Genomic DNA, 54,413 nt, shown 5'->3' with positions numbered 1-54,413 from the left:
GCGAGACCGCGGCCGCGCTGCGCGTGGTGCCCCAGCGCCGTGCCAGCTCGGGCGTGCGCTCGTCGGTGAGGAAGCAGTGCACCGCGTTGTCGGCCGGCAGCCGCCCGGCGGTGATGCCCATCGCCACCATGCGCGCGTCGCAGAGGATGGGCGCCCCCGCGGCCAGCGCGGCCCGCGCAGCGGGCGCGAGGCGCGGGTGGATCACGAGATCGTCGACGAGGTCGGTCTGCCCGGTGCCGTGGATCATCCGCACCGCCAGCTTCTCGGCGTCGGCCGGCACCCGCGCCAGGTCGGCCTCGCGGCGGATGGTGGCGAAGGAGTCGACGTAGATCGCGGGGCCGTCGTCGATGTAGTCGAAGCGGCGCCGGGGACGCCTCAGGTGGGTGGGTGGGGTGAGCAGCTCGGTCATGCGGGGTCTCCCGAGGTGAGGGGGGCGGGGGCAGGTGCCGGGGAGTGGTCGGGAGCGAGCGTGAGGACGCCGCGCCACGGGGTGATCACGACCTCGCCCGCGCCCAGGCGGTCGGGGCCGGAGTCGGGGCCGGAGGCGAGGTCGCCCGCGGCCCAGGCGCGCACCTCGTCGCGACCGAAGCCCGACTCGCCGACCGGGTGGTGGTGGCCGAGCGTGCGTCCGTCGGCCTCCCCGAGGCAGACCGGTCCGTGGGGAAGCGGAGGCGTGGCCACCTCGGCGCCGGGCTCGGCCGGACGCACGGGTGCGAGGTCGGCCGCCCCGCCCGGCAGTTCGGCGACGTGCCAGGCCGCACCGACGCCCGGTCCGCGGGTCTGCAGGAAGCGGCGGGCGAGGCCGAGCAGCGTCGCCGCGGCCTCCTCGGGCTCGTCCACGGGGACGACGGAGCTCCACGCCTCGCCCACGCGCAGCTGCGCCCGGTGGGCGTCGAGCGCCACCAGGCCGAGGTCGACCCGGGCCCGCTCCTCGCCGCCGATCACGTCGCCGCGGCCGTCGTCCAGCACGAGGAGGAAGCGCCCGGGCAGGTCGGCGAACCCGGGGTCGGCGAGGAGGCCGGCGTCCACCGCGGCGAGCAGGGGGCGCAGGTCGGCGCGACCGCCGGCACGGCCGGTCAGCGGCGACAGCAGCACGTTGCGGGCGCGGTCGTGGGCGCGCGACGGCAGCAGGCCGGTGGCCTCGATCGCGGTCAGCGCCGCGTCGTCCAGCAGGTCGCGGCCGGTGCTCGCGAGGGGCAGGCCGCGCAGCTGCAGGTTGGCGCGTCCGGTCACGTGCACCCGGCCGTCGCCGAAGCGCTCGGCCACCTCGACGAGGGCGGCGAGGTGGGCGAGGGTGAGCCGACCGCCCGGCAGGCGGCCGCCGGGCAGCCGCAGCCGCACGAGCGCGCCGTCCTCGGCGGGCCAGGGCCGCACGACGCCCGGGCAGCGGTCGCGGCGGGTGCGGGCAGCCGTGCTGCGGGCAGCTGTGCTGCGGGCGGGGATGCCGGGGGCAGGGCACGGCGGGTGCCCGAACTCCACGCTCATGCGTCGAGACGTCCTTCGAGGTCCGGGCTCCACGCGTGGCCCGCGGTCGACCTCGCGACAGTGCGCCGCAAGGGCCAGCAGGTCTTCGGACTCGGGATCGTCCGGGTCGGAACGCCTTCCCAGGCCGGCTGGCCCAGTGGCTGGCACCCGCGTCAGATGACGCTGTCCCTGCTCCGCCCGTCACCCATACCGCTGCGCGTCAGTCCCGGATTCTCACCGGGTTCCCTGACCCCCTTCGGAGGTCGACTGGCACCGGCACCGTAGCAGCGATCCGGCGAGGTGGGAACCGCGACCGCGATCGCCGGGTCGCCTGCGCGGCGCCCGCTAGCCTGCCGACCATGGCCACCCTCGAGGACGTCGTCGCGCTCGTGCACGACTGGTACCCGCCCGCCACCGCCGACTCGTGGGACGCCGTCGGTCTGGTGCTGGGCGACCCCTCCAGCACCGTCCGCCGCATCCTGCTGGCGGTCGATCCCGCGCCCGCCGTGGCGGCCGAGGCGCGCAGCTGGAAGGCCGACCTCGTGATCGTCCACCACCCGCTCTTCCTCAAGGGCGTCACCAGCGTCGCGGCCACGACGCCGAAGGGGCGCACGCTCCACACGCTCGCCGGTGCGGGCGCTGCGCTGCTTACCGCCCACACCAACGCCGACCAGGCGGTCGGCGGCGTCTCGGAGTCGCTGGCCCTCGCCCTGGGGCTGCGCGACCTCGCGCCGATCATCCCCGCGCTCGGCCCGGCGCGCGACGTGATCACGGTGTTCGTGCCGGTCGACGCGGCCGCACCCGTGCGCGCGGCGATGGCCGAGGCGGGCGCCGGCCGCATCGGCGACTACGAGGCGGCGTCCTTCACGAGCGCGCCGGGCGAGGGACGCTTCCGCCCGCTCGACGGCGCCCAGCCGCTGATCGGCGAGGTGGGGGAGCTGAGCGTGGTCGAGGAGGTGCGCATCGAGGCGGTGCTCCCGCGCTCGCGCCGTGCTGCGGTGGTGGCCGCGATGCTGGCCGCCCACCCCTACGAGGAGCCCGCGTTCGACGTCACCGAGATGGCCGACCCGGGCCTGGAGCCCACCGGGACCGGTCGCGTGGGCAGCCTGCCGCCCGGCCCTGACGGGCCGCTGACCGTGCGGGCCTTCGCCGAGCGCGTCGCCGAGGCGCTGCCCGGGACGGCCGGCGGGGTGCGGGTCGCCGGCGATCCCGACCGCGACGTGCGCCGCGTGGCCGTGTGCGGCGGTGCCGGCGACTTCCTGCTCGATCGGGTCGCCGGGCTCGACGTCGACGTCTACCTCACCAGCGACCTGCGCCACCACCCGGCGGCGGAGTTCGTCGAGAAGCAGGGGCCGGCGCTCGTGGACGTCGCCCACTGGGCGGCCGAGTGGACCTGGCTGCCCGTCCTGGCCGAGCGCCTGCGCGCGGCGCTGGGCAACGACGTCGAGACCCGGGTGAGCGAGATCGTCACCGATCCGTGGACAATGCGCCTGTGACGACGGCTGCGGTGATGAAGGTGGCAGTGACGATGGCGGCGTTCGGGGTCGGGCGATGAAGGCCGACCCCGCGGCGCAGGTGCGCCTGCTCGACCTGCAGGCGCTCGACGCGCAGGTCGACCAGCTGCGCCACCAGCGCGGCAACCCTCCGCAGGGCGCCGAGATCGCCGAGCTGGCGCGCCGCCGCAGCGACGTCGACGGCCGACTGCGCGACCAGCGCATCGTCGTCGATGACCTCACCGCCGCGCAGACGCGCGCGGAGGCCGACGTGACACAGGTGCGCACGCGCCGCGAGCGCGACCAGCAGCGCATGGATGCCGGCCTCATCACCAACCCGAAGGACCTCGAGCGCATGCAGGCCGAGCTCGTCTCGCTCGAGCGGCGCATCGGCGTCCTCGAGGACGAGGAGCTCGAGGTGATGGAGCAGCTCGAGGAGGCCACGTCGGCCCTCACCGAGCTGACCGCGGCGCTGGAGGAGATCGACGCCCGTCTCGGCGAGCTCACCACCGCACGCGACGAGCGTGCCGCCGAGCTCGACGCCGAGGCCGCCCAGGTCGCCGGCGGCCGCGACGCCATCGTCGCCGACATCCCCGCCGACCTCGTGGCCCTCTACGAGAAGCTGCGCGCCAGCAAGGGCGGCGTCGGCGCCGCGGCCCTGCGCGCGCGCCAGTGCGGCGGCTGCCAGCTCTCGCTCGACGCCGGCGAGATGGCCGAGATCCGCGCCGCCGCGGCCGACGAGGTGCTGCGCCACGAGGAGTGCCAGCGCATCCTCGTGCGCACCGCCGAGAGCGGCGTGTGAGCACCGCCCCCGGCGACGGTGCGCCCGACGCGCCCGAGTCGGCCGCGGAGGAGGCCACCACCCCCGGACCGTTCGACCAGCTCGCGCCGACGACGCTCGTGCTGGTGCGCCACGGCGTCACCCCCCACACCACCGGACGACGCTTCTCCGGCGGCCTCGGCGGCGACAACCCGGCGCTGTCGGAGGAGGGCCGCGCGCAGGTGGGCGAGACCGCCCGCTGGCTGGTCGACCTGCGCGACCAGGTCGACGCCGTGATCGCCTCGCCCGTGCGCCGCACGCGCGAGACCGCGGACATCATCGCCGCCGAGCTCGACCTGCCGGTCGAGGAGGAGGCCGGGTTCGCCGAGATGGAGTTCGGCGAGTGGGACGGCCTGACCTTCAGCGAGGTCGCCCGGCGCGACCAGGCCGGTCTCGACCGCTGGTTCTCCGACATGGCCGCGGCACCGCCCGGCGGGGAGTCCTTCGTGGCGGTGCAGGAGCGCGTGCTCGCCGCGCTCGAGCGGGTGCTGGAGACGCACGCGGGACGCACGGTCGTGGTGACCAGCCACGTGACGCCGATCAAGGTGCTCACCGCGCACGCGCTGGCCGCTCCGCTCGACTCGATCTTCCGCCTCGAGCTGGCGCCGGCCGCCGTCTCCACGATCGCGTTCCACCACGATCCGCGCTCGGGCGCGCGCACGCCGTCCCTGCGCTTCTTCAACGCGCTGCCCCCGGGGCGGCGCACCCTGCGCGACACCGGCCGCTGGTAGCCGGGCTGCCCCGGCTCCGGCTCAGAGGTCGGCGACCACCACGTCGAGCTGGGTGCCGGTGCGACCGGGCTCGCCGAGCTCGACCGTCCAGCCCAGGCGGGTGAGCGCCTCGGCGAGGGCGGCCGGGGTGCGGGGCGTGGCGCCGTCCTCGAGCAGGGCGCGCACGATGCGGCCCTTGGTGGCCTTGTTGAAGTGGCTCACCACCTTGCGCACGCCGCCCTGCTCGTGCAGCACGCGCACCGTCGCCACCCGTGGCGCGAGGTCGGCGTCCGGTCGCCAGAAGGCGGCGTACATGCCCGAGCGCAGGTCGACGAGCAGTCCACCGCCCAGCGCCGCCGCGCCCACCTCGGGCAGCGCCTCGCGCCAGACGCCGGCCACCGAGCCGAGCCCGGGAAGGGTGGCGTCGCCGCTGAGCCGGTACGACGGGATGCGATCGCCGACGCGCACGAGGCCGAACAGGCTCGAGGTGATCGCCAGGCGGCCGGCGGCCCGGCGCTTGGCCGCAGCGCTCAGCGTGCCGAGGTCGAGCGCGTCGTAGAGCACGCCGGTGTAGATGCGGTCGGCCCGTGCGGTGGGGGCATCGAGCAGGTCGGCGTTGCGACCCACGAGCTCGACCTGACCGGCCGAGAGACCGAGCACCTCGAGGGCGCGGTCCGGCTCGTCACGGCACAGCGACACCAGCGCGTCGAGCACACGAGCGCGGGTGGTCGTCAGCTCGGGCAGCGAGAGCGCGTCGAGGTCGAGGTTCTTGCCGCGCGTCGGCGTGGCCTTGCCCTCGCTCGGGGGCAGCAGGATCAGCACGGCCGCAAGGCTAGGGCCGGGCTGGTGAGCGGGGCCCGTGGGGCGCCTCCTCTAGGGTCGGGCCCATGCCGAGCAATGTCGCCGTGCGGGTCGCGCCCGGGTCGTCGCAGCTGCAGCACGGACTGGCGGCGAGCGAGGTCGAGCTCGACCTGCCGCGCGGATTCGCCGACGACGTCCACGCCGAGGCGCGGCGTGCGGCGGGCGACGTCCGGCTGCCCGACCTCGACCGCACGGACCTGCCGCTGATCACCATCGACCCCGAGGGGGCGATGGACCTCGACCAGGCGGTGCACATCGCGCGCGACGGCCGCGGATTCGTCGTCCACTACGCGATCGCCGACGTCGCGGCCTTCGTGGCGCCCGGCGGGCCCATCGACCTCGAGGCGCACCGGCGGGGCGAGACGCTCTACGGCGCCGGCTCGAAGGTCCCGCTGCACCCGCCCGAGCTCAGCGAGGACGCCGCGTCGCTGCTGCCCGAGCAGGTGCGCCCCGCACTGCTGTGGACCCTGCGCCTCGATGCTGCGGGTGCGCTCACCGACGCCCGGGTCGAGCGGGCGCGGGTGCGCTCGACGGCGCGGTGGTCCTACACCGGTGCCCAGGCGGCGCTCGGCGACGGCTCGGCGCCGGAGGTCATCACGCTGCTGCGCGAGGTCGGGCTCCTGCGCGAGCAGCAGGAGCGGGAGCGAGGCGGGGTGTCGCTGCCGCTACCCGAGCAGGAGATCGAGGAGGGACCCGAGGGCCTGCGCCTCGTGTTCCGCGAGCAACTGCCCGTGGAGGGCTGGAACGCCCAGGTCTCGCTGCTCACCGGCATGGCCGCCGCCGCGATGATGGTGCGCGGGCGCATCGGCCTGCTGCGCACCCTGCCGCTGCCCGACCCCCGCGACGTCGAGCGTCTGCGCCGCGTGGCGCGCGGCCTGCGCATCGACTGGCCGACGGGTCTCGACTACCCGGAGTTCGTGCGCCGCCTCGACCCGACCCGCCCCGAGCACCAGGCGATGACGGTGGCGTGCACGCGGCTGCTGCGCGGCAGCGCCTACGTGGCCTTCGACGGCGAGCTGCCCGAGCACACCCGCCACGAGGCGATCGCGGCGGAGTACGCCCACGTCACCGCGCCCCTGCGTCGCCTCGGCGACCGCTACACCGGCGAGGTCTGCGTGAGCCTGTGTGCCGGCGAGCCGGTGCCCGACTGGGTGCGCAGCGCCCTGCCGGGGCTGCCCGACGAGCTGCGCGACTCCGCGCGGCGGGCGAGCGCCTACGAGCGTGCCGTGCTCGACCTGCTCGAGGCGGCGAGCCTGGCCGGACGGGTCGGGCAGGAGTTCGACGGCGTCATCACGAGCGTGCGCGAGTCCGGCCGCGAGGGCGGGGCGGGTGCCTCGGGATCGGCGTCGAGCGGTGTCGTCGTGGTCGCCGACCTCGGCGTCGAGGCGCCGGTGCGCTCGGCGGACGACGCGCCCCTGCCGCTCGGGGAGGAGGCGCGGGTGCGGTTGGCCGGCGCCGACGTCGCGTCCCGCTCCGTGGTGTTCGAGTGGACCCGACCGCGGTGAGGGTGCTCGTCACCGGCGGCGTGCGCTCGGGCAAGTCGCGCCACGCCGAGCTGCTGCTGGTCGACCGACCCCGCGTCACCTACGTCGCCGCGGGCCCCGTGTACGACGACGCCGACTGGGCGACTCGCATCACCGCCCACCGCGAGCGTCGACCTGCCACGTGGACGACGCTCGAGACCCGCGATGTCGCCGGCGTCGTGGCCTCGGCCGATGCGCCGGTGCTGGTGGACTGCCTCGGCACCTGGCTCACCGGCCTCATCGACGAAGCCCACGCGTGGGAGGCGCCGTCGGCCGAGCTGGCAGAGCTGGCAGCGGCCCGCACCGCGCCGCTGGTCGACGCGCTGGCCGGCGTGCGGGTGCCGGTGGTGCTGGTGACCAACGAGGTCGGCCTCGGCGTCGTCCCCGAGCACCGGTCGGCGCGGGTCTTCCGCGACCTCCTGGGCCGCATCAACCAGGACGTCGGTGCCGCCTGCGACGAGGTGCACCTGGTGGTCGCGGGGCGGGTGCTGCGCCTCGGTGACCCGATCGGACCTGCCCGCTAGGGCGGGCGCCGTACTCAGGCGCCGGCGAGGCCGATCAGCAGCACGGCGAACGCGATCTCGATACCCGCCCCCATGACGTCGCCGGTGACGCCGCCGAAGCGGGTGACGGCCCGTCGCACGAGCGCGATCACCGCGAGCGCAGCGACGAGCACGGTGATGGGGCCGCGGACGGGGTCGACTACGGTGGCGAGGGCGGCGAGCCCGATCCACCCGAGCACGGCGACAGCCAGGGGGACGCGGCGGGTGAAGGTGGCGCCGAGTCCGTCGGTGCGCGCCGGCGGCACGGCGGAGGCGCCGATGATCCACAGGGCGCCCCGGGAGGCGCACACGAGCGCCCCCGCCGTGACCGCGGCGCCCAGGTCGCCGTCCGGACCGACGAACCAGGTGAGGGCCGAGGCCTGGGCGCCCAGCACCAGCACGAGCGCGGCGACCCCCGCCGGCCCCGCGGTGCCCGACTTCATCACCTGCAGCGAGCGCTCGCGGTCGTAGGAGGCGGTGAGCCCGTCGGCGACGTCCGAGAGGCCGTCGAGGTGCAGCGCCCGGCTGCCGGCCGCGAGGGCGGCGAGAGCGGCGAAGGCGACGGCCGGCGCCGGGAGGTCGAGGCGGCCGCCGAGCCACAGGACGGCGCCCAGCGTCACGCCCAGCGGCAGCACGGCGAGGGGCGCGAGGAGCAGCGCCCCGGTGGCGAGGGCGGGGGAGACGGTGAGGACGGGCGGCACGCGCAGGGCGGTGAGCATGCCGATCGAGAGGCGCAGGCTGCGCCCGAGGGTGGCGACCTGCACCGCGGCTCAGCCCTCGGGAGCCGGGTCGGGCGGCAGCAGGTCGGCGAGCAGGGCGACATCGCGCAGTAGCGCGACCGCCGAGCGCAGCACCGGCACGGCCGCGACCGCGCCCGAGCCCTCGCCGAGGCGCAGGCCGAGGTCGAGCGCGGGCTCGAGGCCGAGCTTCTCGAGGGCCAGGCTCTGCGCGGGCTCGGTGGAGCGGTGGCCGGCGGCGAACCACGCGGCGGCGCCCGGCGCGATGAGGTCGGCGTAGAGCGCGCAGGCCACCGACATCAGGCCGTCGAGCAGCACCGGCACGCCCACGGTGGCGGCCTCGGCGAGGTAGCCGACGGTGGCGGCGAGGTCGGCGCTGCTGAGGGCGGCCAGCACCTCCCGCGGGTCGTCGGCCCGCCCCGGCGTGGCGTGCAGCCGGTCGAGCGCCTGCTGGACGACGCCCCGCTTGACCTCCCACGCGGCGTCGTCGACGCCGGTGCCACGGCCGGTCACCTCGTCAGCGGGCAGGCCGAGCGCGGAGGCGATGAGGGCGGCAGCCGGCGTGGTGTTGCCGATGCCCATGTCGCCCGAGAGCAGCAGCTGGGCGCCGGCGGCGATCTCCTCGCGCGCCACCGCGCGGCCGGCAGCGAGCGCCTGCTCGAGCTCGGCGGCGCTGAGGGCGTCCTCGAGGTGGATGGCACCGCTGCTGCGCCGCACCTTGTGGGCGGTGACCTCGGCGGGCACGCCGTCGAGGTCGTCGTCCACGCCGAGGTCGAGCACGCGCACGTGGACGCCGTGAGCGGCGGCCAGTGCGGAGACCCCGGCCTTGCCGAGGACGAAGGTACGCACCATCGCAGCGGTGATCGCGGGCGGGTAGGCCGAGACGCCGTGGGCGGCGACGCCGTGGTCGCCGGCGAAGATCACCAGGCGCACCTCGTCGAGCGGGGCCGGCGGGCACTGTTCTTGGGCGGCGGCGAGCCACACCCCCAGGTCGCCGAGACGGCCGAGGGCTCCGGCCGGGGTGGCCAGGCCGGCGAGACGCTCGTCGGCGGCGGCGCGGGCGTCGGGGGAGGGAGGGGAGATCAGGCCGGACACGGGAGCAACCTATCGTCGCCCCCGTGGGTCACACGGTGCTGCTCATCCCCGTGCCGGCGTTCGAGCCGTTCGTGCGGGCACGCTGGGAGCACTACGACCCCGCGTGGACGTCGCGCGATCCGCACTTCGTGCACGCCCACATCACCGTGCTCGCGCCGTTCGTCGCCGAGCCGACGGTGACCGACCTCGACGCGGTGGCCGGCCTGGCCGCCGGCGCGCGGCCCACCGAGGTGCGCTTCGAGCAGGTGGCCGCCTTCCCCGACGGGATCCTGCACGTCGTCCCGGAGCCGGCGGCCCCGTTCGCTGCCCTCACGGCCGCAGCGGAGGCCGCCTTCCCGCAGTGCCCGCCCTACGAGGGCCGCTTCGACGAGCTCGTGCCGCACCTGACGCTCGACCACGAGATGACGGGCCAGGGCGTCGACTCGGTGGCCGCTGCCCTCGCTGCCTCGCCGACCGGCCCGCTGCCGTTGACGGCGCGCGTGGAGCACCTCGACCTGCAGTGGTACGCCGAGGGGGAGTGCCGGCTGCTGGCGCGCTGGGCGCTGGGCTCCGGTCAGCGACTGCGCTGAGCGCGGGGTCGCGTGAGGAGATCACGCCCGCTCGAGATCGAGGACGACGCCGAACCAGCTCTCGACGAGGAAGTCGGCGAGGCCGTCGTCGGGACCGCCGAGGAACTCGACGCGTCGCGTGCCGCCGGGCGTGACGAGACGGCCGAGACCGTTCGGGGTCGCCCAGGCGTAGGTGCCGTCGCCGAGCTGCTCGGCCCGGAAGCCGAGGTGGGTCTTGGCCCGGTGGTCGCGGCGCGCGAGGGGAGCGTCGTTGTGGTCGCCGGTCTGGTCGGGCGGCCCGCCCGACCCGGGTGGGCGATACGGAGTCGGGTGGTCGTGGTCGACGCGGCTGATGCCCAGGCGGCCCGAGTGCGGGACCACGTCGCGCGCGGTGCGCAGCTCGGTGCGGCGCCGCACGTCGACCGGGTGCTCGTAGGCGCTGACCGCGCGATGCTCGGCGAGGTCGATGACCGGCTGCACCGTGATGCTGCGGCCCACGAACAGCGCCTGCACCTGCTCGAGGAGCAGCGGGCCCAGCTGCTCGGCCCGACACACGCCGTCGCGCTGCCCGGCGAGGACGCGGGAGTCGACGTGGACGACGAGGTGGGCCGGGCGCCGCCGAGGCTTCACCGGGGGCTCCTCCGGCTCGGCATCAGGGCCGCCGAGCAACCGCAGCACGGCGGCCGGGTCGGCCAGGAGGGCGGCGGCCTGAGCGCGCAGCTGGTCGCGGGTCGGTGCGTCGACCGCTCCGGAGTCAGCGGCGTCGTCGGGGGAGTCGACGAGGGCGGCGGCCGCGTTGGCCTCGGCCTCGAGTGCGTCGGTGACCTGCTCGATGGTGTCGAGCAGCGCCTCGGTGTCGGCGCCGCTCAGGCGCAGGGTCGTGGCGCGGGCCTCGGGCTCGGCGCTCTCGGGGATCTCTCCCACCCGATCCCCGGTGCGCGGGCGCTTGCTGAAGACGCCGACGCGCGCGGCGTCCTCGGCGATGAGGCGGCGGTGCGCCTCCGGGTCGGCCTCGATGACCGCGGCCTCCGCGATCGCGAGGATGCGCGAGGGCGACTCGTGCACCGCGCGCGCCACCTTGCGATCGACCACGTGGATGCGGTCGACCGGCAGCCGTCGCGACATCGACGCCACGCGGCGGGCCACCCACAGGTCGAGGATCAGGGCACCGACGGCCTCGTGGAGCAGGGGGAGTCGGTGGCGCAGGTCGAGGTAGTCGGCGGCGCGGTTCTGCGTGGCGATGGTGCCGGCGTGGGCGGCGATGGCGAACTCGGCCAGGCACAGCTCGGCGACCTGCGGGCACCCTTCGCCGCCCAGGGAGATCAACCGGTCGCCCCCGCGGGAGATCGGCACGGCGCCGGGCTGCGTCTGCGGATCGACGGAGTGCAGGTCGCACCAGGCGAGCAGGCGGTGCAGGGCGGCGACGTCGTGCTCGCGGCGCTGCTCGATCGAGGCCTCCTCGGCGAGGAGGATGCTGCGGGCGTCAGCGTCGAGAAGAGGGGCAGTATCCGACTCGCCGACCGCCGGCGACGGTGGTGGTTCGGGAGGGGGCTCAGCCGTGGCGGGTTCGTCGTCCGAGATCATGCCCCGATGCTATTCGAACATGCGTTCGAACCAAAGCAAGGTGCCTGGCCCTGTGGACGAAACCCCGGTCAGCCCTCCGCGTCGAGCTTCCAGCCGCCGTCCTCGAACTTCATCGTGTAGGTAACGGGTGTGCCGCCCTGCTCGTGCACCACGGTCGCGGTGGTGCCGTCGTTCGAAATCACGTCGTAGGCGCCCTCGGCGTTGTTCTGCTTGAACTTCTTCGCCATCTCGCCGCTGAAGCGCACGGTGTCCTCGCAGGTGGAGCCGGCCGGGATCACGCCGGTGCTCACGACCTGGGCGATGCTCGTCTTCGTGTACTTCGCTGTCTGCAGCGGGCAGGCGGTCGCGGCGTCGCCGTCGGTGTAGGCCTGCAGCAGGGTCTTCAGGGTGGCGGCCGGGTCGCCGCTGGCGCTGGAGTCGTCGGACGACGCGGCGGGCGAGGCCGGTGCGGAGGAGCCGGCGTCAGCCGACGACGAGGACGACGAGCCGCTCGGGCCGGCTGCGTCACCGGCGGGTTCGGTGTCGTCGCCGCAGGCGGTCAGGGCCGCCAGCAGTGCGACGGTGGCGATGGTGCGGGGCAGGAGGCGAGAGCCGTGGGAGCGCGGATTCACCAACGCAGCATCGCAGGAACGGCCCGGTGCGGAAGGAAAACCAAAGTTTCTGATGACGGCCGCTCAGGGTCGTCGGCGGACCACCACGAACCCCAGCGCCACGCCGAGGCCCGCGAGCAGAGGGCCCAGGATGCTCAGGGACGTCGACTCCTCGGTGCCGTCGAGCACGCCCCACGACTGCACCGTGAGCACGGCGCCGATGAGGAACAGCAGGATCGCCGGTGGCAGGCCGACGGCGAGCACCTTCCAGCGCGGGGTGCGGCCGTAGCGGGACTCGTCCATGCCTCCATTGTGGCGCGGGCACGGCGTCGAGCAGGGGACGGGCTGGCCTGTAAGCCGGGTTCTGTCCCTGTCACCAGGGGGCGACCATCCATCTAGGGCTGCCGTTGCCGACAGCCTCCAGCGACCTACCCGCACACTCGGGCGAGCCGCCCTTGCCGGCCGAGGCCGATCGTGTGCTGTCTGGTCTTGCTCCGGGTGGGGTTTGCCGAGCTGCGACGGTCGCCCGCCGCACTGGTGGGCTCTTGCCCCACCGTTTCACCCTTACCGCGCCCCGGAGGGCGAGGCGGTCTGTTCTCTGTGGCACTTTCCCGCGGGTCACCCCGGGTGGGCGTTACCCACCACCCTGCTCTGTGGAGCCCGGACTTTCCTCGGGACCCGTCGCCTCGCGGCGGAGGTCACGCGGTCGCCCGGCCAGCCCGTCCGGGGCTCACTGTAGGGGAACAGGGCGGGGGCCGCGGTCGTTGTGGGGCCATGACGAACACGCCGCAGTCGAACGAGCAGCCCGAGGTCACCGAGGTCCCGACCCTGCAGGCGCCGGCGATCGTCTTCCCCGGCGCGGTCGGTCGCCACGAGACGGCCTACCGCACGGCCCACGACCTGCTGGCGCGGCGAGCGCCCCGCGAGGCCCTCGAGGTGCTCGCGCCCGCCCTCGAGGTCGAGCCCGACAACCGCGGGCTGCGCTCGCTCCAGGCGTGGGCGCTGTTCCTGCGCGCGCAGCTGCAGCCCGCCGAGACGGCGCTGCGCGCCCTCGTGGACGACGACCCGGCCGACGTCTGGGCCCGCCACTCCCTCGGGCGGGTGCTCGAGCGCCAGTCGCGCTACGACGACGCCCTGCCGCACCTGCGGCTCGCCGCCGCGATGACGGGCGACCCCGACCACGAGTACGACGTGCTGCGGGTCGAGCGCCTCGCCGGTCTGCTGGACCGATAGGGGTGGTGCGGGCACCCGGTCGGTAGGGGTTCCTGGCCGTGCCCGACTGCGTTAGCCTCGGGCCACGGGACTCCGGGGTCGCGCAGCCGTCGATGGGCCGCTCCCGGACCGTCGAGGGCTCGACGCCCCGCTCAGGGGCACGAAGGGCCCCCATGCGCCTCTCTCCGATCCCGCTCGCCCGCGGCCTCCGCCGGTGGCGCGAAGCTCTCCTGGTCGCGGCGCTCACCGTCTCGACACTCGTCATCCTGCCGAGCGCCCCCGCGAGCGCCGACGCCCTGGTGGTCCGGGACGCTGACGACGACGCGGTGCGGCAGTCGAGCTCGACGTTCGCGACCGGCGACTTCGGGACGGATCTGAGGAGCGTGCGTTTCGAGCACCGCGCGGCGGCGGTCGAGGCGGTCGCCGTCCTGGACCCGGGCGTGCCGGTGCTCGGGGTGCTCGAGATCGATGTCGACGGCGACGGGAATCGCGACTTCTTCCTGGCCGGAGCGGCTCTCGCCGTCGATCCGGGGCCCGTGCCCGGCGCGCCGTTGAACACGGTGCCCTGCGCGGGCGCGAGCACCAGCGAGATCAGCGGCGCTGCGAGGTCGCTGCGTTTCACGGTGCCGCGACGCTGCCTCGACTTCCCTGCAACAGTGAGCATGCGTGTGGGCATCCTCTCCTCCAGGTCGGATCCGGAGACCGGAGCCAACACGGTGGTGACGGACGTGGCGCCCGACGCGCGTGCCGACGGCGCGCCTGTCTTCACGCGGGCGCTGCCGGTCGCCACGGTGAGGGCGACGACCGCCCCGCCGGAGCCCGTGATCTCGGTGCGTCCGTCGGCCACGAGCCAGCCCGTCGGGGGCCCTGCTGTCCGTCTCAGGGTGCGGGTGAGTCGCCGCGCCGGAGGAGCGATCGTCGTCCGCGAAGGTTCATCGGTCCTCGCGCGGACGACGATCCGGCCCGGCCGTGCGGCGGTCGTGCGCCTGCCGTCGCGGCTCGCGGTCGGCGTCCACCGGCTCGTGGTGGAGTTCGTGCCGCGAGCGCCGCGCCGGTTCTCCTCGGCCAGCGCGACCATCAGCATCCGGGTGACGCGATGAGAGCCCCGACAGCTGCGACGGTGCTCGTGTCGCTGGTGGGCTCGGTGCTCGCGATCACGGCCCACGCCGCCTCGCCCGCGGGTGCCGCCACGGTGGGTTTCGCCGACGCCGACCAGGACGTGCTGCGCTTCCGCGACGATGCCCTGGTCGAGGTGGAGGACCTCCGGCTCGACATCGCCACGGTCCGGGTCGCCCACAGCGTGGCCGCGCTGACCCTGACGACGTCCTTCGACCGGCTCGACCCGGACAGCTGGACCTCCCTCACCGGGCTCTTGGACATCGATCAGGACGGTCGCGAGGAGTACCGGCTCACGGCCTTCGCCGAGGGTCCCACGACCCTGCGACCCGTCGCGGACGACGGCGCCCTCGGGCCACCGCTGTCGTGCCCGAGTGCCCGCACCACCCGCCGTCTCGGTGAGGGCGGCGTCATCGTGACCTCGCTGCCGCGCACCTGCCTCGTGTTCCCCCGGCAGGTCGCACTCCACCTCGACGTCGTTCGCGACAGCGTCGACGGCGTCACGGGCAGCGTCGAGTCGGTCGTCGACAGCCTCCCCGGCTTCGTCGACGACCGCGTCCGAGCGTTCACCCGGCCGGTGGTCGTCGACTCTCGTTCCTCGGCCGTCGAGGTGACGGCCTCGGCGACCTCCCAGCGCTTCGGGCGCACGCCGGTGACCTTGACCATCTCCTCGGCCGTCGGCGCTGCGGGGAGCATCACCGTGCGCGACGGGAAGAAGCTCCTCTCGCGGGTGTCGGTCGCCTCCGGGGTGCGCGCCGTGTACGCCCTGCCTGCACGCCTGAAGGTCGGGCGGCACCGGATCTCGGTCACCTTCGCACCGACCGACACCGTGCGCTTCCGACCCTCGTCCACCCAGGTCACAGTGCAGGTGCGTCGCTGATCAGATGGCGCCGTGCGCCTCACGCCAGACGCGTGATCTCCACACCCACCGTGAGCTTGGCGGTGGAGGCACCCGAGTAGATGCCGCGTAGGGGCGGCACGTCGCCGTAGTCGCGACCCTGGCCGATCACCACGTAGCGGTCGTCGGGCGCAGCGCCGTAGCTGGGGTCGAAGGCCCGCCACCCGTCGTCCCACCACTCCACCCACGAGCGGGAGTCGCCGAGCACCGTCTCGCCCACGGCGGGCTCGGCGACGGGGTGCACGTAGCCCGACACGTAGCGCGCCGGGATGCCGAGCGCCCGCAGGCCGCCGATCGCGAGGTGCACGAGGTCCTGGCAGACGCCGGCGCGCTTGCTCCACGCCTCGGCGGCGGGCGACTCCACGTCGGTGGCGCCGGGCAGGAACTCGATCTCGTCATGCACCAGCGAGCACACGGCCTGCGCGGCCTCGCCCGGCAGGGCGGCGTCCTCGGCGAGGGAGCGCACGCGGGCGAGGAAGTCCTCGGGCGGTGCCACGAGATCGGAGAGCACGAGGAACTCGCACCAGCGGTCGGCGATCTCGCGCTCGCCGTAGGCCTCCCAGCCGGTGGTGGCCACGGGTGCGCCCGAGCGGGCGACGTGCACGGTGGAGGTGGCGCTCACCGTCATCGCCTCGTGGGGGTCGACCACCTCGAAGGCCGTCACGGGGCAGCCGAAGTAGTCGGTGTAGCCGTAGGTCCACGGCTTCGGGCTCACGTCGAGGCGGTGGTGGACGACGATCTGCTCCGGCGTCGTCTGGGGTGTCATCCGCGCCTGGTTGTAGGAGGCGACCGCCTGCCCGTCGTACTCGTACTCGGAGGTGTGGACGATCCGCAGCTGCATGGACATCAGACCCCGACTCCCTTCCAGGCCACGGCCTCGGCGCCGGCGAAGTAGCGCCGACTGATCGCATCGGTGGCGGCCGCGCAGGTGCGCTGCAGCCGCTCCATCTCGGCCGGCAGGTCGTCGACCAGGTCGCTCAGCGAGCGGTACTCCAGCTCGGCGCGCATGCGCCCGACGAGGCGGTGGGCCTCGTCCTGGAAGCCCGCGCGACGCGGGTCGCCGCCGAGGTCGTCCAGCGCCCGCTCGGCGCGACTGAGCGCGTAGACGACCGAGCGGGGGAAGAGCCGGTCGAGCAGCAGGAACTCCGCCGCCGCGCGGTCGGTCTCGAGCCCGCGGTAGGTGCGCAGGAACGCCTCGTACGCGCCGGACGCGCGCAGGGCCGACGTCCACTGGCCGGCGCCGCCGGAGAGGGCGGTGGTGGCGACCAGGCGCGAGGTCATGTCGGCGCGCTCGATACTGCGGCCCAGCACGATGAACTGCCAGCCCTCGTCGCGCGTCATGGTGGCGTCGGCGGTGCCGGTGATGAGCGCCGCCCGCTCGCGTGCCCACTGGAACACGTAGGGCGGGCGCAGGGTCTCGAAGTGGCCTGAGGGGATCGGGCGCCAGGTGGTGTTGATGACCTCCCACAGCGGAACCGTGAGGGTCTCGCGCGCACCGCGCGCCGACTCCCGCGCGGCTGTCAGCGTGGCCGCGATGGACGACGGCGAGCCGGTGTCGTAGGCCAGCAGGCGCAGCACCTGGTCGATGCTCAGCGCGCCGAAGAAGTCGATGCCCTGCCCGGCGGCGTCGCTGGCCTCGATGCCCATGCAGGAGAGCAGGTCGCGGCAGGTGCGGGCCTCGTCGACGGTGGCGTCCTCCAGCAGCAGCTGGGTCTGCACGTCGAGGATGCGGGCGGTGCTGTCGGCCCGCTCGATGTAGCGACCGATCCAGAACAGTGACTCCGCGATGCGGCTCAGCATCAGACCTCACTCTCCTCGGCCGCAGGTGCGGAGGACGCGGAGCGCGTGGGCCGGTCCTGCTGCACCACCTGCTGCTGTTGCTGCTGTTGCTGCTCGGGCGAGGTCGGCCCCGCGAGCACCCAAGTGTCCTTGGTGCCGCCGCCGCGCGAGGAGTTCACGATCAGCTCGCCCTTGCCGAGCGCCACCCGGGTGAGTCCGCCCGGCAGCACCCACACCCGGTTGCCGTCGTTGACCGCGAACGGGCGGAGGTCGACGTGGCGCGGGCCCAGCTCGCCGTCCACGAAGGTGGGCACGGTGGAGAGCTGGACGACGGGCTGCGCGATCCATGCCCGGGGGTCGTCGAGCACCTTGCCGCGCAGCTCGTCGAGCTCGGCCCTCGTGGCGCGCGGACCGATCACGATGCCCTTGCCGCCCGAGCCGTCGACCGGCTTGAGCACCAGCTCGTCGAGGCGGTCGAGCACCTCCTCGCGGGCCTCGGGCTCGCCACAGCGCCAGGTGTCGACGTTGCGGATGACGGGGTCCTCGCCGAGGTAGTAGCGGATGATGTCGGGCATGTAGGTGTAGACGAGCTTGTCGTCGGCCACCCCGTTGCCCACCGCGTTGGCGAGCGTGACGTTGCCGGCGCGGGCGGCGTCGATGAGGCCCGGGCAGCCGAGCATGGAGTCGGCGCGGAAGTGCACCGGATCGAGGAACTCGTCGTCCACGCGGCGGTAGATCACGTGCACCGGGGCGAGGCCCTTGGTGGTCTGCATCATGACCTCGCCGCGGCGGCACACGAGGTCGCGGCCCTCCACCAGCTCGACGCCCATCGTGCGCGCCAGCAGCGTGTGCTCGAAGTAGGCGCCGTTGTAGACCCCCGGCGTGAGGACGACGACCGTGGGGTCCGCGACGCCCGCCGGAGCCGCCGCCCGCAGCGCCGCCAGCAGTCGCTGCGGGTAGCCGGCCACCGGACGGATGCGGTGCTGGGCGATCGTCTCGGGCAGCGCGGAGGAGATCGCGCGGCGGCTGGTGATCACGTACGACACGCCCGAGGGCACGCGCACGTTGTCCTCCAGCACGCGGAACTCGCCGGCGTTGTCGCGGATGAGGTCGATGCCGGCCACGTGCACGCGCACCCCGTTGGCGGGGCGCACGGTGGCGGCCTGGCGGTGGAAGTGCGAGCTGGTGGTGATCACGCCGCGGGGGATCACGCCGTCGGTGAAGACCTGGCCGGCGTCGTAGACGTCGGCGAGCAGCGCCTCGAGCGCCTGCACCCGCTGCTGGACGCCGCGCTCGACCGTCGTCCACGCCTCCTGCTCGATCACCCGCGGCAGGATGTCGAGCGGCATCGCCCGTTCCTCGCCGCCGATGTCGAAGGTGATGCCCTGGTCGAGGTAGCTGGCCTGCAGGGCCTCGACGCGGCTGATCAGCTCGGGGGTGCTCATCTTGTCGAGCGAGTCACGCATGCGCAGGTACGGCGGACGCAGCTCGGCGCCGTCGAACATCTCGTCGTAGGCAGGCCCCGAGGTCCCGTATCCCTCGAACATGGTGCTCATAGCCGGACCCTACTCAGGGTCTGTAACACCGATGTTGCACAGCGATGTTGGCCAGCGTCGACGCCCGGCTACAGACCCGGCCGCTGGGTAGATTCCGGTGCATGAGCGATGGCGGCGAGTTCTGGTTCTGTCTGACCCATCACCGGGTGGAGGGTGTCGAGGGCTGCCCCAACAAGGACCGCCTCGGCCCCTACGCCACCGAGGCGGAGGCATCGCAGGCCCTCGAGAAGGCGGCCGAGCGCACCGCCGCGTGGGACAACGACCCCGACTGGAACGACGACGCGGCGCGTTCCTGAGCCCGACTCGCTCTGGACGGCGATACTCGTCCGGTGTTCTCCCGACGCCGTCGCATCCGGCCGGTCGCGATCGACCCCGCGACCGGTCAGCGCATCTCGCCCCTGCCCTTCGTGGGCCTCGTGCTGCTGACGTCGTCCTTCTTCCTCTACGCCGCGGCCGGGATGCTCGCACCCTGGTGGGCGGTCGTCGTCCTGCTGCTGACGTGGCTGGCGATGCTGGTCCAGGCCTTCCGCTGGTGGACGACGCACCCGCGCCGCGTCGTCGGCCTCGGCGTCGCCTCGTTCGTGTGGTGGTTCGCGGCCGTGATCGGCGGGGGAGTGCTGATCTGGTGACGGTTCAGGCCCCTGCGAGACGGCGACTCGCCTAGCCTTCGCCCATGCGGCTGCTGCTGAACCTGATCTGGTTGGTCTTCTCCGGGTTCTGGATGTTCATCGCCTACCTGCTCATCGGCGTGCTCTGGTGCATCACGATCATCGGGATCCCGTTCGGCATCGCGTCCTTCCGGATCGGCCGCTACGCGCTGTGGCCGTTCGGGCGTGAAGTGGTCGAGCGCCGCGACGCCGGCGTGGGCAGCGCCATCGGCAACGTCGTCTGGTTCGTGCTCTCCGGCATCTGGCTGGCCATCGGTCACGCCGTCACCGGCGCCCTGCTGTGCCTGACGATCATCGGCATCCCGCTGGGCGTGGGCTCCTTCAAGATGATCCCGGTCTCCCTGCTCCCGCTCGGACGACGCATCGTCTCCTCCGACGAGCTCCGCCCGGCGCGCTGATCGACGGGCGCCTGCGCGATCGGCCGGTCGGCCGCGCCCGGACAATCCAGGTGTCTCGCCGGTCGGGCCGGGTTAGCGTCGTCCGATGGGCAGCTGGCCGCCACGCGACGGGCCTCCCCACCCGATCGACGCCTACGACCGACGGGTGGCGAGGCTCCTCCTAGCCGACCGCCAGGTCGGCGCACTCATGGTGGTGGGCGAGCGCTGGTGGGAGCGGGAGGGGCGCGCCGTTGCGACCCGGTGGATCAACCCGACCTGGACCGCCGAGGTCTGGCTGACAGTGGACGACGAGTTCTCCGACCCCTCCTATGTTGCGCCGGAGGATCTGGCCCGCCTGATCGACGAGCTCGACCACGGCCGCTTCACCTCGCCGGACGGGCGCATCTTCGCAGTGGAGTGGATCGACGGCGTGCCGGGCGTCGAGCTGTCCCGTCGGGAGTTCGGCGTCCACCCGGAGCGGGCACGGTGAGCGGCTCCGAGTTCGACGAGCTGGACTTCGAGATCGCCGGCGACACGATCAAGTTCATGTGGGACTACGGCGTGGTCGTGCCGCTGTGGACCGAGTGGGAGGGCCTGGTGCCCGAGGAGCCCGAGTGGCTGCGTCGCGCCCTGGGGCTCAGCGACCCGCTCATCGCCGACCTCACCGCTTGGGGCGAGGCCATGCAGTACCTCGACTCCCGGCCGCACGAACGCACGGACGAGGCCTACCGCGATCTCGACCTGCGGGCCCGCGCGCTCCTCGAGCGGGTGCAGCAGGAGGTCGGTGACCGGTTCCGCGTCTGGTACCACCCGTGGTGAGCCTCGGGCGCTGGAGCCCTGCGGAATACTGAGCGCATGGCCATCCACATCACCGACGACCCGGCGGCCGACGAGCTGCTGACGACGAACCCGTTCGCCTTGCTCGCGGGGATGATGCTGGACCAGCAGTACCCGATGGAGCACGCGTTCGCCGGCCCGCAGAAGGTGCGCAGCCGCCTCGGCAGCTTCGAGCCGGCGACGATCGCTGAGGCCGACCCGGAGGAGTTCGCGGCGCTCTGCGCGCAGACGCCCGCCATCCACCGCTTCCCGGGCTCGATGTCGGCGCGGTTGCAGGAGCTCGCCCGCATCGTCGTCGAGCAGTACGACGGTGACGCCTCGCGCATCTGGACCGAGGCCGCCGACGGCAAGGACCTGATGAAGCGCCTCCAGGCCCTGCCGGGCTTCGGCGCGCAGAAGGCGAAGATCTTCGTGGCCCTCGTGGCCAAGCAGCTCGACGTCCGTCCCACGGGCTGGGAGAAGGCGGCGGGCGACTACGCCCTGGAGGGGTACCGGTCGGTCGCCGACGTGGTCGACACCTCCTCGCTGCAGAAGGTGCGCGACCACAAGAAGGCGATGAAGGCGGCCGCGAAGGCCTCAGCTGCGAGCTGAGGTCGGCCGATCGGAATCCCCACGCTGCTCGGGCACGTCGATGAACGCCGATTGTCGGTTCATCACCGACCCCGTGGCAGAATGCAAACAGCGGTCTTGACGCCTACGGGCCTTGCCGCGCCCTCAGACCCGCCAGTTTCGAGAGGTGTTCGTGTCTTCGAACCGATCGGTCCCGCCCGCACTGCTCACGCACCCGTCCATCGCCACGCTCCTCGAGCGCGGGTCGGCGGCCGGTAGCGTCACTGCCGAGGACGTGCGCCAGGCCTTCGCCGCCGCCGAGGTCGCGCCGGCCCAGCTCAAGGGCCTGATGAGCCACCTCGCGGGTCTGGGCATCTCGGTCGAGCTCGGCTCGCCGGTCGAGCAGCGCGCCGTCGCCGCCACCACGCGCAAGAGCGCCACCTCGGCGTCCACCGCGAAGAAGGCGGCGCCGGCCAAGAAGGCGGCCCCGGCCAAGAAGGCCGCGCCCGCCAAGAAGGCCGCCGGCGCCACGGCTCTGCAGGACCCGCCGGCCGATGACGCCGTCGTCGACCTCGGCGGCCTCGACGTCGCCGCGCCCGCCGTCGGTCCCGACGGCAAGAAGGTGCTGCCCGACATCCCCGACGACCAGTTCGAGAAGGATGTCGCCGCCGACCCCTCCATCAAGGAGGACGAGAAGGAGGCCGAGAAGCAGACCTTCGTCGTCTCGGCCGCCGACGACACCGATGAGCCCGAGCAGCAGGTCATGGTGGCTGGCGCCACCGCCGACCCCGTCAAGGACTACCTGAAGCAGATCGGCAAGGTGCCGCTGCTCAACGCCGAGATGGAGGTCGAGCTCGCCAAGCGCATCGAGGCCGGCCTGTTCGCCGAGGAGAAGCTCGCCAAGGGCGGCAAGATCTCGGCGAAGGTGCTCGAGGAGCTCGAGTGGATCGCCGAGGACGGCCGCCGCGCCAAGAACCACCTCCTCGAGGCCAACCTGCGACTCGTCGTCTCGCTCGCGAAGCGCTATACCGGCCGCGGCATGCTCTTCCTCGACCTCATCCAGGAGGGCAACCTCGGCCTGATCCGTGCGGTCGAGAAGTTCGACTACACCAAGGGCTACAAGTTCTCCACCTACGCCACGTGGTGGATCCGCCAGGCCATCACCCGCGCGATGGCCGACCAGGCGCGCACCATCCGCATCCCGGTGCACATGGTCGAGGTCATCAACAAGCTCGCCCGCGTGCAGCGCCAGATGCTCCAGGACCTCGGGCGCGAGCCCACCCCGGAAGAGCTCGCCAAGGAGCTCGACATGACGCCCGAGAAGGTCGTCGAGGTGCAGAAGTACGGCCGTGAGCCCATCTCGCTGCACACGCCCCTCGGTGAGGACGGCGACTCGGAGTTCGGTGACCTCATCGAGGACTCCGAGGCGATCGTCCCCGCGGACGCCGTGTCGTTCACCCTGCTCCAGGAGCAGCTGCACGCTGTCCTCGACACGCTCTCGGAGCGCGAGGCGGGCGTGGTGTCGATGCGCTTCGGCCTCACCGACGGCCAGCCCAAGACCCTCGACGAGATCGGCAAGGTCTACGGGGTCACGCGGGAGCGCATCCGCCAGATCGAGTCGAAGACGATGTCGAAGCTGCGTCACCCCTCGCGCTCGCAGGTGCTGCGCGACTACCTCGACTGAGACCCTTCACCACTCTTCACCCCTCTTTCCCGCGCGCCCGGCGTCCCTCTTGAGGGAGCCGGGCGCGCGGCGTCCGGGGCGCTGAAAGTTTCGAGAACAGCTCCCATGACGCTCTGTTCCGCACTAGGTTCTGCCCTGAGGACTCATGGGGAGTCCTCGGTTCGAGGTCCCGCCCCCACGGCCTCGTTAGGGGAACGCTGTGCGCTCAATGCTCTCTCTGTTCGGTGCTGCTCTCTCGGCGGTCGTGCTCCTCGTCGCGCCCGCCGCGACCCAGAGCGGCGGGTCGGAGGTCGTGGCGGCCAAGGCCTATCGAGACGCCTGCGGTGCGGGCAAGATCCGCACCCGCTCCACCTACTGGACCTGCACCCTGGTCGACGACTTCAACGGCACGGCGCTCAACCGCAAGCTGTGGCACGTGATGGCGCAGCCCTCGGAGGGTCTGGCCTGTCAGGTCGACAGCCCGGCCACGGTGTCGGTGAGCGGCGGCACGCTCAAGCTGCGCGCGGTGCGCAGCGGGAGCGGCGCGACCTGCCCGCCGCGCTGGAACGGTGCCCGCGGCACCTACGCGACCGGCTGGATCAACACCTTCAACAAGTGGAGCCAGCAGTACGGTCGCTTCGAGGTGCGCATGCGCAACACCGACACGCGCACCCCCGGCCTGCAGGAGGCCTTCTGGCTGTGGCCCGACATGCGGTACTCGGGCGGTTTCTGGCCCGACCACGGTGAGATCGACGTCGTCGAGACCTACTCGCAGTACCCCGACCTGATGGTGCCCTACCTGCACTACACCTTCAACGACAACGGCGGCCCGATCCCGGGCCTCAACACCGCCTGGAACTGCCAGGCCAAGCGCGGCGTGTGGAACACCTACGCGCTGGAGTGGGACGCCAACCGGGTCTCGATCTTCGTCAACGGCCAGCTCTGCCTCACCAACACGGCCGGCGCCCCGACGTTCCGCAAGCGCTTCATCATGAGCCTGTCGCAGATGATCGGCGTCGGCGGCAACAGCCCGACCGCCGGCACCCCGATCCCGGCAACCACCGAGGTCGACTACGTCAAGGTGTGGCGCTGAGGCCGTGGGTCGAGGCTCCGCCCCGGCACCGCCACACACCGACAGACAACGAGCCCCGAGGACGACGTCCTCGGGGCTCGTGGCGTTCGGTGGCCGGGCACACCCCCGGCTCGTCGAGTGCGGGCGGTCAGTCGGCCGCCGGCGCGGGCTTCTGGGTGAGCTTGTGGGTCTCGTCCTGGACGCTGGCCGCCACGGACTTGAGCGCGTCACCGTGCTCGCGGGCGTGGTGGGCGCAGAACAGGAGCTCTCCGCCGGCCGTGAGCGCTACACGAAGGTAGGCCTGGGCGCCACAGCGGTCGCAGCGGTCCTCAGCAGTCAGCGGAGCGCTGGGAGCAATAGCAGTCGTCATCACGGCCCTCTCTTTCTCGCCTTCAGCATCCTCATCGGACACTGACGGGATCAACGTAGCGACTGATTCAAAGATTCCCGTTCCGGTGTGGTTCATCCCACCGGATGAGGCCCTTCATCCAAGCATTCGTAGCCGTTCCCCGGATCCGATTTTCCACGCCTGGAACACGGATGTGATCCTGCGAACGACCACCGCGCCGTGGTCCGGACCGACCACCGCCGTCGTCGACTCGACGATCGGGTCCGCGACGGCTGTGGTGCACGCCATCGTCGTCCACGCGGGCGGGGAGCGCCTGCACGGCAGCGCGGCGTGTCGCGGGTAGATTCGTCCCGCGCGCTCGCCAGGCGCGGACGATCAGCACGACGAAGGAGCCGGTCATCGCCGACAACACCTACAACGCAGCGCACCTGCTGGTGCTCGAGGGTCTCGAGGCGGTGCGCAAGCGGCCGGGCATGTACATCGGGTCGACCGACACCCGAGGCCTCATGCACTGCGTGTGGGAGATCATCGACAACGGTGTCGACGAGGCCCTCGGCGGCTTCGCCCACCGCGTCGAGGTCACGCTGCATGCCGACGGCTCGGTCGAGGTGCACGACGACGGCCGCGGCATCCCCACCGACAAGGAGCCCAAGACGGGGCTGCCGGGCGTCGAGGTGGTCGCCACCAAGCTGCACGCCGGCGGCAAGTTCGGCGGTGGCTCCTACGTGGCCACGGGTGGTCTGCACGGCGTCGGCCTCTCGGTCGTCAACGCCCTCTCGAGCCGCATGGACATCGACGTGGAGCGCTCGCCCGCCGTGCAGGGCCTCAGCTTCCGCCGTGGCGTGCCCGGCGTGTTCGACGCCGACGGCCCCGACGCGGGGTTCGCTCCCCAGTCGGGTCTGACCCGCAAGGGCGGGCGCGTGGCGAAGGGCCGCAGCGGCACCCGCATCCGGTTCTGGCCCGACCGTCAGATCTTCACCAAGGACGCCGACTTCGAGCTCGAGGGCCTCATCGGCCGCGCGCGGCAGACGTCCTTCATCGTTCCCGGCCTCGAGCTCGTCATCCGCGACCTGCGCGGCGAGGAGTCGGTCGAGGAGAGCTTCCGCCACGACGGCGGCATCGGCGAGTTCTGCGACTTCCTCGCCTCCGACGAGCCGGTCACCGAGGTGCTGCGCCTCCAGGGCAGCGACACCTTCACCGAGACCGTCCCGCTGCTCGACGACAAGGGCCACATGACCCCGCAGGACGTCGAGCGCGAGCTCACCGTCGACGTCGCCGTGCGCTGGGGCACCGGCTACGACACGACGCTCCGCTCGTTCGTCAACGTGATCGCCACCCCCAAGGGCGGCACCCACGTCACCGGCTTCGAGAGCGCGCTGACCAAGACCTTCAACGACGCCATGCGGGCGGCGAAGGTGCTCAAGGTCAACGACGACAACGTCATCAAGGACGACGTGCTCGAGGGCATGACCGCGATCGTCACGGTGCGCCTCGCGGAGCCGCAGTTCGAGGGCCAGACCAAGGAGATCCTCGGCACCCCGGCGGCCCGCACGGTCGTGAGCCGGGTGGTCGCCAAGGAGCTCAAGGAGTTCCTGACGTCGTCCAAGCGTGCGGAGAAGGCCCAGGCCAAGCTGCTGATGGAGAAGGTCGCGGCCGCCGCCAAGACCCGTCTCGCAGCGCGCCAGCACAAGGAGACCCAGCGACGCAAGAACGCGCTGGAGTCGAGTTCGCTGCCGGCCAAGCTGGCCGACTGCCGCTCGGGCGACAACGAGCGCACCGAGCTGTTCATCGTCGAGGGCGACTCGGCGCTCGGCACCGCCAAGCTGGCGCGCAACGCCGAGTTCCAGGCGCTGCTGCCCATCCGCGGCAAGATCCTGAACGTGCAGAAGGCCTCCGTGGGCGACATGCTCAAGAACGCCGAGTGCGCCTCGATCATCCAGGTCGTCGGCGCCGGCTCGGGGCGCACCTTCGACCTCGACGCCCGCCGCTACGGCCGCATCATCTTCATGGCCGACGCCGACTCCGACGGCGCCCACATCCGCACGCTGCTGGCGACGCTGTTCTTCAAGTACATGCCCGACCTCATCGCCGCCGGGCGCGTCTACTCGGCGGTGCCGCCGCTGCACCGCATCGAGATCTCCAACCCGCGCAAGGGCCAGGAGAAGTACGTCTACACCTACTCCGACGACGAGCTGCGCCGGAAGCTGGCCGAGCTGAAGAAGAAGAACATCCGCTGGAAGGACCCGGTGCAGCGCTACAAGGGTCTGGGCGAGATGGACGCCGATCAGCTGGCCGAGACCACCATGGACCCGCGCCACCGCACCCTGCGCCGTCTCACGGTGGACGATGCCCACCTCTCCGCGGACGTGTTCGAGCTGCTCATGGGCTCCGACGTCGCCCCGCGCAAGGAGTTCATCGTGCACAACGGCGGCCAGCTCACCGAGGAGATGCTGGACGTCTGACCGGTTCGGCTGGACGGCGTCGCCAGGCTGGTGCGGTTCCGCCGTACGGGCGAGGGCGTGGCCGGCGGTGAGATTCACCGGTGGGCCGGTGAATCTCGTGCTGGTCGGCTGAAGTTTCATGCAAGGAGCACGAGTTTCGGTCGAGTAGTCGGGCGGTTTTCGGCGTGGACGACGGTCAGCCGGTGGCGCGGCTGAGTCCGGGTCGGCGGGCGTGGACGACGCATGCCGGCGGCTGTCGATCGGGTATGTCGGTCGCATGGTCGGGGTGGGGTGTGAAGTGAGGCTCCGCTCCTCGGTGAGCTGCGTGTCGCGCGACGGCGTCACGGGCTCGGGATTCGCCGGTGGGCCGGTGAATCTCGTGCTGGTCGGCTGAAGTTTCATGCGAGAAGCACGAGTTTCGGTCGAGTAGTCAGGTGATTTCGGGCGTGGACGACGGGCCGTCGGCAGCGCACTCGGGGCGGCCCGGGGTGGGGTGTGGAGAACTCGGGGTCGAGGGGGCATTGTGTCGGACCCCCATCTCATGATGGTCCCCACGAGTCCTTCTCCTTCTCCTTCTCCTTCTCGCAGTTCTCGGAGCACCACCTGTCATGAGCGTCGACGTCACCACGACCCACCCGGTGATCGCCTGCGCCCACACCCTGCAGGGCGCGTTGGGTGAGGTGCGTGGGGCCCAGGCGGTGTTCATGAGTCTGGAGGACAAGAAGACCGCCTTGGTCGAGCTCACGAAGGTCGAGGCCGCCGTCACTGAGCTGCGAGCCCGCGTGCTGGCGGCTGCGGGTGATGTCGCCGACGACACCGGTGCCCGTGACCCCGGCGCGTGGCTGGCCCATGCCACCCGCACCGACCGCCGCATCACCGCCACCCAATACAAGCTCGCGCAGGCGTTGGAGCGTCTGCCCCGCCTCGCAGCTGCGATGAGCAGCGGCCTGGTCAACGACGGCCAAGCCCGGGTCATCATCGAGACGGTCGACAACCTCCCCGACCGCCTCGGCACCCAGATCAAGCTCGACGCCGAAGCGTCGCTGATCCACTTCGCCGCCGACCACGGCCCCGGTGACCTCAAACGCCTCGGGGTCCACATCCTCGCCGTCATCGCCCCCGACATCGCCGACGAAGAAGACGCCGCGAGGTTGGAGACCGAAGAGCAGTCGGCGCACGAGCGCGCGACCTACCGGGTCCGCCACCTCGGCAACGGCCGCAGCGCTGCGACCATCACCGGGCCCACCGCGATGATCGAACGCCTCACCCTCTACCTCGACGCGCTCGACAACCCCTTCGCATCCGAGGACCAGCCCGACCAGCCCGACCAGCCCGAGCAGCCCGAGCAACCCGAGCAACCCGACAAGCGCGAGCAGAGCGAGCAGCCCAGTGAGACCGGCGCGGAGGCCGCTTCGGGTGCGCTGTTTCGTCAGGTCGACCGGATCCCGATCGCGCGGCGTCGCGCGTGGGCGTTCCAGACCCTGCTGGAGAACCTCCCCACGAATGGCTTCCCCGCGAGCTCGGGCAACGCGACCCAGGTCATCGTGACCATCGGCATCGACGAGCTGCGCGCCGACCTGGCCACCGCCAGCATCCTCACCCACACCGAGACCGACCTCACCGCCACCGAAACCAGGCGTCTGGCCTGCAACGCCGCCATCTTGCCCGTCGTCCTCTCAGGTGCCGGGCAGATCCTCGACGCCGGGCGCACCCGCAGACTGTTCACCGGCATCCAACGCACCCTCATCAAGGCCAAACACCAACACTGCGTCGCCGAGGGCTGCGACATCCCCGTCGCCTGGACCGAGATCCACCACCTCACACCGTGGTCAGAAGGCGGCCACACCAACCTCGACGACGGCGTCCCCGCCTGCTCACGCCACCACCACCTCTTCCACGACCCCAGATACGCCTGGCAACGACAACCCGACGGACAGATCAGGTTCCACCGACGGACGTAGACCGCGCGGCTGCGTGCGCGACCATCGCCGCTAGCAGGTCGATGGACGTCTCCACGTGCCGGCGGGCGGCGACTGCGTCGGTGGTCGCGGCGAAGATCGTGTCGAGCGCGGCGCCCAGGCCGGCGAAGGACGACGCGAGCATGGCGACCACGGGATCGTCGTCCTCGAGGCCGAGGTCATGAGCCAGATGGGGAGCGGCGAGTTCGCGCAGACGGACGGATCGGGCGGCGGCGATGCGGACGGCGACCTCCGGGTGCTCGCGTTCGATGCGGTGGCGCTGCCTGCGGGTCGCATCCATCGAGCCGACATCGTCGACCCACGCTGGCGCACCTGCTCGGAGGACGTCGGTGAAGGAGGCGCCGGTGGAACGTTCGGCGAGCATCTGCTCGAGGAACGCGAGATCGTCGGTGGCGCCGAAGACCACGGCGTCGTCCTTCGAGGCGAAGTGGGTGAAGAAGGCCCGGCGTGAGATGCCTGCCTGCTCGGCGATCTGCGCCACCGTGACCTGGGCCCATCCGTCCCGGACGCCGAGCGCGAGGGCGTGCTCGGCGATCTCGCGGCGCAGCTGGTCGCGCCGCCGTTCGCGCAGGGTCGTCGTCGACATGCAGAGGATCGTACTCGGTGTCAGATTTGCACGCAGTGCATAAAGTGCAGTGCATGCAAACCTCTACCTCCGAATCGATCGACGGATCCTCCTCGTCGCCCACCGCCCACACCGCCAGAGATGCTCGCGCCCCACGACTGGGGTTGCTCCTGGTGGTGATGTGCGCCGCCCTGGCGCTGGTCGTCGCGGCGACCTCCTCGCTGGCCCTCGCGGTGCCCGACATCGCGCGGCAGATCGACGCCACCCAGGTACAGACGACCTGGATCGTCAACGCCTACGCGCTCGTCTTCGCCGCACTGTTGCTTCCCATCGGCATCGCGGCCGACCGCTTCGGGCGACGCGGTTTCCTCGTCGCCGGACTGCTGGTCTTCGCCGGCGCCAGCGCCGTCTCCGGCTACCTCGAGGAGCCCGCGGCCGTGATCGCGCTGCGCGGGCTCGCCGGCCTCGGAGCCGCTGCTGTCATGCCCGCGACCCTGTCGGTGCTGGTCGATGCCTACCCGCCGGAGCGTCGGGAGCGCGCGGTGTCCATCTGGGCGGCCGTCTCAGGTGCGGGGGCCATGGTCGGCCTGGTGAGCGCCGGCCTGCTGCTCGACAGCTTCTGGTGGGGGAGCGTGCAGGTGGCCACCGGCATCGCGGGCGTGGTGGTGGCGCTCGTGTGCCTCGTCGTCGTGCCGCGATCGAGCAACCCCGACCTGCGTCTCGACCCGCTCGGCGCCGTCCTGTCGCTCCTCGGCCTCGCCGGCGTGATGTTCGCGGTGATCCAGGGCCCCGACAGCGGCTGGACCTCGGCCGAGGTGCTGGTCGCCGGTGCCCTCGGTGTGGTCGGGTTGGTGGGCTTCGTCGTCCACGAGCTGCGCACGGGCGCGCCGATGCTCGACGTGCGCCTCTTCTCCTCGCGCCTGCTCTCCACCGGCAGCGGACTCGTCTTCCTGCAGTTCGTCGCGGCCTACGCGTTCTTCCTGCTCGCGCCCCAGTGGCTGCAGTACCTGCGCGGCCAGAGCCCCCTCGAGGCGGCGCTGTGGTTCCTGCCGTTCCTGCTCGGCGTCGGGCCCGCGTCGGCACTCGCGCCCGGCCTGGTCGAGCGGTTCGGCCCCGGCCGCGTCGGGGCCAGCGGCATGCTGGCCATGGCTGTTGCGCTGGTCGGAATGGGAGTGCTCGGTCCGCTCGACGCGACGTTGTGGTGGTTCGCCGGCAGCGTGGTGCTGTTCGCCTTCGGCTTCGGGCTCGCAGCGACCCCGGGCACCTCGCTGATCATCGGCGGCCTGCCCGAGGACCGTCGCACGCTCTCGGCAGCCGTCAATGACGTGACCCGCGAGGTCGGCGGCGCCCTCGGTGGCGCGATCGCGGCCTCGGTGCTGCTAGTGGCCTACGGCGTCCGCGTGGACGACGTCCAGGGCCTGCCGTCGGAGGCGGCCGATCGCGCGGGGGAGGGCTTCGTTCAGGCGATGGGCGTGGCGCAGGGGCTCCCGCGAGAGCTCGGTGCTCGTCTCGCCGCCGCTGCGCGCGACGCCTTCGCCGACGGCTACATGATCGCGCTGTTCATCGCGGCCGGCGTGCTGGTGGCCGGCGCACTGCTCACCGCCTGGGGTGCCCGGCGACGGTGAGAGAGGTCGGCAGGGTGGCGGATCGAGCGGGGGAGTGGGCGGGGGCCGGCTGGCTACCCTCGAAGGATGCAGCCCGACGCCGCGCCCTCGTCCACGCTCGGGGTCGCCACGCGGGTCGAGCGCGTGCTCGAGATGGTGCTGGCCGGAGCGCCCGACATCAACGGCTCGGGTCTGCGGGTGCTCGACTCGTGGATCGAGTCCGAGGACGTCTTCTGCCTCGTCTACACCAGCGACTGGGACGTCGGCGTCGACGGTCCGCTCGGCCTGCGCCGCACCCTGGACGACGGGTGGACGCCCGAGCAGGTGGCCGAGTACGTGCTGCTCAACGAGCTCGGCGAGCCGCTCGGCACGCTGGCCGACGAGCTCGTCGAGCGCGACGGCGTCTGGTGGTTCACCGGCGACCACGTCGAGTGGCGCGTGCCGCTGTCGTGACGGCTCCGTCCGCTCGGCTGGGTCAGGCGGCGCTCACCACCGACAGCAGGGCGAGCTTCTCGTGGCTCTCGCTGCCCGGCGACGCGGTGTAGACCAGCAGCATCTGGGCGCTGTCGGTGTCGAGGAGCACCTGGCACTGCAGCTCCAGCAGGCCGACCGTCGGATGCTGGTAGCGCTTGAACTCGCGCGGACGGATGCCGATCTCGTTCAGGGCCCACAGTTCCCGGAACTCCCCGCTGCGCGCGAGCAGGTCCTCGCTCAGCTGGGCTGCTCGTGACGCGGGACCGCGACGCCCCACGATGCCGCGCAGGCCCGCGACGTACATGCGGGACAGCTGGTCGTGATCGTCCCGCGGGTGCATCGCTCGCGCCTCCGGCATTGTGAACCAGCGGTAGCCGAGGCTGCGGGCGAAGCCGGTGTAGCGGGTGAGATCCCCGTGGACGGCGACTCCGAGGCGGGTCTGGCGCAGCGTCTCGCCGAGCTCGGTCACGATCTCAGCGGGGGTGTCTTCCAAGCGGTCGAGGATGCGCTGGATGCCCGGGGCGATGAAGCTGGTGCCGGGGCCGCGGTCGGGTGCGGCGTGGCCGGCCAGCCGGTAGAGGTGGTCGCGCTCGTCGAGGTTCAGGTGCAGGCCCTGCGCAATCGCCGCCACCATCTGCGGCGAGGGCTGGGGACCGCGCTCCTGCTCGAGGCGCTGGTAGTAGTCGGTCGACATGTGGCACAGCAGCGCGACCTCCTCGCGCCGCAGCCCCCTCGTGCGCCGTCGCGAGCCCCGGGGCAGGCCGACGTCCTCGGGTTGGAGGGCCTCGCGTCGTGCGCGGAGGAACTCGGCGAGGCCGCTGCGATCGATCACGTGCCCATCGTGCCTCGACCGGGTGTCGCGGATCCACGGACCGGCAGTACCTGGATCGGCATCCGCTGCACGAGCAGGCTCCTCACCACGAGGCGGGCCGCTCCGGCCCGTCCCACCTCCACCGCGACCACCAAGGACGGACCCATGCCGCGCACGCCCCAGCTCACCCTTCCCGACCTGACGGGCCGCCGTGCCGTCGTCACCGGCGGCAGCGACGGCATCGGCCTGGTGATCGCCCGCCGGCTCGCCGAGAACGGCGCCGAGGTCGTGCTGCCGGTGCGCAACCTCGCGAAGGGCGAGCGTGCGGTGGCCCGGATCCGCGAGGGCCACCCCGGAGCCCGCCTCGTCCTGCACCCGATGGACCTGGCCTCGCTTGCATCGGTGAGGTCGTTCGCCGCAGGGCTCGTCGAGGACGCCGCCCCGGTGCACCTGCTGATCAACAACGCCGGTCTGATGACGCCACCGGAGCACCAGCGCACGGTCGACGGGTTCGAGGTGCAGCTCGGCACCAACCACATCGGGCACGCGGCCCTGGTCGCCCACCTGCTGCCACTGCTGCGCGCGGGCTCCGCGCGCGTGGTCTCGCAGACGAGTGTCGCCGCGCGGAGCGCCGCTCCCGACTGGGCGGACCCGCAGTCCGAGAGGTCGTACGACGCCATGCGCGCCTACCGGCAGTCGAAGCTCGTGCAGGCGCTCTTCGCGCTCGAGCTCTCGCGTCGCAGTGAGGCCGGCGGCTGGGGCCTGAGCAGCGTTCTGGTCCACCCGGGCGTCGCGCCCACCAGTCTGCTCGCCAGCCGACCGGAGATCGGACGCTCGCGCGACACCGTGAGCGTGCGGGTGGTGCGAGCCCTCTCGAGGATCGGGCTCGTCGGCACGGCCGAGTCGGCCGCCCTCCCGGCGCTGATGGCCGCGACGGTCGCGGCGCCGCGCGACTTCTACGGCCCCCAGGGGCCTGGCTCGGCGGGCGGCAGGCCCGGTCCGCAGCCGCTGTGGCGCCCGCTGCGGAGCGAGGAGGACGCCGCGACCGCCTGGGAGCTCACGCAGCAGTGGGCCGGCATCGTCTGGCCGTGACCGCGGCCCGCAGCCGGTGCGGAACCACCGGCTGGCAGGATGGCCGGGTGACGTCGACGGGGCAGAGCGTGGCGCAGCGGCGCGCTGCCGTGGTCAAGGCGCTCAAGGCCGGCGGTGCGAAGGCGCGCAAGGGGCGGCTGCGGCTGCCGGTGGGGGAGCTGTTCTGGTACCTCGACACCCGCGTCGAGGGGCTCGGATCCTCCGCCCGCCTGCTGCTCGAGGTCGGCTGCTGGACGCCGCAGCTTCCGCCCGAGCCGGAGGGCGGGGCGGTCGACTGCCCGCTGCTCGTCGACGTCGCCCTGGACGACGACGCGGCCGACGTCGCCGCCCTGCTCGCGCAACTGCGTGAGATCGGCGACCTCGGCACGCTCCGCGACCACCTCGACGGCTTCCCGGACGCACTCGTCGACAAGGCGCTGCGCGAGCTGCTGTAGCGCGCATCCTCCGTCCTCGTGTGAGCCCGGAGGACGCGCGCGGCGGTGTCAGACGAGCTGCTCGAGCAGCCCGGAGTCGACGTCGTAGATGAAGCCGCCGACGCGCACCGACTCGGGGATGAGCGGGTGGGAGCGCACCTTGCGGACGTCCTCCTCGAGCGCCAGCTTCTGGTCGGGGATGACGTGGAAGGCGTGCCAGGTGACGTCGTGGCCGACCTGCGCGCCGATCTTGTCGTGGATGTCGGCCTCGGAGTTGGCCGCCATGGCGCAGCGGGTGTGCGGCACGACCAGGATGCGGTCGACCCCGAGCAGGTGGGTGCCGAGCACCAGCGCCTCGAGCGCGGCCTCGGTGATGCGGCCACCGGGGTTGCGGAAGATCTTGGCGTCGCCGTGCTTGAGCCCCAGCATGCGCAGGGGGTCGATGCGCGAGTCCATGCAGGTCACGAGCGCGACCCCTGCGTGTGCCTTGCCGTCGAACCCGCCGAGGTCGAAGGTGTCGGCGAAGTCGTGGTTGGCCTTGAGAAGGTCGTCGAAGTCACCCATGCGGCCACCCTAACCGGCGGTGCGCAGCACGTCAGCGGTGTCCACCTCGCGCGTGCGCGCGCCCGCGAGGACGACGAGCGCCAGCGCGGCGGCCAGGAAGGCGGCGACCGCCGCACCCACGAACACCGCGTGCTCCTGCACGATGCCGAGCTCGCGGATGTCGAGGCCGGGGTTGGCCTCCTGGGCGGCGTAGAGGCGCCGCAGCCCGATGGTGGTGAGCGCCGAGATGCCGACGAGCATGCCGACCATGCGCGCCACGACCACGAGCGCGCTGGCCAGGCCGTGCGCGGCCTCGTCGGTGTGGGCGAGGATCGCGGCGTTGACGGGCGCGAGGGCGAGGCCGAACCCGAGGCCGCCCAGCACGAGGGGCACGTTCGAGCCGAAGCCGTCGAGCGAGGTGGCATCCCACTGCGCCATCAGCAGGAACGACACGCCGGCCGCCAGCATCCCCACGGCCGTGAGGACGCCGGGCGCCAGCCGCCGCAGCGCCAGCCCACCGAGCACGGCGCCCACCGGCAGCGCGGCCAGGAAGCGCAGCAGCACGAGGGCGGCGCCGAGCTGGGAGTCCTGCTGGGTCGTGGTGCGCGCGAAGAGCGGGATGTCGACCAGCGCGGCGATGAGCGCCCAGCCGACGAGGAAGCTGACGGCGAGCGCACCCCACGCGGGGCGGGCTCGCAGCGCGCCGCGCGGCACGATCGGGTCGGCGGCGCGGCGCAGGTGCAGCACGAGGAGCACGGCGGCGATCGCCGATCCGGCCAGGAACCACGGGCCCTGCGGTGAGCACACCGCCACGGCCGGGTCGGCGGTGGCGAAGGCCAGCACGATGCCCCCCAGCACGAGGGCGAGGTACCCCGCGCCGACGAGGTCGGCGGCCACCAGGTGCGCCAGCCAGCCCCGCAGGTCGACGAGCGCACGCGGGCGGAACCAGCACCACGCGAGCAGCGCGACGACGGAGACGACGGTGGCCACGCCGATCGGCGTCACCCAGCGGCTCCCGCCGTCGACGTAGGGGATGAACAGCTGCCCCCAGGTGAGGTCGCGCTGCAGGGACGGCGGCTGGGCGAAGGTGATGAGCGTGGTGAGTGCAGCGAGGGCGAGCAGGCCGAGCCCCACGCTGCGGTCGAGCAGGAGAGCGGCCCCGCTGCGGCCCGTGCCGGCGTGCGACGAGCGGGCGCGGGCGGCGTCCTCGCGCCCGGCGAGCGCCCAGACGGCGAGGAGCAGCACCGCGCCGCCGGCGAGGTTGAGGGCGAAGATCCCGCGCCAGCTGGTGAAGGCCAGCACGCCCGCACCGAACAGGGGGCCCAGCACGCTGCCGAACTCCTGCACGGCCGAGACGACGCCGAGCGGCAGCCCGCGGCGCTCCACCGGGTAGCGGGCCGCGACGAGCGACATGGTGGCCGGCACGAGCCCGCCGCCGCCCACGCCCTGCAGGAAGCGACCCAGCACCATGGTGGGCAGGTCGAAGGAGGCGGCGGTGATGAACGAGCCCAGCGCGAACAGGACCAGCGACATCGTCAGCACCGGCACCTGGCCGCGCAGGTCGGCGACGCGGCCCACCAGGGGCAGGATCGCGACGTAGCCGAGCAGGAAGCCTGACACGATGGGGGCCGCCCGCTGCAGCTCGTCGACCGGGATGCCCGCACCCTGCATCATGTCGGGCAGGGCGAGCACCACCACGTAGGTGTCGGCGGCGGCGAAGGCCACCGCCACCGCGCAGAACACCAGCAGGAGCCGGTCGCGCAGGGCGACCGCGTGGTCGGTCATGTCACGCTCACTCGGGGGCGCTGATGTCCTTGGTGACGTCGTACTTGGTGACGTCGATCGTGTAGGTCATCGACTTCGCGCCGGGGAAGAAGACGCCGGTGAGTCGAGCGGTGCGCAGGTAGCCCTTGTCGTCGACGCGGTAGGTGGCGTCGAAGGAGTCGCCGTCGGCGCACGGGAGGATCGCCCGGATGGCGTCGCCGGAGGCCTTGCCCTCGTAGGTGCGGAACACCTCCTTGTTGTCGGTGCCGCCGCGCTCGGCCTTGCCCTCCGACATGTCGGTGCTGCTGGTGAGCACGCCGGAGACGCCGGAGGACGGCGACAGCAGCGTCGCGGGATCGGGGGCGCAGAGGTCCTTGGGGTTGAACTGGTCGGTCCAGCCGCCCAGCAGCGCGTAGTTGATCCAGAGCTTGCCGTCGACCGAGATGACCGGGACGTCGGCGGCCGAGAAGCCGGAGACCTTGCCCGACACCGAGCCCTCGAACGACTCCGGATCGGCGACGACCGTGCCGCGCGCCGAGGAGAGGTAGTTGACGCCGGGGTCGTCGCCGGTGGAGAGCTCGAGCTCGACGCCCGAGGTGTCGTCGAGCAGCTTCTTCGCCTCGGCTCCGGCCTCCTTCCAGCCGGTCGGCCGGTCGCCGCCGCTCCCGCCGTCGCCGCTGCACGCCGTGAGCGCGCCGAGCGCGACGAGACCGGTGAGCACGCCGGCGGCGAGCCGGGCGGGGTTCGCGGGTCGGACGGTTCGGGCAGAGCGGGTGGAGCGGGCGGTTCGCATGCCCTCACCCTGACACACGACCGCAGCCTCACCCATCGGACGAGCCGCCGTCGGGTGCCGGTGCGGCGGCCTCGGCGGGGGAGCCCCCGACCACCGCCGCGAGCGGGCCCGCTGCGGCGGCGATCGCCTGCGCTGCGGGGACGCCGGATCCGTCGCGTCGTCCGATGGCCTCGGGCCGGTCGACGGGGGCGCCGCTGGCGGCCGCGGCCCTGGCGGGCGCGGGGCCGGCCCAGGCGAAGACGATGGTGTCCTCGCCCTTGAGGAAACGGTGGCAGCGCACGCCGCCCGTGGCGCGTCCCTTGGCCGGGTACTCCCAGAAGTCGGTGACCTTGACCGATCCGGCCTCGGTGCCGGGCAGCGCGGTGGAGGAGCCCGAGGAGGTGACGAGGACGACGCCGCCCGGTGCGGTGAGGTCGAGCGCGCCGAACCACACGACGGTCTCGCTGCCCGCGAGGCGCACGCCCGCCATGCCGCCGCCCGATCGGCCCTGGGGGCGGACGAGGTCGGCGGCGAAGTGCAGCAGCTGGGCGTCGGTGGTGATGAAGCAGAGCTCCTCGCGGCCGGTGCGCAGCTGGACGGCGCCGACCACCTCGTCATCGTCCTTGAGGGAGATGACGTCCCACTCGTCCTTGTTGAGCACCTCGGGGTTGACGCGCTTGACGACGCCCTGGCGGGTGCCCAGGGCGAGGCCCGGCCCGTCGGTGGTGAGGGTGGCGAGCGCCAGCGCCCGCTCGCCGGGGGCGAGGTCGACGACCTCGGAGAGCGGCAGGCCGCCCTGCAGGTTGGGCTCGTTGGCCGAGGCCGGGATCGCCGGGAGGTCGAGCACGCCGAGCCTCACCAGGCGCCCGCGGCTGGTGAGGACGCCGATCTCGGCGCGTGCGGTGGTGGCGACCGCGGAGACGACGACGTCGTGGTTGGTGCGGGCGCCGCCGGACCCGGGCGCCTCGGCGCTGCTCGTGCGGGCCAGCAGACCGGCCGAGGAGAGTAGGGCGAAGCAGGGGTCGTCGGGCACCTCGAGCGGCGCGCTGGCGGCGGTGACCGCGGTGCCGGCGGACTCGAGCAGCACCGTGCGCCGGGGCGTGCCGTAGGTCTTGGCGACCTCGCCGAGCTCGGTGGAGACGACCTTCTTGAGCAGCGCGGTGTCGGCGAGGATCGCCTCGAGCTCCTCGATCTCGCGGCGCAGCTGCTCCTGCTCCTTCTCCAGCTCGATGCGCGAGAAGCGGGTGAGACGGCGCAGCTGCATTTCGAGGATGTACTCGGCCTGGGCCACCGAGAGGTCGAAGACGCTCATCAGGCGTTCCTTGGCCGCCGCGGAGTCGTCGCTGGTGCGGATGACCTGGATGACCTCGTCGATGTCGAGCAGCGCGATGAGCAGGCCGTCGACCAGGTGGAGGCGGTCGGCCTTCTTGTCGCGCCGGAACTGCGAGCGACGCCGCACGACGTCGTAGCGGTGGTCGAGGAAGACCTCGAGCAGCTCCTTGAGGCCCAGCGTGCGGGGCTGGCCGTCGACGAGCGCGACGTTGTTGATGCCGAAGGACTCCTCGAGCGGGGTCAGCTTGTAGAGCTGCTCGAGCAGCGCCTCGGCGACGAAGCCGTTCTTGACCTCGATGACCAGCCGCAGGCCGTTGGCGCGGTCGGTGAGGTTCTTCATGTCGGAGATGCCCTGGACCTTCTTAGTCTGCACCAGGGTCTTGATGCGCTCCATCACCTTCTCGGTGCCGATGCCGTAGGGCAGCTCGGTGACCACGATGCCCTTGCGGCGTCCGATCGTCTCGACCCGCGCGGTGGCGCGCATCTTGAACACGCCGCGGCCGGTCTCGTAGGCCTCGCGCACGCCGTCGAGCCCGACGATCTTGCCGCCGGTGGGCAGGTCGGGGCCGGGGATGAAGCGCATCAGGCCGTCGACGTCGGTGTTCGGGTGCTGGATGAGGTGACGCAGCGCCTGCACGACCTCGACCAGGTTGTGCGGGGCCATGTTGGTGGCCATGCCCACCGCGATGCCGGTGGTGCCGTTGACCACGAGGTTCGGGATGGCCGAGGGCAGCACGCTCGGTTCCATCTCGCGGCTGTCGTAATTGGGTCGGAAGTCGACGGTCTCCTCGTCGATCGACTCCGTCATCGCCACGGCGGCCGGGGCCATGCGGGCCTCGGTGTAACGCATCGCCGCGGGCGGGTCCTCGCCGCCGGGGGAGCCGAAGTTGCCGTGCCCGTCGACCATCGGCAGCCGCAGCGACCACGGCTGGGCGGTGCGCACGAGGGCGTCGTAGATGGCGCCGTCGCCGTGCGGGTGCAGACGACCCATGACCTCACCGACGATGCGGGCGCTCTTGGAGTGACCGCGATCGGGGCGCAGGCCCATGTCGTTCATCGTGTAGAGGATGCGGCGCTGCACCGGCTTGAGACCGTCGCGGGCATCAGGCAGGGCGCGGGAGTAGATGACCGAGTAGGCGTACTCCAGGAACGACGACTGCATCTCGTCGCGGATGTCGGTGTCGAGGATGTGCTCCTCGAAGTCCTCCGGGGGAGGGCCGCTCTTCGTGCTCCGTGCCATGGGGGCATTCTCCCGTCCGCCCCCGACGGTTCGCGCACGGGCACGCCGTCGGCCCCGCGGTGCCGGGGGAGGAGGCGCTAGATTCGGGGCGTGACCCCCGCCGATCCGACTCCCACGGAGGAGATCGAGGCTCCGCCCGCCCACTGGGAGGGCGACGTGCTGCTGCGCGACGGCAGCACCGCGCACATCCGCCCGATCGCGCCCGAGGACGACGAGTTGCTCGTCGAGTTCTACGCGAGGGTCTCCGACACCTCGAAGTACTACCGCTTCTTCTCGCCGATGCCGGTGCTGAGCGAGCGCGACGTGCGCCGCTTCACCCACGTCGACCATCGCGATCGCGTGGCCCTGGTGCTCGTGCTGCAGGAGAAGATGATCGCCGTCGGCCGCTACGACGTCGTCAGCCCCGGTGAGGCGGAGGTCGCCTTCCTGGTCGAGGACAGCCACCAGGGCCGCGGCATCGCCCAGCTCCTGCTCGAGCACCTGGCCCAGGCCGGGCGCGAGCGGGGCGTCGAGCGCTTCATCGCCGAGGTGCTGCCCGACAACTCCCGGATGATCCAGACCTTCCGCGACGCCGGCTACCGCGTGGTCTCGGGCTACCAGGACGGCGTCATCGCGCTGGAGTTCCCCATCGACCCGACCGACACCGCGATCGGCGTGATGCACGATCGCGAGCACACGGCCGAGGCGCGCTCGATCGACCGCTTCTTCCACCCGCGCTCGGTCGCGATCATCGGTGCCAGCCGCCGCCAGGACACGGTCGGCCAGGTGCTCGTGCGCAACCTCGTCACCGGCGACTTCACCGGCCGCGTCTACGTCGTGAACCCCAGCGCCCCCGCCGTGTCGGGCATGCCGGCCTACAAGAACGTCAACGACATCCCCGACGACGTCGACGTCGCCATCGTGGCCGTGCCCGCCGAGGCCGTCACCGACGTCGTCCTCGACTGCGCCAACAAGGGCGTGCACGGGCTCATCGTCATCTCCTCGGGCTTCGCCGAGACCGGCGAGGAGGGCCGCCGCCGCCAGCGCCACCTCGCGGGTCTCTGCCGCTCCTACGGTCTGCGCCTCATCGGGCCCAACTGCCTGGGCATCGTCAACACCGACCCCGGCGTGCAGGTCAACGCATCGCTGTCGTCGGTGATGCCCGCGCGCGGGCGCGCCGGGTTCTTCTGCCAGTCCGGTGCGCTCGGCTCGGCGATCCTGGAGAAGGTGAAGAACCGCGGTCTCGGCATCTCCACCTTCGTCAGCGCCGGCAACCGCGCCGACGTCTCGGGCAACGACCTCCTGCAGTACTGGGAGGAGGACGACGCCACCGAGGTCGTGATGATGTACCTGGAGTCCATCGGCACCCCGCGCAAGTTCTCCCGCATCGCGCGGCGGGTCTCGCAGCGCAAGCCGATCGTGGCGGTGCGCTCGGGCCGCACCACCCAGGGCGTGCCGATGGGCCACACCGTGCGCCGCATCGGCGCGCCGCAGGCCGCGGTGGACGCGATGTTCCGCCAGGCCGGCGTGATCCAGGTCGACACCCTCGACGACATGTTCGACGTCGCCCAGCTGCTCGCCCACCAGCCCCTGCCCCGCGGACGACGCGTGGCCATCGTCGGCAACTCCGACGCCCTGGGCCTGCTCGCTTCGGACGCCGCGTCCGCGGTCGGCCTGGTGGTCAACCGTTCGGTGGCGCTGGGTGCCGACGCCACGGCCGAGGACTTCGAGGACGCCCTCGACGACGCGATCGACGATCCGGACGTCGACTCGGTGATCGCGGTCTACATCCCCCCGCTCGACGTGTCGGGCGAGGAGGTCGCCAACGTGCTGGCGGCCGTGGGGGAGCAGTCCGACAAGCCGCTCGTCTCCAGCTTCCTCGGCGCCGAGGGCATCCCCGAGCTGCTGCGCGTCCCCGACGTCGCCGGCTCCTCCGCGGGTCGCGGCTCCGTGCCCTCCTACCCGGCCGTCGAGGCGGCCGTGCGGGCCCTGGCGCGGGTGGTGGAGTACGCGGTGTGGCTGAGGGTGCCCGACGGCCCGCCGGCCGAGCCCGAGGCGATCGACGACCGTGCGGCCCGGGTGCTGGTGGAGCGCGTGCTCGAGAGCCCCGAGATCGCCGAGTCCGACCGCGAGGTCGAGCTCGACCAGGACACGCTGAGCGAGCTGCTGGCCGCCTACGGCATCGAGCTGTGGCCCACCCTGACCGCCCACACGGTTGATGAGGCGATCGCCGCGGGCGAGCGGCTCGGCTGGGACGTCGTCCTCAAGTCGACGCTGGCGGCCGTGCGCGAGCGCCCCGACCAGGTGCACGTGTGGCGCAACATCAGCGACGCCCACGACATGCAGGAGTCGTGGGAGAGCCTCAGCCGGCTCGTCGACCCCGCGGTGGGCCGCTTCGTCGTGCAGCGCAACGCCCCGACGGGCGTGCCGATCGCGGTGCGCACCTTCGAGGACCCCCTATTCGGCCCGGTCGTCTCGTTCGGCATCTCCGGACCCGTCATCGAGCTGCTGGGCGACTGGTCCTACCGCATTCCGCCCCTGGGGCGCCACGAGGTGAGCGCCATGGTGCGCGAGGTGAAGAGCTCGCCGCTGCTGTTCGGCTACCGGGGCGCCGACCCGGTCGACGTCGCGGCCGTGGAGGACCTCATCGCCCGCGTCGCCGCGCTGCAGAACGACCTGCCCCAGCTGAGCTCGCTCGAGCTGTCACTGGTGCTCGCCGGCGTGGACGGCGCCCGGGTGCTCACCGCCGGCGCCCGGGTGGCGCCGGTCAGGGACCCGCGCCCCGACTCGTTCGTGCGCCGCATGACCGACCTCGTCACCACCATCCCCGAGTAGCAGCCGACCAGCGGCCGGGCAGCCGCTCACCAGCAGCCCACCGACGCCACCGCGGCGGCGTGCGTGCGAGGATGCACGCATGTCGCACGCACGTGTCCACCCCGGCGAGCACCGCGATCGCAGCGCCGACCTGCGTGCCGCCATCGACCGCACCGGCTACTACCCCGAGGTCGTCGCCGACGCCGTGCGCGACGCGCTGGGCGGCGAGTCGGTCGTCTCGTTCTACGTGCACCACGAGCCGACCTTCGAGCGCGACGAGGTGCGACGCCACCAGACCGTCGTCCTCCTCACGCCGACGCGGCTTGTGCTCGCGCACACCGACGAGCACGCGGGCGACGACCTGCTGCCCGAGCCGTACACCTCCACCTCCACCGAGGCCGTGAGCCTGGGCGCGGTGGCGAACGTCGTCGTCACGCGCATGGTCACCAACCCCACGCAGGGCCCGCGCCCGCCGGCCGAGGCCGTGCTCACGATCGGGTGGGGTGCGGTGAGCCGCCTCGACCTGGAGCCCGCCGGCTGCGACGACCCCCAGTGCGAGGCCGACCACGGCTACACCGGCACGTCGAGCTCCGACGACTTCTCGCTGCGGGTCTCGGCGGCCGCCGACGGCGCCGACGCGGTCGCCGGTCTGCTGTCGTTCGCCGCCTCGCTCTCGGCCCTCACGCGCGGCTGAGCCGCGTGCAGCAACCGACCGGGGTCGAGACCGGCTTCCAGGAGCCGGCCTACGGCGTCCGTTCGCTCGGCGATGTCGTCCCGGCCGTGGCGGCCGCGCTGGGCACTCCGCTAGGCGCCGCGCCGTCCGACCTCGAGCTGGCGGCGGCGTCGTCCTACGTGGTGTTCCTCATCGACGGCCTCGGGGCCAACCTGCTCGCCCGCCACGCCGACACGGCCCCCTACCTCTCCTCGCTGCTGGCCGACTCGGCGCCCGGCACGGCGGGGGTGCCCTCGACCACCTCGACCTCGCTCACCTCGCTCGGCACCGGCCTGACCCCCGGCGCACACGGGCTCCTCGGCTACACCACGCGAGTTCCGGGCACCGACCAGCTGCTCAACGCCCTCGCCTGGGACCAGGACGTCGACCCGTTGCAGTGGCAGCCCCACACCACGACGTTCTCGTCGCTGCAGGCCGACGGTGTGCGCGTCTCGGTGGTCAACAAGCGCGAGTTCGATGGCAGCGGCCTCACCGTGGCCGCCCACCGCGGCGCCGACTACGTGGGCGTGGACCGGGTGGGGGAGCGCATCGCCGCCGTGGTGGCCACGTCGCGGGCGAGCCGGCGCGAGGCGACGCTGACCTACGTCTACGACGGCGACCTCGACTGGACCGGCCACCGCTGGGGCGTCGCCTCCAGCCCCTGGCTGCAGCAGCTCGCCATGATCGACCACGAGGCCGAGCAGCTGCGCGAGGCGCTGCCGGCCGACCGGCGGCTGCTGGTGATCGCCGACCACGGCATGGTCGACGTCCCCGCCGACACCCGCGTGGACGTCGCCGCGGTACCCGAGCTGCGCTCGGGCGTCGCCCTGCTCGGCGGTGAGGCGCGCTTCCGCCACCTCTACTGCCGCGGCGGTGCCGTGGACGACGTGGTCGCCACGTGGCGCGAGACCCTCGGCGAGGCCGCGGAGGTGCTGACCCGCTCCGAGGCCGTGCTGCGCGGCTGGTTCGGCCAGGTGGCGCCGGACGTGCTCCCGCGCATCGGCGACGTGGTGGTGGCCGCACGCGGCACGACGGCGGTGCTCGACAGCGAGACCTTCCCCTACGAGGCGCGGCTGATCGGCATGCACGGCTCGCTCACGCCCGACGAGATGCTCATCCCCCTGCTCGCCGACTGAGCGCGGATCGCGCTCAGGCGAACGGCAGGGGATCCGGCGAGAGGCTCACCGCACGCGCCCGCGCGGCCGTGAGCCCGCGCCGGTGGTGCTGGCGGCAGAGCACCTCGTAGGCGACCTCGACCTCGTCGTCCACCGCCGCCGGGGCGGGGGCGTCGGCGTCGTCCACGTCGCCGACGACGATGACCTCGCCCTCGGTGACCATGACGCCGTTCTCGGTGCGGGCGTTGTGGGTGGCCCGCTTGCCGCACCAGCACAGCGCCTCGACCTGCAGCACCTCGGTGCGGTCGGCGAGCTCGACCAGACGCGCCGAGCCGGGGAAGAGACGGGTGCGGAAGTCGGTGAGGATGCCGAAGCAGAAGACGTCGATCTGCAGCTCGTCGACCACCTTGGCCAGCTGGTCGATCTGCTCGGGGGTGTAGAACTGCGCCTCGTCGCAGATGAGGTAGTCGATGCGCGCGCCCTGGGTGAGGGCGTCGACGGTGAAGCGCCAGAAGTCGAAGTCGGGACTGACCTCGAGGGCGTCGGCGCGCAGGCCCAGGCGGGAGGAGACGATCGCCTCGCCGGCCCGGTCGTGGGAGGTGAACAGTCGGCCGGCGCGACCGCGGGCCGCGTGGTTGTGGTTGGTCTGCAGCGCCAGCGTCGACTTCCCGGCGTCCATCGTGCCGGTGCGGAAGGTGAGCTCGGCCACAGCGGCGTCCTCTCTGGCGGATGTCGGCGGGCGATCGGCGGAACGGTCGGCGGGTGCAAGGTGACGGTTGGCTGAACGATCGACATATTCGACGTCCAATCGCCGTGCGCCGCCCTGCGCGGGCCCCAGACTAGGGGCAGGCCCGGTCGCTCCCGACCGGGCCTGCCGTGCGCTTGCCCCAGGGACGGGGGAGGCGACCGGCAGCCGACGGCGCGAGGGACCGCGCCACGACCTCTTCTCTGGTGGGATCAACGATGCAGATGCGCGACGCGCGCCCGTCCGGTCCGAACGGCACGCTTCCCGGGGACCGGTGGAACGCCCAGTGGGCTGTGGCGGTCGGGGTCCTGGTGCTGGTCCTGGTGATCGCGGCGGTGATGACGACGATGGGTCGCCACGCCGGGCTGCGGTCCGTGGCCGGACCGGTCACGCCGTCGGATGCCGCACCCGCCACCGAGGCGGCCCCGGCCCCCGCGCCGGCCTCGGTCGCGCCCGCCACGCAGGGTGCGCTGCTCACCTCGCCCGTGGTCGCCGCTGCCGCTCTGCGCAGTGCGGGCGCCCTGGACGGCGTCCCCGCCGCAGCGCTCAGCGCCTACCAGCGCGCGGCGACGGTGATCAACGGTGCGTCGTCCGGCTGCCGGCTCGACTGGGTCGTGCTCGCCGCCGTCGCGGCGGTCGACTCCGACCACGGCCGCGGGCTGCCCGGCGGCCCCGTGCACACCGTGGCCGCCGACGGCACCGTGAGCCCCGCGATCGTGGGCCTGCCCCTCGACGGCCAGGGCGGTCGCGGGCTGGTCGACGACACCGACGCGGGTGCCCTCGACGGCGACGAGCGCTTCGATGCGCCGGTCGGCCCGTTCGGCCTGCTGCCCTCCACCTGGACGACGGTCGCCGTCGACGCCGACGACGACGGCGTGCGCAACCCGCAGGACCTCGACGATGCCGCGCTCGCCACCGCCGTGCTGCTGTGCAACGGTGGCGCCGACCTCTCCCAGCCGCTGGCCCTGCGCACCTCGCTCGGGCGCCTGCGCGCCGGCACGGGCTACGCCGACGCGGTGCTCGCGGTGACCGGTCGCTACCGCACCCAGTCGGCCGCGGCACTCGCCGCCGCGCCGGTCGCGGTGCCCGTCACCTACGTCGACGTGCCCGCCGCCGAGCAGCGCCAGACCGTGCGCCCCGTGCTGGTCGCCTCCGGTGCCCGGGGCCCGCGCCCCGCCGCCGCGGTCGCGACGCCCCCCGTGCGCGAGCCGCGTCCGGTGCGCCCCAACCCGCCGGCGCCCGCCGACGGCCCCGAGACCGACCCGACCGGCCCCACGGATCCGACCGACCCCACGGATCCGGCCGACCCCACGCCGACGGACCCGACCGACCCCGTGGACCCGGCGAACCCGACTCCGACCGACCCGACGGATCCCGGCACCTGCCCGGTGCCCGAGGGGCCGATCGACCCGAACGCCCCGCTCGACCCCGACGCACCGCCGAGCCCGACGACCACTGCGGCCACTCCAGCGGGCACCGACGGCGCGTCCGACACCCCGGGTGCCCCCGACCCCGCCGGCGAGCCGGGCAGCGACGCCTGCACCGTGCCCGTGCCCACCGCCTCGGTGCGCGCGGCCCGCCGCTGAGCCGCAGTCGATCAGGAGGCGGGACGCACCCGCAGCAGGACGTCGCGCCCGTCGCCGTTGTCGGTGGTGAGGAGCAGCGTGCCGCGTGAGGTGGCGGTGACGTCGCGGATGCGGCCGTAGCGGGTGAGCGCCGCCGGCACGGTGACCGCACGCAGTCCGCCGGTCGATCCGATGGTCAAGAACATGACCCGCTTGCCCTTGAGGACGCCGACCGCGAGCGTGCCCCGCAGAGACCCCCAGGCCGCGCCGCGCACGATGTCGGCCCCCGAAGGCGCGATGGTCGGGGAGCCTGAACGCCAGACCGCCTCGAACTGCCGGCCGGGCAGGCGCTGGTCGGTCATCGGGACGCTCTCGTTGTAGCCGGGCACCGGGTTCCAGCCGAAGTCGCGCCCCGCGCGGATGAGGTTGACCTCGTCGTCGCGGTCGGAGCCGTGCTCGACCGACAGGATGGAGCCGTCGGGGCGCATGGCCAGGCCCTGCACGTTGCGGTGGCCGTAGGTGAAGACCAGGCGGCGGTTGCCTGTGCCGGAGAAGTGCGGGTTGCCCTTGAGGGGGCGCCCGGTCATGCGATCGACGCGCAGCACCTTGCCGCCGAGGGAGTCGAGGTTGCGCGGGTTGGTGCCGATCGCGGCGTCGCCGGTGCCGACCATGAGCGCGCCGCTCTTGGCGATGAGCAGGCGGCAACCGCCGTGGCGTCCGGTGCTGACGGGCAGGCCGGTGACGAGCGCCCGGGTGAGGCTCGCGCGTCGCAGCGTGGGGTCGAGGGTCCAGGCAACGACGCGGACGTCGCGTCGTCCACCTGCCTGCCAGCCGGAGCAGGTGTAGATGCGCCGGTTGCTGCTGAAGGCGGGATCGATGGCCAGCCCGAGCAGGCCGGTCTCGCCGCTCACCCAGATCGAGGAGTTGGGGAAGCTGAGGTCGTAGCGCCGCTTGCGGGCGGTGTCGACGATCGTGAGTGCGCGGCGCTCGCGCTGGGTCAGCAGCAGCTGGCCGCTGGGCAGCTGCTGCACCTCCCAGGGGTGGTCGAGCCCGCGCGCCAGCACGTCGACCTTGAGCGCGGGCGCTCGCAGCGACGGCAGCTTCGCCGTGGGCGAGGACGACGGGCGCTCGGCCGCCGAGGCGACCTCGGCCGGTGCGCCCGGAGCGCTCGCGATGAGGAGGACGGCCAGCAGTGCCACGAGACGGGGCTTCATGGCTCGACCGTACGCCTGCCCTCCGCGCCTGGCGAGGGCCCGGAGGGTCCCGGTCGCCGAGGCGTCAGAAGGTGTGCTCGGTGCCGGGGAAGCTGCCCGCCTTGACCTCGCCGTCGTAGGCGCGGGCCGCGTCGAGCAGCACCGAGCGCAGGTCGGCGTACTGCTTCACGAAGCGGGGCAGCCGGCCGGTGCGCAGGCCGAAGGCGTCCTGCCACACCAGCACCTGCCCGTCGCAGCCGGCGCCGGCGCCGATCCCGATGGTCGGGATCTCGAGCTCGGCGGTGACCTGGGCGGCCACGTCGCCGGGCACCATCTCCATGACGACGGCGAAGGCACCGGCGTCCTGCACCGCGCGGGCGTCGCGCAGCACCCGCTCGGCGGCGTCGCCGCGGCCCTGCACCCGGTAGCCGCCCAGAGCGTGCTCGGACTGCGGGGTGAAGCCGATGTGGGCCATCACCGGGATGCCGCCCTGCGTCATCCGCTCGATCTGGGGCGCCATCTCCACGCCGCCCTCGAGCTTCACGCAGTGCGCGCCGCCCTCCTTCATGAAGCGCGCGGCCGTGAGGTAGCCCTGCTCGGGCGAGGCCTGGTAGGAGCCGAACGGCAGGTCGCCGACCACGAGCGAGCGCGTGACCGAGCGCGCGACCGCACGGGTGAGCGGCAGCATCTCCTCGACCGTGATGGGCAGCGAGGTGGCGTTGCCGAGCACGTTGTTCGACGCGCTGTCGCCCACGAGTAGCACCTCGATGCCCGCCTCGTCGAAGATCTGGGCGGTCAGCTGGTCGTAGCTGGTGAGCATCGAGAAGCGCTCGCCGCGCTGCTTCATCTCGCGCAGGTGATGCGTGCGGATGCGCTTCACCGGGGCCGAGGTGGACGCCGGGACCGCCGCTGCGCCGCCGTAGGGGGCGGTCTCCTCGGGGGTGGGGGTGCTGCTCATCGTCGAGCTCCGTTCGTTGACTCGCGGCCCGCCGGTGCGGGTCCACGTTCGTGGGTTCGAGGCTAGTAGCGGTCCGCGCGCGCCGGGGAGGACGTCGGGTGTGCGGTGGGTCACCCGGCCTCCTCCCTAGACTCGGGCGCGTGGACTTCTACTCGGCCTACGCCCACGGGTTCGCCCGCGTCGCCGCGGTGACCCTGCCCGTCGCCCTGGCCGATCCCGCCACCAACGCCGAGCGCACGATCGAGCAGGCCCGCGCCTGCCACGACGACGGCGCCGCGCTCGCGGTGTTCCCCGAGCTGGGGCTCACCGGCTACTCCGTCGACGACCTCTTCGGCCAGGACGTCCTCCTCGACGCCGTGGACGACGCACTGGCCGCGATCGTCGAGGCCAGCCGCGACCTGCGCCCGCTGCTCGTGGTCGGCGCGCCCCTGCGCGGTCGCCACCGGGTCTACAACTGCGGCGTGGTCATCCACCGCGGCGTCGTGCTGGGGGTGGCGCCGAAGTCGCACCTGCCCACCTACCGGGAGTTCTACGAGGCGCGCTGGTTCGCCGCGGGCGGCGACGAGGTGGCCGAGCGCACGATCACGGTGGCCGGCCACGAGGTGCCCTTCGGCGACGACCTGCTCTTCGCGGCCGCCGACGTGCCGGGGCTCGTCGTCCACGTGGAGGTGTGCGAGGACATGTGGGTGCCGGTGCCGCCGAGCGCCCGCGCGGCGCTGGCCGGCGCCACCGTGCTCACCAACCTGTCGGGCAGCCCGATCACCGTGGCGCGCGCCGAGGACCGCCACCTGCTGGCCCGCAGCGCGAGTGCGCGGTGCGACGCCGCCTACGTCTACGCCGCCGCGGGGCAGGGGGAGTCGACCACCGACCTGTCGTGGGACGGCCAGACGATGGTCTACGAGATGGGCACCCTCCTCGGTGAGAGCGAGCGATTCCCCGACGGTCCGCGGCGCACGGTCGTGGACGTCGACCTCGACCGCCTGCGTCAGGAGCGCCTGCGCCAGGGCACCTTCGACGACAACCGCCGCCGCACCGGCGGCGCGGAGTTCGAGCGGATCGAGTTCGTCGTCGACCCGCCGGCCGGCGACATCGGCCTGCGGCGCCGGGTCGCCCGCTTCCCCTTCGTTCCGGACGACGCCGCCCGCCTCGCGCAGGACTGCTACGAGGCCTACAACATCCAGGTCTCGGGCCTCGAGCGCCGCCTCGCCGCGATCGGCCAGCCGAAGGTCGTCATCGGCGTCTCGGGCGGGCTGGACTCCACCCACGCCCTCATCGTCGCGGCGAAGGCGATGGACCGGCTCGGGCGCCCGCGCAGCGACATCCACGCCTTCACGCTGCCGGGTTTCGCGACCGGCGACACGACGAAGTCGTACGCCACGCGGCTCTCGACCGCGCTGGGCTGCACCTTCGCCGAGATCGACATCCGCCCCGCCGCCACGCAGCTGCTGCACGACCTCGACCACCCGTTCAGCGACGGCGAGCCGACCTACGACATCACCTTCGAGAACGTGCAGGCCGGCCTGCGCACCGACTACCTCTTCCGCCTGGCGAACCACCGCGGCGGCATCGTGCTCGGCACCGGTGACCTCTCCGAGCTGGCGCTGGGCTGGTGCACCTACGGCGTCGGCGACCAGATGTCGCACTACAACGTCAACGCCGGGGTGCCGAAGACCCTCATCCAGCACCTCATCCGCTACGTGATCGAGTCGGGTGAGCTCACCGGCCGGGAGGGCGAGGCCCAGGGCGAGGTGGAGGAGGTGCTGCAGGCGATCCTCGACCAGGAGATCACCCCCGAGCTGATCCCCACCCGCGAGGGCGAGAAGCCGCAGGCCACGGAGGACTCCGTCGGCCCCTACGCCCTGCAGGACTTCACGCTCTACCACGTGCTGCGGCGCGGCTACCGGCCGAGCAAGATCGCCTTCCTCGCCTGGCACGCCTGGCGCGAGGCGGAGGCGGGGGAGTGGCCGCCGGGCTTCCCGGCCGAACGCCGCCACGCCTACGACCTGGCCACGGTGCGCCGCTGGCTCGAGGTGTTCATCCGCCGCTTCTTCGCCAACCAGTTCAAGCGCTCCGCGCTGCCCAACGGCCCCAAGGTCAGCCCCGGCGGCACGATGTCGCCGCGCGGCGACTGGCGGATGCCCTCCGACGCCAGCGCGGCGGCCTGGTTGGCCGAGCTCGAACGGGTGCCGCGGGGCGGGTAAAGAATCGAGCGGGATGCTCGCGCCGATGGCCTCGCACGACTAGCGTGCGATGTGGCGCGGGTCACAGCACGTGGCCGCTGCCGCTCCTGCTCCCGCTCCCGAAGGAGAAGCCGGATGGCTCACCCGATCCGCCCCGCATCGGCTGCGCACCCCACGGTGTCGGTCGGGGTGCTGCTCCAGGCGCTCGGCATCGTCCTCGTCGCGGTGGCCTCGGTGGGCGCGCTGCTGTTCGTCCTGCGCATCGTGCTCGCCCACCTGGTGCTCTCCGCCCAGCTCTGAAGGGCGTCAGCAGGCGTCATCACCATCCGGCGGCGAACCTTAGCCGCCCCTTAGCCCTGCGCTGGAGCGACGTTAGCCGCGCAGCGACGAGTCTCTCCTCATCGATGAAGCACCACCGCCCGCCGGCGGTCGGACCCGAGATGAGGAGAGCACCATGAACCGCACGATCGCACTCGCCGTGGCCGGAGGCGTCGCCCTGGTGGGCGTCGGGGGAGTCGGCGCCTGGGCGCTGGCCGACGACGGTCGCGGCGACCGGATCGAGCGCGGCACCTGCGCCGCCGTCACCTACGAGCTCTCGGCCGAGGAGGACGACGGCGCGCTCGAGGTGTCCTACGAGCTCACCTCCGCCGCACCCGACGAGACCTGGCAGATCCGACTCACCCAGGACGGTGCCGTGCTGGTCGAGGGCGAGCGGCGCACCGACGCCGACGCCGAGATCGACCTCGACGCCATCGCCCGCCAGAGCGATGAGAGCACCTTCGAGGCCGTCGCCACCAGCGCCGACGGTCGCACCTGCACGGCCACCCTCACCCGCTGACCGCGCCGCACCGCGCCGCACCGCGCAGCCCCGTCCCACCCACCCGCATCCACGAACAGGACATCGACATGCCCACGCTCCGCCGCACCGCCGCCCTCGCCGCCACCGGCACCCTGATCGCCACCACCGCCGCCGCTGCCGTCGTCACCTCGGCCGGACCGGCCTCCGCCGACGTCGAGCGCCGCGGCGCCTGCAGCACCGGCACCTGGGAGCTCTCCGCCGACCGCGAGGGCCGGGCGTTCGAGGTCACCGTCGACCTCGACCGACTCCCGGCCGGTTCGACCTGGCGGATCCGACTGGCCCACGAGGGCAAGGTCGTCACCTCCGTGACCCGCCGCGCCGACCGCGAGGGCGAGATCGAGCTCGAGCGCCTGCGCCCGAACACCGCCGGCAAGGACACCTTCCGCTTCTCCGCCACCCGCGTCGGTGGCGGCACGTGCCGCGGTGGGCTCGTCACCCGCTGATCCTCAGGCGCCGCCCAGGCGCAACCGCACCAGCGCCCCGCCGAGGTCGGAGCGGTCGAGCACCAGCTCGCCGCCCGCCTCGGCGGCGGTGCGTTCGGCGATCGCCAGGCCCAGACCCGTCGACCCCGCGCCGGAGCGTCCGCGGGCGCGCACATCCACCCCGTCGGGCAGCCCCGGGCCGGCGTCCTCGACGCTGATCGCGACACCGCCGCGCGCCCCACCGTCGTCCGGAGCCCCCTCGAGGACGACGCGCGCCTCGACGCCGGTCGGGGTGTGGGAGAAGACGTTGTCGAGCAGCACGTCGAGCGCGGCAGCGAGGTCGTCGGCGCTCGCGCGCACGAGCACTGCCCCGGCTCCCGGCAGGCGGTCGTCGAAGGTGAGGGTGCGGCCCTCGTCGTCTGCGAGCGAGGACCAGAAGGCGACGCGCTCGGCGACGACGGCGCGGGCGTCGGCCACTGCCACGATGCCCTCGCGCTCGGAGCGCCGGGCCTCGGCGACGATACGGTCGACCACCTGCTGCAGCTGGTCAAGGTCCTCGGCGAGCCGGGCCCGCTCCTCGTCGCCGGGTGCTGCGCCCGCCGTCTCGAGACGCAGGCGCAGTGCCGTCATCGGGGTGCGCAGACGGTGGGCGACGTCGGCGTTGGTGGCGCGCTCGCGCTCGAGGAGGGTGCCGATGCGCTCGACCAGGCGGTTGAGGGTGAGGGCGAGCTCGCGCACCTCGGGCGGCCCGTCGGGCTCCACTGGGGCCGGCAGCCGGGGGCGGTCGCCCTCGTCGGGGGACCCGAGGCGGCCCGCGTAGTCGGCCAAGCGGCCCAGCGGTGTCGTGAACGACCGGCCCAGGCGGTCGGCCAGCACGAGGGCGCCTGCCAGCAGGGCCAGTCCGAGCACGAGCAGCACCGTCCAGCCGGCCAGCAGCCGCCGGTCGAGCCCGGGGCCGGTCACGAGCACACGCACCACCGGCGTCTCCGCGGACGACGCCGTGCTGGCGCCCAGCGACACCGGCACGAGGATCTGGGTGCCGGCATCCACGTCGTCCACGCGCGCGAGGCCGGTCGACCGTGCCTGGAGCACGCGCCGGTCCTCGCCGGGGTCGGGGCCGACCGCATCGCCGTCCGGGTAGAGTACGGTGGTGCGGATGCCGCGGTCGTCGTTGACCCGCTCGAGGTAGATGCCGACCGAGCCCTTGCTGCCGGTGGCCACGACGCTCTCGGTGGCCTGCACCTCGAGGGCCGCCCGGGCGAGGAGGTCCTCGCCGGCGAGGTCGCGCATCAAGATCGCCACCGGCACGAGCATCGCGAGGAGCACCATGCTCACGGCGGCTGCGACCGTGAGCATCAGCCGACGCCGCACCTCAGGCGCCCTCGGGTGCGCTGAGCCGGACCCCGACGCCGCGCACCGAGTGCAGGTACTGCGGATCCGCGGCGGTCTCGCCGAGCTTGCGGCGCAACCACGACAGGTGGACGTCGACGGTCTTCTCCGAGCCGCCCCACGCCTGCTGCCACACCTCGGTGAGCAGCTCGCGCTTGGTGACGACGTCGCCGGCCCGCTCGGCGAGGTGGCGCAGCAGGTCGAACTCCTTGGGGCTCAGGTCGAGCTGCTCGTCGTCGAGCCGGGCCTGGCGCGCCGGCACGTCGATGCGCAGCCGCCCGACCACGATCTCGCGCGAGGCCGCACCGCCGGCGCGACCGACCCGGCGCAGCACGGCGGTGATGCGAGCCGCCAGCTGGTCGACGGTGTACGGCTTCACGACGTAGTCGTCGGCCCCGCCCTCGAGGCACCGCACGAGCGTGGGGTCGTCGTCGCGCGCGGTGGCCACGATCACCGGCACGTCGCTCACCGCACGCAGCATCGAGAGCACCTGCGTGCCGTCGACGTCGGGCAGGCCGAGATCGAGCACCAGGAGGTCGGGGCGCAGCTCGACGGCGGCGTTCAACCCGGCCATGCCGGTGGCCTCCGAGCGCACCGCGTGGCCACGCTCGGTGAGCGCGCGCACCACCAGCGGGCGGATGCGTGCGTCGTCTTCGACGATGAGCAGCTGGGCCACGCCCGCAACCTACCGGCGGGGGTGCAGGATGACCGGGTGCCCCGGACCGTCCCCCGTGCGCGGATCCCGCGCCCCGCCCGCTACGCCGGCGCGTGGGTGCTGGCCGCCGCTCTCGCCGTCGCGGTGGGCGTGACCGCCACGACCCTGGTGGGCGGGAGCCTGCGCGAGCGCGGGGTGATCGGCAGCAGCGACCTCGTGGGACGCGCCGAGATCGACCGGGTGGAGCCCGACCCGCAGGCAGCGGCGGTGAGCGAGGAGATCGCGGGCCGCTTCGGCGCCTTCCCCGTGACCTGCCGCGGATTCGCCGCCACGGCCACCGCCCCGCGCCCCGCGCCGGGCTGGCGGACCGTCAGCTTCGAGCAGGGCCCGGACGACGACGTGGACGCCGTGTTCGTCTCCGGGCGCCGCTCGATCGAGATCGAGGTCTACTGCAACCGGGGTCGTCCGCGGTTGGGCGAGACCGAGGAGAAGGTGCTGCCGAGCGGCGCCTCCTGACGTGCTGTCTGCGAGCCGCCGCTAGCCGGGGTGGAAGTCGCTGAGGCGGAGATGGGCGCCGATGAGGTGGCCGTGGCCGTGGCGGTCGTAGAGGGGTCGGAAGCGGTGGGTGCCGCGGGGGGTGACGAGGCGTCCGAGGCCGTGGGGGGTGATCCAGGCGTAGATGCCGGGGGCGAGTTGGGTGCAGCGGTAGCCGAGGTGGGTCTTGGCGCGGTGGTCGCGGCGGGTCAGGGGTGCG

At 73.1% G+C, this 54,413-nt stretch carries 55 protein-coding genes, 1 other RNA gene, 1 pseudogene and 1 riboswitch (1 of these 58 running past the window's edge); of the genes and pseudogenes, 32 read left to right on the top strand and 25 right to left on the bottom strand.

The genetic code is table 11. The features are described from left to right. A protein-coding gene (locus ACERUN_RS10365) for a precorrin-8X methylmutase (protein ID WP_370289845.1) crosses the window boundary here: on the bottom strand, positions 1 to 409 show its 5' portion. It extends 278 nt beyond the left edge of the window; only the first 409 of its 687 coding nucleotides appear in the window; it begins with the start codon at positions 407 to 409; its stop codon lies off the left edge, out of view. Continuing rightward, positions 406 to 1,485, bottom strand: a complete 1,080-nt coding sequence (locus tag ACERUN_RS10360; protein WP_370289844.1) for a nitrite reductase — start codon at positions 1,483 to 1,485, stop codon at positions 406 to 408. The genes ACERUN_RS10365 and ACERUN_RS10360 overlap by 4 nt, the downstream gene beginning before the upstream one ends. A gap of 58 nt (positions 1,486 to 1,543) precedes the next feature. After that, positions 1,544 to 1,751, bottom strand: a riboswitch (cobalamin riboswitch). Between the two features lie 72 nt (positions 1,752 to 1,823). Here ACERUN_RS10360 and ACERUN_RS10355 point away from each other — a divergent pair. From ACERUN_RS10355 to ACERUN_RS10345, 3 genes are read left to right on the top strand one after another with little or no spacing between them, the layout of a single operon-like run. Beyond that, positions 1,824 to 2,960, top strand: a complete 1,137-nt coding sequence (locus tag ACERUN_RS10355) for a Nif3-like dinuclear metal center hexameric protein (RefSeq protein WP_370289843.1) — start codon at positions 1,824 to 1,826, stop codon at positions 2,958 to 2,960. A 55-nt stretch (positions 2,961 to 3,015) separates the two neighbouring features. Beyond that, entirely contained in the window at positions 3,016 to 3,759 is a 744-nt protein-coding gene (locus tag ACERUN_RS10350) for a zinc ribbon domain-containing protein (protein WP_370289842.1), read from the top strand. Beyond that, a complete protein-coding gene (locus tag ACERUN_RS10345; protein ID WP_370289841.1) occupies positions 3,756 to 4,508 on the top strand; it encodes a histidine phosphatase family protein in 753 nt (250 codons plus the stop codon). The genes ACERUN_RS10350 and ACERUN_RS10345 overlap by 4 nt, the downstream gene beginning before the upstream one ends. A 21-nt stretch (positions 4,509 to 4,529) precedes the next feature. Here ACERUN_RS10345 and yaaA read toward each other — a convergent pair whose 3' ends face one another. Further along, positions 4,530 to 5,309: a peroxide stress protein YaaA gene (yaaA, locus tag ACERUN_RS10340; RefSeq protein ID WP_370289840.1), complete on the bottom strand. Its 780-nt coding sequence runs from the start codon at positions 5,307 to 5,309 to the stop codon at positions 4,530 to 4,532. A gap of 65 nt (positions 5,310 to 5,374) precedes the next feature. Here yaaA and ACERUN_RS10335 point away from each other — a divergent pair, with 65 nt between their 5' ends. Then, complete coding sequence (locus ACERUN_RS10335) at positions 5,375 to 6,853, top strand: RNB domain-containing ribonuclease (RefSeq protein WP_370289839.1); 1,479 nt, start codon at positions 5,375 to 5,377, stop codon at positions 6,851 to 6,853. Continuing rightward, a complete protein-coding gene (gene cobU / locus ACERUN_RS10330; RefSeq protein WP_370289838.1) occupies positions 6,850 to 7,395 on the top strand; it encodes a bifunctional adenosylcobinamide kinase/adenosylcobinamide-phosphate guanylyltransferase in 546 nt (181 codons plus the stop codon). Before ACERUN_RS10335 ends, cobU begins: the two co-directional genes overlap by 4 nt. 14 nt (positions 7,396 to 7,409) lie before the next feature. Here the strand turns inward: cobU and ACERUN_RS10325 are convergent, their stop codons facing one another. After that, the gene (locus tag ACERUN_RS10325; protein WP_370289837.1) at positions 7,410 to 8,177 is read right to left on the bottom strand and encodes an adenosylcobinamide-GDP ribazoletransferase; all 768 of its coding nucleotides are present in this window, start codon (positions 8,175 to 8,177) and stop codon (positions 7,410 to 7,412) included. A gap of 6 nt (positions 8,178 to 8,183) precedes the next feature. After that, a complete protein-coding gene (gene cobT, locus ACERUN_RS10320; RefSeq protein WP_370289836.1) occupies positions 8,184 to 9,245 on the bottom strand; it encodes a nicotinate-nucleotide--dimethylbenzimidazole phosphoribosyltransferase in 1,062 nt (353 codons plus the stop codon). Between the two features lie 23 nt (positions 9,246 to 9,268). On the opposite strand from cobT, the gene ACERUN_RS10315 reads away from it, so the two are divergent. Next, on the top strand, positions 9,269 to 9,814 hold the full coding sequence (locus ACERUN_RS10315; protein WP_370289835.1) for a 2'-5' RNA ligase family protein: 546 nt from the start codon (positions 9,269 to 9,271) through the stop codon (positions 9,812 to 9,814). 21 nt (positions 9,815 to 9,835) lie between these two features. On the opposite strand, the gene ACERUN_RS10310 is transcribed toward ACERUN_RS10315, so the two are convergent. The 4 genes from ACERUN_RS10310 to rnpB all read right to left on the bottom strand — a co-directional run bounded on the left by ACERUN_RS10310 (position 9,836) and on the right by rnpB (position 12,689). Continuing rightward, entirely contained in the window at positions 9,836 to 11,377 is a 1,542-nt protein-coding gene (locus tag ACERUN_RS10310) for a hypothetical protein (RefSeq protein ID WP_370289833.1), read from the bottom strand. A gap of 68 nt (positions 11,378 to 11,445) precedes the next feature. Beyond that, positions 11,446 to 11,988 carry a hypothetical protein gene (locus tag ACERUN_RS10305; RefSeq protein ID WP_370289832.1) on the bottom strand — a complete coding sequence of 181 codons (543 nt, stop codon included), beginning with the start codon at positions 11,986 to 11,988 and terminating at the stop codon, positions 11,446 to 11,448. A gap of 63 nt (positions 11,989 to 12,051) precedes the next feature. Next, complete coding sequence (locus ACERUN_RS10300; RefSeq protein ID WP_370289831.1) at positions 12,052 to 12,270, bottom strand: hypothetical protein; 219 nt, start codon at positions 12,268 to 12,270, stop codon at positions 12,052 to 12,054. 34 nt (positions 12,271 to 12,304) lie between these two features. Continuing rightward, an RNA gene (gene rnpB, locus ACERUN_RS10295) (RNase P RNA component class A) lies at positions 12,305 to 12,689 on the bottom strand. Positions 12,690 to 12,741: 52 nt separating this feature from the next. Between rnpB and ACERUN_RS10290 the strand changes: the two genes are divergently transcribed. The 3 genes from ACERUN_RS10290 to ACERUN_RS10280 all read left to right on the top strand — a co-directional run bounded on the left by ACERUN_RS10290 (position 12,742) and on the right by ACERUN_RS10280 (position 15,175). Next, on the top strand, positions 12,742 to 13,200 hold the full coding sequence (locus ACERUN_RS10290) for a tetratricopeptide repeat protein (protein WP_370289830.1): 459 nt from the start codon (positions 12,742 to 12,744) through the stop codon (positions 13,198 to 13,200). Between the two features lie 152 nt (positions 13,201 to 13,352). Beyond that, positions 13,353 to 14,279, top strand: a complete 927-nt coding sequence (locus ACERUN_RS10285) for a hypothetical protein (RefSeq protein WP_370289829.1) — start codon at positions 13,353 to 13,355, stop codon at positions 14,277 to 14,279. After that, positions 14,276 to 15,175: a hypothetical protein gene (locus tag ACERUN_RS10280; protein ID WP_370289828.1), complete on the top strand. Its 900-nt coding sequence runs from the start codon at positions 14,276 to 14,278 to the stop codon at positions 15,173 to 15,175. Before ACERUN_RS10285 ends, ACERUN_RS10280 begins: the two co-directional genes overlap by 4 nt. A gap of 19 nt (positions 15,176 to 15,194) precedes the next feature. On the opposite strand, the gene ACERUN_RS10275 is transcribed toward ACERUN_RS10280, so the two are convergent. From ACERUN_RS10275 to ACERUN_RS10265, 3 genes are read right to left on the bottom strand one after another with little or no spacing between them, the layout of a single operon-like run. Next, positions 15,195 to 16,040, bottom strand: coding sequence for a transglutaminase N-terminal domain-containing protein (locus ACERUN_RS10275; RefSeq protein WP_370289827.1), 846 nt, complete (start codon positions 16,038 to 16,040; stop codon positions 15,195 to 15,197). Continuing rightward, positions 16,040 to 16,993: an alpha-E domain-containing protein gene (locus ACERUN_RS10270; protein ID WP_370289826.1), complete on the bottom strand. Its 954-nt coding sequence runs from the start codon at positions 16,991 to 16,993 to the stop codon at positions 16,040 to 16,042. The genes ACERUN_RS10275 and ACERUN_RS10270 overlap by 1 nt, the downstream gene beginning before the upstream one ends. Beyond that, positions 16,993 to 18,528, bottom strand: a complete 1,536-nt coding sequence (locus ACERUN_RS10265) for a circularly permuted type 2 ATP-grasp protein (RefSeq protein WP_370289825.1) — start codon at positions 18,526 to 18,528, stop codon at positions 16,993 to 16,995. The genes ACERUN_RS10270 and ACERUN_RS10265 overlap by 1 nt, the downstream gene beginning before the upstream one ends. A 101-nt stretch (positions 18,529 to 18,629) precedes the next feature. Between ACERUN_RS10265 and ACERUN_RS10260 the strand changes: the two genes are divergently transcribed. From ACERUN_RS10260 to ACERUN_RS10225, 8 genes are all read left to right on the top strand, one after another. Continuing rightward, a complete protein-coding gene (locus ACERUN_RS10260) occupies positions 18,630 to 18,824 on the top strand; it encodes a hypothetical protein (RefSeq protein WP_370289824.1) in 195 nt (64 codons plus the stop codon). 33 nt (positions 18,825 to 18,857) lie between these two features. Then, positions 18,858 to 19,157 (top strand): hypothetical protein, encoded by a 300-nt coding sequence (locus tag ACERUN_RS10255; protein WP_370289823.1) that lies wholly within the window; start codon positions 18,858 to 18,860, stop codon positions 19,155 to 19,157. 44 nt (positions 19,158 to 19,201) lie between these two features. Beyond that, positions 19,202 to 19,594, top strand: coding sequence for a YccF domain-containing protein (locus tag ACERUN_RS10250; RefSeq protein ID WP_370289822.1), 393 nt, complete (start codon positions 19,202 to 19,204; stop codon positions 19,592 to 19,594). An 85-nt stretch (positions 19,595 to 19,679) separates the two neighbouring features. Further along, positions 19,680 to 20,063: a hypothetical protein gene (locus tag ACERUN_RS10245; protein ID WP_370289821.1), complete on the top strand. Its 384-nt coding sequence runs from the start codon at positions 19,680 to 19,682 to the stop codon at positions 20,061 to 20,063. Further along, positions 20,060 to 20,392 carry a hypothetical protein gene (locus tag ACERUN_RS10240; RefSeq protein WP_370289820.1) on the top strand — a complete coding sequence of 111 codons (333 nt, stop codon included), beginning with the start codon at positions 20,060 to 20,062 and terminating at the stop codon, positions 20,390 to 20,392. Before ACERUN_RS10245 ends, ACERUN_RS10240 begins: the two co-directional genes overlap by 4 nt. Before the next feature lie 36 nt (positions 20,393 to 20,428). Continuing rightward, positions 20,429 to 21,001 (top strand): HhH-GPD-type base excision DNA repair protein, encoded by a 573-nt coding sequence (locus ACERUN_RS10235; protein WP_370289819.1) that lies wholly within the window; start codon positions 20,429 to 20,431, stop codon positions 20,999 to 21,001. Between the two features lie 145 nt (positions 21,002 to 21,146). Beyond that, entirely contained in the window at positions 21,147 to 22,643 is a 1,497-nt protein-coding gene (locus tag ACERUN_RS10230) for an RNA polymerase sigma factor (protein WP_370289818.1), read from the top strand. Positions 22,644 to 22,851: 208 nt separating this feature from the next. Next, a complete protein-coding gene (locus ACERUN_RS10225; protein WP_370289817.1) occupies positions 22,852 to 23,715 on the top strand; it encodes a family 16 glycosylhydrolase in 864 nt (287 codons plus the stop codon). A gap of 127 nt (positions 23,716 to 23,842) precedes the next feature. Here the strand turns inward: ACERUN_RS10225 and ACERUN_RS10220 are convergent, their stop codons facing one another. Continuing rightward, on the bottom strand, positions 23,843 to 24,064 hold the full coding sequence (locus tag ACERUN_RS10220; protein WP_370289816.1) for a hypothetical protein: 222 nt from the start codon (positions 24,062 to 24,064) through the stop codon (positions 23,843 to 23,845). A 353-nt stretch (positions 24,065 to 24,417) separates the two neighbouring features. Between ACERUN_RS10220 and ACERUN_RS10215 the strand changes: the two genes are divergently transcribed. Beyond that, on the top strand, positions 24,418 to 26,505 hold the full coding sequence (locus ACERUN_RS10215; protein WP_370289963.1) for a type IIA DNA topoisomerase subunit B: 2,088 nt from the start codon (positions 24,418 to 24,420) through the stop codon (positions 26,503 to 26,505). A 587-nt stretch (positions 26,506 to 27,092) separates the two neighbouring features. Continuing rightward, the gene (locus tag ACERUN_RS10210; protein WP_370289815.1) at positions 27,093 to 28,445 is read left to right on the top strand and encodes a DUF222 domain-containing protein; all 1,353 of its coding nucleotides are present in this window, start codon (positions 27,093 to 27,095) and stop codon (positions 28,443 to 28,445) included. On the opposite strand, the gene ACERUN_RS10205 is transcribed toward ACERUN_RS10210, so the two are convergent. After that, positions 28,423 to 29,049 carry a TetR/AcrR family transcriptional regulator gene (locus tag ACERUN_RS10205; RefSeq protein WP_370289814.1) on the bottom strand — a complete coding sequence of 209 codons (627 nt, stop codon included), beginning with the start codon at positions 29,047 to 29,049 and terminating at the stop codon, positions 28,423 to 28,425. The genes ACERUN_RS10210 and ACERUN_RS10205 overlap by 23 nt on opposite strands. Positions 29,050 to 29,207: 158 nt before the next feature. Here ACERUN_RS10205 and ACERUN_RS10200 point away from each other — a divergent pair, with 158 nt between their 5' ends. Together ACERUN_RS10200 and ACERUN_RS10195 are read left to right on the top strand one after the other, a co-directional pair. Next, positions 29,208 to 30,653, top strand: a complete 1,446-nt coding sequence (locus ACERUN_RS10200; protein WP_370289962.1) for an MFS transporter — start codon at positions 29,208 to 29,210, stop codon at positions 30,651 to 30,653. Positions 30,654 to 30,719: 66 nt separating this feature from the next. Beyond that, entirely contained in the window at positions 30,720 to 31,085 is a 366-nt protein-coding gene (locus ACERUN_RS10195; RefSeq protein ID WP_370289813.1) for a hypothetical protein, read from the top strand. A 22-nt stretch (positions 31,086 to 31,107) separates the two neighbouring features. Here ACERUN_RS10195 and ACERUN_RS10190 read toward each other — a convergent pair whose 3' ends face one another. Next, complete coding sequence (locus ACERUN_RS10190) at positions 31,108 to 31,938, bottom strand: helix-turn-helix transcriptional regulator (protein WP_370289812.1); 831 nt, start codon at positions 31,936 to 31,938, stop codon at positions 31,108 to 31,110. A gap of 144 nt (positions 31,939 to 32,082) precedes the next feature. Here ACERUN_RS10190 and ACERUN_RS10185 point away from each other — a divergent pair, with 144 nt between their 5' ends. Beyond that, positions 32,083 to 33,009, top strand: a complete 927-nt coding sequence (locus tag ACERUN_RS10185; protein ID WP_370289811.1) for an SDR family oxidoreductase — start codon at positions 32,083 to 32,085, stop codon at positions 33,007 to 33,009. Between the two features lie 47 nt (positions 33,010 to 33,056). Then, positions 33,057 to 33,443 carry a hypothetical protein gene (locus tag ACERUN_RS10180; protein ID WP_370289810.1) on the top strand — a complete coding sequence of 129 codons (387 nt, stop codon included), beginning with the start codon at positions 33,057 to 33,059 and terminating at the stop codon, positions 33,441 to 33,443. Between the two features lie 48 nt (positions 33,444 to 33,491). On the opposite strand, the gene ACERUN_RS10175 is transcribed toward ACERUN_RS10180, so the two are convergent. The 4 genes from ACERUN_RS10175 to ACERUN_RS10160 are packed head-to-tail and all read right to left on the bottom strand — an operon-like array spanning position 33,492 to position 39,073. Next, positions 33,492 to 33,986, bottom strand: coding sequence for a beta-class carbonic anhydrase (locus ACERUN_RS10175; RefSeq protein ID WP_370289809.1), 495 nt, complete (start codon positions 33,984 to 33,986; stop codon positions 33,492 to 33,494). 9 nt (positions 33,987 to 33,995) lie between these two features. Next, positions 33,996 to 35,750: an MFS transporter gene (locus tag ACERUN_RS10170; protein ID WP_370289808.1), complete on the bottom strand. Its 1,755-nt coding sequence runs from the start codon at positions 35,748 to 35,750 to the stop codon at positions 33,996 to 33,998. A gap of 7 nt (positions 35,751 to 35,757) precedes the next feature. Next, a complete protein-coding gene (locus ACERUN_RS10165; protein WP_370289807.1) occupies positions 35,758 to 36,522 on the bottom strand; it encodes an LppX_LprAFG lipoprotein in 765 nt (254 codons plus the stop codon). A gap of 28 nt (positions 36,523 to 36,550) precedes the next feature. Further along, positions 36,551 to 39,073: a DNA topoisomerase (ATP-hydrolyzing) subunit A gene (locus ACERUN_RS10160; RefSeq protein ID WP_370289806.1), complete on the bottom strand. Its 2,523-nt coding sequence runs from the start codon at positions 39,071 to 39,073 to the stop codon at positions 36,551 to 36,553. 90 nt (positions 39,074 to 39,163) lie between these two features. Here ACERUN_RS10160 and ACERUN_RS10155 point away from each other — a divergent pair, with 90 nt between their 5' ends. From ACERUN_RS10155 to ACERUN_RS10145, 3 genes are all read left to right on the top strand, one after another. After that, positions 39,164 to 41,887 carry a GNAT family N-acetyltransferase gene (locus ACERUN_RS10155; RefSeq protein WP_370289805.1) on the top strand — a complete coding sequence of 908 codons (2,724 nt, stop codon included), beginning with the start codon at positions 39,164 to 39,166 and terminating at the stop codon, positions 41,885 to 41,887. 79 nt (positions 41,888 to 41,966) lie between these two features. Beyond that, complete coding sequence (locus tag ACERUN_RS10150) at positions 41,967 to 42,560, top strand: DUF5998 family protein (RefSeq protein WP_370289804.1); 594 nt, start codon at positions 41,967 to 41,969, stop codon at positions 42,558 to 42,560. A gap of 5 nt (positions 42,561 to 42,565) precedes the next feature. After that, complete coding sequence (locus ACERUN_RS10145) at positions 42,566 to 43,714, top strand: alkaline phosphatase family protein (protein WP_370289803.1); 1,149 nt, start codon at positions 42,566 to 42,568, stop codon at positions 43,712 to 43,714. A gap of 13 nt (positions 43,715 to 43,727) precedes the next feature. Here the strand turns inward: ACERUN_RS10145 and ACERUN_RS10140 are convergent, their stop codons facing one another. Further along, positions 43,728 to 44,402 carry a thymidine kinase gene (locus tag ACERUN_RS10140; RefSeq protein WP_370289802.1) on the bottom strand — a complete coding sequence of 225 codons (675 nt, stop codon included), beginning with the start codon at positions 44,400 to 44,402 and terminating at the stop codon, positions 43,728 to 43,730. A 254-nt stretch (positions 44,403 to 44,656) separates the two neighbouring features. Between ACERUN_RS10140 and ACERUN_RS10135 the strand changes: the two genes are divergently transcribed. Continuing rightward, a complete protein-coding gene (locus ACERUN_RS10135) occupies positions 44,657 to 46,024 on the top strand; it encodes a hypothetical protein (protein WP_370289799.1) in 1,368 nt (455 codons plus the stop codon). Between the two features lie 11 nt (positions 46,025 to 46,035). Here ACERUN_RS10135 and ACERUN_RS10130 read toward each other — a convergent pair whose 3' ends face one another. After that, the gene (locus tag ACERUN_RS10130) at positions 46,036 to 47,217 is read right to left on the bottom strand and encodes a sorbosone dehydrogenase family protein (RefSeq protein WP_370289798.1); all 1,182 of its coding nucleotides are present in this window, start codon (positions 47,215 to 47,217) and stop codon (positions 46,036 to 46,038) included. 64 nt (positions 47,218 to 47,281) lie between these two features. Then, the gene (gene panB, locus ACERUN_RS10125; RefSeq protein ID WP_370289797.1) at positions 47,282 to 48,154 is read right to left on the bottom strand and encodes a 3-methyl-2-oxobutanoate hydroxymethyltransferase; all 873 of its coding nucleotides are present in this window, start codon (positions 48,152 to 48,154) and stop codon (positions 47,282 to 47,284) included. Positions 48,155 to 48,294: 140 nt separating this feature from the next. Between panB and ACERUN_RS10120 the strand changes: the two genes are divergently transcribed. From ACERUN_RS10120 to ACERUN_RS10105, 4 genes are all read left to right on the top strand, one after another. Continuing rightward, positions 48,295 to 50,355: an NAD(+) synthase gene (locus ACERUN_RS10120; protein WP_370289796.1), complete on the top strand. Its 2,061-nt coding sequence runs from the start codon at positions 48,295 to 48,297 to the stop codon at positions 50,353 to 50,355. Between the two features lie 114 nt (positions 50,356 to 50,469). Then, the gene (locus ACERUN_RS10115; protein ID WP_370289795.1) at positions 50,470 to 50,634 is read left to right on the top strand and encodes a hypothetical protein; all 165 of its coding nucleotides are present in this window, start codon (positions 50,470 to 50,472) and stop codon (positions 50,632 to 50,634) included. Between the two features lie 154 nt (positions 50,635 to 50,788). Then, positions 50,789 to 51,172 carry a hypothetical protein gene (locus ACERUN_RS10110; RefSeq protein WP_370289793.1) on the top strand — a complete coding sequence of 128 codons (384 nt, stop codon included), beginning with the start codon at positions 50,789 to 50,791 and terminating at the stop codon, positions 51,170 to 51,172. Between the two features lie 68 nt (positions 51,173 to 51,240). After that, a complete protein-coding gene (locus ACERUN_RS10105) occupies positions 51,241 to 51,636 on the top strand; it encodes a hypothetical protein (RefSeq protein WP_370289792.1) in 396 nt (131 codons plus the stop codon). Between the two features lie 3 nt (positions 51,637 to 51,639). On the opposite strand, the gene ACERUN_RS10100 is transcribed toward ACERUN_RS10105, so the two are convergent. Next, on the bottom strand, positions 51,640 to 52,971 hold the full coding sequence (locus ACERUN_RS10100) for an ATP-binding protein (protein WP_370289791.1): 1,332 nt from the start codon (positions 52,969 to 52,971) through the stop codon (positions 51,640 to 51,642). Positions 52,972 to 52,987: 16 nt separating this feature from the next. Then, positions 52,988 to 53,680, bottom strand: a complete 693-nt coding sequence (locus ACERUN_RS10095) for a response regulator transcription factor (protein ID WP_370289790.1) — start codon at positions 53,678 to 53,680, stop codon at positions 52,988 to 52,990. 36 nt (positions 53,681 to 53,716) lie between these two features. Here ACERUN_RS10095 and ACERUN_RS10090 point away from each other — a divergent pair, with 36 nt between their 5' ends. Further along, positions 53,717 to 54,175, top strand: a complete 459-nt coding sequence (locus ACERUN_RS10090; protein ID WP_370289789.1) for a hypothetical protein — start codon at positions 53,717 to 53,719, stop codon at positions 54,173 to 54,175. Between the two features lie 21 nt (positions 54,176 to 54,196). Here the strand turns inward: ACERUN_RS10090 and ACERUN_RS10085 are convergent. Then, a pseudogene (locus tag ACERUN_RS10085) lies at positions 54,197 to 54,413 on the bottom strand (hypothetical protein); the annotation flags it as partial.

This window comes from Nocardioides sp., from assembly GCF_964229035.1.
Taxonomy (GTDB): Bacteria; Actinomycetota; Actinomycetes; order Propionibacteriales; family Nocardioidaceae; genus Nocardioides.
This window is presented reverse-complemented; position numbering and strand designations above follow the sequence as displayed.

Bases quoted from the DNA above. Each gene is read 5' to 3' on its own strand.
- ACERUN_RS10360 (WP_370289844.1), bottom strand. From the start codon at position 1,485: ATGAGCGTGGAGTTCGGGCACCCGCCGTGCCCTGCCCCCGGCATCCCC.
- ACERUN_RS10355 (WP_370289843.1), top strand. From the start codon at position 1,824: ATGGCCACCCTCGAGGACGTCGTCGCGCTCGTGCACGACTGGTACCCG.
- ACERUN_RS10350 (WP_370289842.1), top strand. From the start codon at position 3,016: ATGAAGGCCGACCCCGCGGCGCAGGTGCGCCTGCTCGACCTGCAGGCG.
- ACERUN_RS10335 (WP_370289839.1), top strand. From the start codon at position 5,375: ATGCCGAGCAATGTCGCCGTGCGGGTCGCGCCCGGGTCGTCGCAGCTG.
- ACERUN_RS10310 (WP_370289833.1), bottom strand. From the start codon at position 11,377: ATGATCTCGGACGACGAACCCGCCACGGCTGAGCCCCCTCCCGAACCA.
- ACERUN_RS10300 (WP_370289831.1), bottom strand. From the start codon at position 12,270: ATGGACGAGTCCCGCTACGGCCGCACCCCGCGCTGGAAGGTGCTCGCC.
- ACERUN_RS10290 (WP_370289830.1), top strand. From the start codon at position 12,742: ATGACGAACACGCCGCAGTCGAACGAGCAGCCCGAGGTCACCGAGGTC.
- ACERUN_RS10285 (WP_370289829.1), top strand. From the start codon at position 13,353: ATGCGCCTCTCTCCGATCCCGCTCGCCCGCGGCCTCCGCCGGTGGCGC.
- ACERUN_RS10280 (WP_370289828.1), top strand. From the start codon at position 14,276: ATGAGAGCCCCGACAGCTGCGACGGTGCTCGTGTCGCTGGTGGGCTCG.
- ACERUN_RS10275 (WP_370289827.1), bottom strand. From the start codon at position 16,040: ATGTCCATGCAGCTGCGGATCGTCCACACCTCCGAGTACGAGTACGAC.
- ACERUN_RS10270 (WP_370289826.1), bottom strand. From the start codon at position 16,993: ATGCTGAGCCGCATCGCGGAGTCACTGTTCTGGATCGGTCGCTACATC.
- ACERUN_RS10265 (WP_370289825.1), bottom strand. From the start codon at position 18,528: ATGAGCACCATGTTCGAGGGATACGGGACCTCGGGGCCTGCCTACGAC.
- ACERUN_RS10260 (WP_370289824.1), top strand. From the start codon at position 18,630: ATGAGCGATGGCGGCGAGTTCTGGTTCTGTCTGACCCATCACCGGGTG.
- ACERUN_RS10250 (WP_370289822.1), top strand. From the start codon at position 19,202: ATGCGGCTGCTGCTGAACCTGATCTGGTTGGTCTTCTCCGGGTTCTGG.
- ACERUN_RS10245 (WP_370289821.1), top strand. From the start codon at position 19,680: ATGGGCAGCTGGCCGCCACGCGACGGGCCTCCCCACCCGATCGACGCC.
- ACERUN_RS10235 (WP_370289819.1), top strand. From the start codon at position 20,429: ATGGCCATCCACATCACCGACGACCCGGCGGCCGACGAGCTGCTGACG.
- ACERUN_RS10225 (WP_370289817.1), top strand. From the start codon at position 22,852: ATGCTCTCTCTGTTCGGTGCTGCTCTCTCGGCGGTCGTGCTCCTCGTC.
- ACERUN_RS10220 (WP_370289816.1), bottom strand. From the start codon at position 24,064: ATGACGACTGCTATTGCTCCCAGCGCTCCGCTGACTGCTGAGGACCGC.
- ACERUN_RS10210 (WP_370289815.1), top strand. From the start codon at position 27,093: ATGAGCGTCGACGTCACCACGACCCACCCGGTGATCGCCTGCGCCCAC.
- ACERUN_RS10205 (WP_370289814.1), bottom strand. From the start codon at position 29,049: ATGTCGACGACGACCCTGCGCGAACGGCGGCGCGACCAGCTGCGCCGC.
- ACERUN_RS10200 (WP_370289962.1), top strand. From the start codon at position 29,208: ATGTGCGCCGCCCTGGCGCTGGTCGTCGCGGCGACCTCCTCGCTGGCC.
- ACERUN_RS10195 (WP_370289813.1), top strand. From the start codon at position 30,720: ATGCAGCCCGACGCCGCGCCCTCGTCCACGCTCGGGGTCGCCACGCGG.
- ACERUN_RS10185 (WP_370289811.1), top strand. From the start codon at position 32,083: ATGCCGCGCACGCCCCAGCTCACCCTTCCCGACCTGACGGGCCGCCGT.
- ACERUN_RS10175 (WP_370289809.1), bottom strand. From the start codon at position 33,986: ATGGGTGACTTCGACGACCTTCTCAAGGCCAACCACGACTTCGCCGAC.
- ACERUN_RS10170 (WP_370289808.1), bottom strand. From the start codon at position 35,750: ATGACCGACCACGCGGTCGCCCTGCGCGACCGGCTCCTGCTGGTGTTC.
- ACERUN_RS10165 (WP_370289807.1), bottom strand. From the start codon at position 36,522: ATGCGAACCGCCCGCTCCACCCGCTCTGCCCGAACCGTCCGACCCGCG.
- ACERUN_RS10160 (WP_370289806.1), bottom strand. From the start codon at position 39,073: ATGGCACGGAGCACGAAGAGCGGCCCTCCCCCGGAGGACTTCGAGGAG.
- ACERUN_RS10150 (WP_370289804.1), top strand. From the start codon at position 41,967: ATGTCGCACGCACGTGTCCACCCCGGCGAGCACCGCGATCGCAGCGCC.
- ACERUN_RS10135 (WP_370289799.1), top strand. From the start codon at position 44,657: ATGCAGATGCGCGACGCGCGCCCGTCCGGTCCGAACGGCACGCTTCCC.
- ACERUN_RS10130 (WP_370289798.1), bottom strand. From the start codon at position 47,217: ATGAAGCCCCGTCTCGTGGCACTGCTGGCCGTCCTCCTCATCGCGAGC.
- panB (WP_370289797.1), bottom strand. From the start codon at position 48,154: ATGAGCAGCACCCCCACCCCCGAGGAGACCGCCCCCTACGGCGGCGCA.
- ACERUN_RS10115 (WP_370289795.1), top strand. From the start codon at position 50,470: ATGGCTCACCCGATCCGCCCCGCATCGGCTGCGCACCCCACGGTGTCG.
- ACERUN_RS10110 (WP_370289793.1), top strand. From the start codon at position 50,789: ATGAACCGCACGATCGCACTCGCCGTGGCCGGAGGCGTCGCCCTGGTG.
- ACERUN_RS10105 (WP_370289792.1), top strand. From the start codon at position 51,241: ATGCCCACGCTCCGCCGCACCGCCGCCCTCGCCGCCACCGGCACCCTG.
- ACERUN_RS10100 (WP_370289791.1), bottom strand. From the start codon at position 52,971: ATGCTCACGGTCGCAGCCGCCGTGAGCATGGTGCTCCTCGCGATGCTC.